Source organism: Tepidanaerobacter sp. EBM-49, from assembly GCF_001896645.1.
Lineage (GTDB): Bacteria > Bacillota > Thermosediminibacteria > Thermosediminibacterales > Tepidanaerobacteraceae > Tepidanaerobacter > Tepidanaerobacter syntrophicus.
On sequence record NZ_MPPE01000005.1, the window covers coordinates 1 to 56,222 of the forward strand.

At 37.5% G+C, this 56,222-nt stretch carries 71 protein-coding genes, 1 tRNA gene and 1 other annotated feature (1 of these 73 running past the window's edge); of the genes, 19 read left to right on the forward strand and 53 right to left on the reverse strand.

Features of this window, described 5'->3' with window-relative positions:
- From BUE08_RS00610 to BUE08_RS00620, 3 genes are all read right to left on the reverse strand, one after another.
- Positions 1–522: FGGY family carbohydrate kinase (locus BUE08_RS00610; RefSeq protein ID WP_286680103.1), on the reverse strand; the 522-nt coding region annotated here is incomplete at its 3' end.
- 43 nt (positions 523–565) lie between these two features.
- Positions 566–1,498: a phosphoglycerate dehydrogenase gene (locus tag BUE08_RS00615; protein WP_286680104.1), complete on the reverse strand. Its 933-nt coding sequence runs from the start codon at positions 1,496–1,498 to the stop codon at positions 566–568.
- Positions 1,499–1,561: 63 nt separating this feature from the next.
- A complete protein-coding gene (locus tag BUE08_RS00620) occupies positions 1,562–3,163 on the reverse strand; it encodes a mannitol dehydrogenase family protein (protein ID WP_286680105.1) in 1,602 nt (533 codons plus the stop codon).
- Positions 3,164–3,390: 227 nt separating this feature from the next.
- Here BUE08_RS00620 and BUE08_RS00625 point away from each other — a divergent pair, with 227 nt between their 5' ends.
- Positions 3,391–5,166 (forward strand): Rqc2 family fibronectin-binding protein, encoded by a 1,776-nt coding sequence (locus BUE08_RS00625; protein WP_286680106.1) that lies wholly within the window; start codon positions 3,391–3,393, stop codon positions 5,164–5,166.
- On the opposite strand, the gene pyrR is transcribed toward BUE08_RS00625, so the two are convergent.
- The 12 genes from pyrR to BUE08_RS00685 form a co-directional block, all read right to left on the reverse strand.
- Positions 5,158–5,691: a bifunctional pyr operon transcriptional regulator/uracil phosphoribosyltransferase PyrR gene (gene pyrR / locus BUE08_RS00630; protein ID WP_286680107.1), complete on the reverse strand. Its 534-nt coding sequence runs from the start codon at positions 5,689–5,691 to the stop codon at positions 5,158–5,160. The genes BUE08_RS00625 and pyrR overlap by 9 nt on opposite strands.
- The gene (locus tag BUE08_RS00635) at positions 5,692–6,633 is read right to left on the reverse strand and encodes an RluA family pseudouridine synthase (RefSeq protein ID WP_286680108.1); all 942 of its coding nucleotides are present in this window, start codon (positions 6,631–6,633) and stop codon (positions 5,692–5,694) included. It abuts the gene before it with no gap.
- On the reverse strand, positions 6,630–7,103 hold the full coding sequence (gene lspA, locus BUE08_RS00640; RefSeq protein ID WP_059033788.1) for a signal peptidase II: 474 nt from the start codon (positions 7,101–7,103) through the stop codon (positions 6,630–6,632). Before lspA ends, BUE08_RS00635 begins: the two co-directional genes overlap by 4 nt.
- 63 nt (positions 7,104–7,166) lie before the next feature.
- Positions 7,167–7,739 (reverse strand): DivIVA domain-containing protein, encoded by a 573-nt coding sequence (locus BUE08_RS00645; protein WP_059033787.1) that lies wholly within the window; start codon positions 7,737–7,739, stop codon positions 7,167–7,169.
- A 15-nt stretch (positions 7,740–7,754) separates the two neighbouring features.
- Positions 7,755–8,036 (reverse strand): YggT family protein, encoded by a 282-nt coding sequence (locus BUE08_RS00650; protein WP_059033785.1) that lies wholly within the window; start codon positions 8,034–8,036, stop codon positions 7,755–7,757.
- A 13-nt stretch (positions 8,037–8,049) separates the two neighbouring features.
- Positions 8,050–8,484, reverse strand: coding sequence for a cell division protein SepF (locus BUE08_RS00655; protein ID WP_059033782.1), 435 nt, complete (start codon positions 8,482–8,484; stop codon positions 8,050–8,052).
- Positions 8,485–8,522: 38 nt separating this feature from the next.
- Positions 8,523–9,221 (reverse strand): YggS family pyridoxal phosphate-dependent enzyme, encoded by a 699-nt coding sequence (locus tag BUE08_RS00660; RefSeq protein WP_286680109.1) that lies wholly within the window; start codon positions 9,219–9,221, stop codon positions 8,523–8,525.
- A 210-nt stretch (positions 9,222–9,431) separates the two neighbouring features.
- Positions 9,432–11,036, reverse strand: coding sequence for a peptide ABC transporter substrate-binding protein (locus BUE08_RS00665; RefSeq protein ID WP_059033779.1), 1,605 nt, complete (start codon positions 11,034–11,036; stop codon positions 9,432–9,434).
- Positions 11,037–11,073: 37 nt separating this feature from the next.
- On the reverse strand, positions 11,074–12,054 hold the full coding sequence (locus BUE08_RS00670) for an ABC transporter ATP-binding protein (protein WP_059033776.1): 981 nt from the start codon (positions 12,052–12,054) through the stop codon (positions 11,074–11,076).
- The gene (locus tag BUE08_RS00675; RefSeq protein ID WP_286680110.1) at positions 12,041–13,045 is read right to left on the reverse strand and encodes an ABC transporter ATP-binding protein; all 1,005 of its coding nucleotides are present in this window, start codon (positions 13,043–13,045) and stop codon (positions 12,041–12,043) included. The genes BUE08_RS00670 and BUE08_RS00675 overlap by 14 nt, the downstream gene beginning before the upstream one ends.
- A 12-nt stretch (positions 13,046–13,057) precedes the next feature.
- Entirely contained in the window at positions 13,058–13,990 is a 933-nt protein-coding gene (locus BUE08_RS00680; RefSeq protein ID WP_059034327.1) for an ABC transporter permease, read from the reverse strand.
- A gap of 8 nt (positions 13,991–13,998) precedes the next feature.
- Positions 13,999–14,925, reverse strand: coding sequence for an ABC transporter permease (locus BUE08_RS00685; protein ID WP_059033772.1), 927 nt, complete (start codon positions 14,923–14,925; stop codon positions 13,999–14,001).
- Positions 14,926–15,175: 250 nt separating this feature from the next.
- On the opposite strand from BUE08_RS00685, the gene BUE08_RS00690 reads away from it, so the two are divergent.
- The gene (locus BUE08_RS00690) at positions 15,176–16,498 is read left to right on the forward strand and encodes a Na+/H+ antiporter NhaC family protein (RefSeq protein WP_286680111.1); all 1,323 of its coding nucleotides are present in this window, start codon (positions 15,176–15,178) and stop codon (positions 16,496–16,498) included.
- A 431-nt stretch (positions 16,499–16,929) separates the two neighbouring features.
- Here BUE08_RS00690 and BUE08_RS00695 read toward each other — a convergent pair whose 3' ends face one another.
- The 17 genes from BUE08_RS00695 to BUE08_RS00775 form a co-directional block, all read right to left on the reverse strand.
- Complete coding sequence (locus tag BUE08_RS00695; protein WP_213997201.1) at positions 16,930–17,118, reverse strand: phage holin family protein; 189 nt, start codon at positions 17,116–17,118, stop codon at positions 16,930–16,932.
- Positions 17,115–17,786, reverse strand: a complete 672-nt coding sequence (locus tag BUE08_RS00700) for an N-acetylmuramoyl-L-alanine amidase (protein ID WP_213997200.1) — start codon at positions 17,784–17,786, stop codon at positions 17,115–17,117. The genes BUE08_RS00695 and BUE08_RS00700 overlap by 4 nt, the downstream gene beginning before the upstream one ends.
- Positions 17,787–17,788: 2 nt before the next feature.
- The gene (locus tag BUE08_RS00705; protein ID WP_213997198.1) at positions 17,789–18,001 is read right to left on the reverse strand and encodes a hypothetical protein; all 213 of its coding nucleotides are present in this window, start codon (positions 17,999–18,001) and stop codon (positions 17,789–17,791) included.
- A 5-nt stretch (positions 18,002–18,006) separates the two neighbouring features.
- Positions 18,007–18,249: a hypothetical protein gene (locus BUE08_RS00710; protein WP_213997196.1), complete on the reverse strand. Its 243-nt coding sequence runs from the start codon at positions 18,247–18,249 to the stop codon at positions 18,007–18,009.
- A gap of 12 nt (positions 18,250–18,261) precedes the next feature.
- Entirely contained in the window at positions 18,262–18,426 is a 165-nt protein-coding gene (locus tag BUE08_RS00715) for a hypothetical protein (RefSeq protein WP_213997195.1), read from the reverse strand.
- Positions 18,426–18,617 carry a hypothetical protein gene (locus tag BUE08_RS00720; RefSeq protein ID WP_213997193.1) on the reverse strand — a complete coding sequence of 64 codons (192 nt, stop codon included), beginning with the start codon at positions 18,615–18,617 and terminating at the stop codon, positions 18,426–18,428. Before BUE08_RS00720 ends, BUE08_RS00715 begins: the two co-directional genes overlap by 1 nt.
- A 17-nt stretch (positions 18,618–18,634) precedes the next feature.
- Positions 18,635–20,557 (reverse strand): phage major capsid protein, encoded by a 1,923-nt coding sequence (locus tag BUE08_RS00725; RefSeq protein ID WP_286680171.1) that lies wholly within the window; start codon positions 20,555–20,557, stop codon positions 18,635–18,637.
- A gap of 51 nt (positions 20,558–20,608) precedes the next feature.
- A complete protein-coding gene (locus BUE08_RS00730) occupies positions 20,609–20,866 on the reverse strand; it encodes a hypothetical protein (protein WP_213997190.1) in 258 nt (85 codons plus the stop codon).
- The gene (locus tag BUE08_RS00735; RefSeq protein WP_274964233.1) at positions 20,859–21,992 is read right to left on the reverse strand and encodes a head maturation protease, ClpP-related; all 1,134 of its coding nucleotides are present in this window, start codon (positions 21,990–21,992) and stop codon (positions 20,859–20,861) included. Before BUE08_RS00735 ends, BUE08_RS00730 begins: the two co-directional genes overlap by 8 nt.
- Positions 21,993–22,005: 13 nt before the next feature.
- Positions 22,006–23,244 (reverse strand): phage portal protein, encoded by a 1,239-nt coding sequence (locus tag BUE08_RS00740; RefSeq protein WP_286680112.1) that lies wholly within the window; start codon positions 23,242–23,244, stop codon positions 22,006–22,008.
- A 175-nt stretch (positions 23,245–23,419) separates the two neighbouring features.
- Positions 23,420–24,640, reverse strand: coding sequence for a terminase TerL endonuclease subunit (locus tag BUE08_RS00745; protein ID WP_213997188.1), 1,221 nt, complete (start codon positions 24,638–24,640; stop codon positions 23,420–23,422).
- On the reverse strand, positions 24,609–25,115 hold the full coding sequence (locus BUE08_RS00750) for a terminase large subunit domain-containing protein (RefSeq protein WP_213997187.1): 507 nt from the start codon (positions 25,113–25,115) through the stop codon (positions 24,609–24,611). Before BUE08_RS00750 ends, BUE08_RS00745 begins: the two co-directional genes overlap by 32 nt.
- Positions 25,105–25,425 carry a P27 family phage terminase small subunit gene (locus BUE08_RS00755; RefSeq protein WP_213997202.1) on the reverse strand — a complete coding sequence of 107 codons (321 nt, stop codon included), beginning with the start codon at positions 25,423–25,425 and terminating at the stop codon, positions 25,105–25,107. Before BUE08_RS00755 ends, BUE08_RS00750 begins: the two co-directional genes overlap by 11 nt.
- Positions 25,410–25,571 carry a hypothetical protein gene (locus BUE08_RS00760; protein WP_213997185.1) on the reverse strand — a complete coding sequence of 54 codons (162 nt, stop codon included), beginning with the start codon at positions 25,569–25,571 and terminating at the stop codon, positions 25,410–25,412. Before BUE08_RS00760 ends, BUE08_RS00755 begins: the two co-directional genes overlap by 16 nt.
- A gap of 98 nt (positions 25,572–25,669) precedes the next feature.
- A complete protein-coding gene (locus tag BUE08_RS00765) occupies positions 25,670–26,047 on the reverse strand; it encodes an HNH endonuclease (RefSeq protein ID WP_286680113.1) in 378 nt (125 codons plus the stop codon).
- Between the two features lie 90 nt (positions 26,048–26,137).
- A complete protein-coding gene (locus BUE08_RS00770; protein ID WP_286680114.1) occupies positions 26,138–26,464 on the reverse strand; it encodes a type II toxin-antitoxin system HicB family antitoxin in 327 nt (108 codons plus the stop codon).
- Positions 26,465–26,540: 76 nt separating this feature from the next.
- Positions 26,541–26,765 carry a type II toxin-antitoxin system HicA family toxin gene (locus tag BUE08_RS00775; protein WP_213997182.1) on the reverse strand — a complete coding sequence of 75 codons (225 nt, stop codon included), beginning with the start codon at positions 26,763–26,765 and terminating at the stop codon, positions 26,541–26,543.
- A gap of 206 nt (positions 26,766–26,971) precedes the next feature.
- Between BUE08_RS00775 and BUE08_RS00780 the strand changes: the two genes are divergently transcribed.
- Positions 26,972–27,589, forward strand: a complete 618-nt coding sequence (locus tag BUE08_RS00780; RefSeq protein ID WP_213997178.1) for a DUF4352 domain-containing protein — start codon at positions 26,972–26,974, stop codon at positions 27,587–27,589.
- Positions 27,590–27,746: 157 nt separating this feature from the next.
- Here BUE08_RS00780 and BUE08_RS00785 read toward each other — a convergent pair whose 3' ends face one another.
- Complete coding sequence (locus tag BUE08_RS00785; protein ID WP_286680115.1) at positions 27,747–28,235, reverse strand: DUF1492 domain-containing protein; 489 nt, start codon at positions 28,233–28,235, stop codon at positions 27,747–27,749.
- 137 nt (positions 28,236–28,372) lie between these two features.
- On the opposite strand from BUE08_RS00785, the gene BUE08_RS00790 reads away from it, so the two are divergent.
- Positions 28,373–28,597 carry a hypothetical protein gene (locus tag BUE08_RS00790; protein WP_213996167.1) on the forward strand — a complete coding sequence of 75 codons (225 nt, stop codon included), beginning with the start codon at positions 28,373–28,375 and terminating at the stop codon, positions 28,595–28,597.
- A 3-nt stretch (positions 28,598–28,600) separates the two neighbouring features.
- Here the strand turns inward: BUE08_RS00790 and BUE08_RS00795 are convergent, their stop codons facing one another.
- Positions 28,601–28,795: a hypothetical protein gene (locus BUE08_RS00795; protein ID WP_213996166.1), complete on the reverse strand. Its 195-nt coding sequence runs from the start codon at positions 28,793–28,795 to the stop codon at positions 28,601–28,603.
- A gap of 111 nt (positions 28,796–28,906) precedes the next feature.
- Between BUE08_RS00795 and BUE08_RS00800 the strand changes: the two genes are divergently transcribed.
- Positions 28,907–29,098, forward strand: coding sequence for a hypothetical protein (locus BUE08_RS00800; RefSeq protein WP_213996165.1), 192 nt, complete (start codon positions 28,907–28,909; stop codon positions 29,096–29,098).
- A gap of 32 nt (positions 29,099–29,130) precedes the next feature.
- Here BUE08_RS00800 and BUE08_RS00805 read toward each other — a convergent pair whose 3' ends face one another.
- The gene (locus BUE08_RS00805) at positions 29,131–29,301 is read right to left on the reverse strand and encodes a hypothetical protein (protein WP_213996164.1); all 171 of its coding nucleotides are present in this window, start codon (positions 29,299–29,301) and stop codon (positions 29,131–29,133) included.
- A gap of 15 nt (positions 29,302–29,316) precedes the next feature.
- Positions 29,317–29,511 (reverse strand): helix-turn-helix transcriptional regulator, encoded by a 195-nt coding sequence (locus BUE08_RS00810; RefSeq protein WP_286680116.1) that lies wholly within the window; start codon positions 29,509–29,511, stop codon positions 29,317–29,319.
- 193 nt (positions 29,512–29,704) lie between these two features.
- Between BUE08_RS00810 and BUE08_RS00815 the strand changes: the two genes are divergently transcribed.
- On the forward strand, positions 29,705–30,004 hold the full coding sequence (locus tag BUE08_RS00815; protein ID WP_213996162.1) for a helix-turn-helix domain-containing protein: 300 nt from the start codon (positions 29,705–29,707) through the stop codon (positions 30,002–30,004).
- Positions 30,005–30,199: 195 nt separating this feature from the next.
- On the forward strand, positions 30,200–30,757 hold the full coding sequence (locus BUE08_RS00820; protein WP_213996160.1) for a hypothetical protein: 558 nt from the start codon (positions 30,200–30,202) through the stop codon (positions 30,755–30,757).
- A gap of 153 nt (positions 30,758–30,910) precedes the next feature.
- Here BUE08_RS00820 and BUE08_RS00825 read toward each other — a convergent pair whose 3' ends face one another.
- The gene (locus BUE08_RS00825) at positions 30,911–31,612 is read right to left on the reverse strand and encodes a phage antirepressor (RefSeq protein WP_213996159.1); all 702 of its coding nucleotides are present in this window, start codon (positions 31,610–31,612) and stop codon (positions 30,911–30,913) included.
- 262 nt (positions 31,613–31,874) lie between these two features.
- On the opposite strand from BUE08_RS00825, the gene BUE08_RS00830 reads away from it, so the two are divergent.
- Positions 31,875–32,195, forward strand: a complete 321-nt coding sequence (locus tag BUE08_RS00830) for a hypothetical protein (protein WP_286680117.1) — start codon at positions 31,875–31,877, stop codon at positions 32,193–32,195.
- A gap of 23 nt (positions 32,196–32,218) precedes the next feature.
- Here BUE08_RS00830 and BUE08_RS00835 read toward each other — a convergent pair whose 3' ends face one another.
- Positions 32,219–32,368, reverse strand: coding sequence for a hypothetical protein (locus BUE08_RS00835; RefSeq protein WP_213996157.1), 150 nt, complete (start codon positions 32,366–32,368; stop codon positions 32,219–32,221).
- Positions 32,369–32,382: 14 nt separating this feature from the next.
- Complete coding sequence (locus tag BUE08_RS00840) at positions 32,383–32,622, reverse strand: helix-turn-helix transcriptional regulator (protein WP_213996156.1); 240 nt, start codon at positions 32,620–32,622, stop codon at positions 32,383–32,385.
- A 171-nt stretch (positions 32,623–32,793) separates the two neighbouring features.
- On the opposite strand from BUE08_RS00840, the gene BUE08_RS00845 reads away from it, so the two are divergent.
- Positions 32,794–33,195 (forward strand): helix-turn-helix domain-containing protein, encoded by a 402-nt coding sequence (locus BUE08_RS00845; protein ID WP_213996155.1) that lies wholly within the window; start codon positions 32,794–32,796, stop codon positions 33,193–33,195.
- A gap of 21 nt (positions 33,196–33,216) precedes the next feature.
- A complete protein-coding gene (locus BUE08_RS00850; RefSeq protein ID WP_213996154.1) occupies positions 33,217–34,113 on the forward strand; it encodes a DUF6414 family protein in 897 nt (298 codons plus the stop codon).
- Here BUE08_RS00850 and BUE08_RS00855 read toward each other — a convergent pair.
- A complete protein-coding gene (locus tag BUE08_RS00855; protein ID WP_213996153.1) occupies positions 34,091–34,294 on the reverse strand; it encodes a hypothetical protein in 204 nt (67 codons plus the stop codon). The two genes, BUE08_RS00850 and BUE08_RS00855, sit on opposite strands and share 23 nt — an antisense overlap.
- A gap of 85 nt (positions 34,295–34,379) precedes the next feature.
- Here BUE08_RS00855 and BUE08_RS00860 point away from each other — a divergent pair, with 85 nt between their 5' ends.
- From BUE08_RS00860 to BUE08_RS00870, 3 genes are all read left to right on the forward strand, one after another.
- Positions 34,380–34,670 carry a hypothetical protein gene (locus BUE08_RS00860; RefSeq protein WP_213996152.1) on the forward strand — a complete coding sequence of 97 codons (291 nt, stop codon included), beginning with the start codon at positions 34,380–34,382 and terminating at the stop codon, positions 34,668–34,670.
- Between the two features lie 27 nt (positions 34,671–34,697).
- The gene (locus BUE08_RS00865) at positions 34,698–35,021 is read left to right on the forward strand and encodes a hypothetical protein (RefSeq protein WP_213996151.1); all 324 of its coding nucleotides are present in this window, start codon (positions 34,698–34,700) and stop codon (positions 35,019–35,021) included.
- A 63-nt stretch (positions 35,022–35,084) separates the two neighbouring features.
- On the forward strand, positions 35,085–36,170 hold the full coding sequence (locus BUE08_RS00870; RefSeq protein WP_213996150.1) for a beta family protein: 1,086 nt from the start codon (positions 35,085–35,087) through the stop codon (positions 36,168–36,170).
- Here BUE08_RS00870 and BUE08_RS00875 read toward each other — a convergent pair.
- Positions 36,115–36,714, reverse strand: coding sequence for a sce7726 family protein (locus tag BUE08_RS00875; protein WP_213996149.1), 600 nt, complete (start codon positions 36,712–36,714; stop codon positions 36,115–36,117). The two genes, BUE08_RS00870 and BUE08_RS00875, sit on opposite strands and share 56 nt — an antisense overlap.
- 293 nt (positions 36,715–37,007) lie before the next feature.
- Here BUE08_RS00875 and BUE08_RS00880 point away from each other — a divergent pair, with 293 nt between their 5' ends.
- Together BUE08_RS00880 and BUE08_RS00885 are read left to right on the forward strand one after the other, a co-directional pair.
- Positions 37,008–37,826: a site-specific integrase gene (locus BUE08_RS00880; RefSeq protein ID WP_213996148.1), complete on the forward strand. Its 819-nt coding sequence runs from the start codon at positions 37,008–37,010 to the stop codon at positions 37,824–37,826.
- 61 nt (positions 37,827–37,887) lie between these two features.
- A complete protein-coding gene (locus BUE08_RS00885) occupies positions 37,888–38,190 on the forward strand; it encodes a site-specific integrase (RefSeq protein WP_502689418.1) in 303 nt (100 codons plus the stop codon).
- A 40-nt stretch (positions 38,191–38,230) separates the two neighbouring features.
- Here BUE08_RS00885 and BUE08_RS00890 read toward each other — a convergent pair.
- The 5 genes from BUE08_RS00890 to BUE08_RS00910 form a co-directional block, all read right to left on the reverse strand.
- Positions 38,231–38,307, reverse strand: a tRNA-Pro gene (locus BUE08_RS00890).
- 69 nt (positions 38,308–38,376) lie between these two features.
- The gene (gene thrB, locus BUE08_RS00895) at positions 38,377–39,267 is read right to left on the reverse strand and encodes a homoserine kinase (protein ID WP_213951137.1); all 891 of its coding nucleotides are present in this window, start codon (positions 39,265–39,267) and stop codon (positions 38,377–38,379) included.
- Between the two features lie 5 nt (positions 39,268–39,272).
- Positions 39,273–40,334 carry a threonine synthase gene (thrC, locus tag BUE08_RS00900; protein WP_286680118.1) on the reverse strand — a complete coding sequence of 354 codons (1,062 nt, stop codon included), beginning with the start codon at positions 40,332–40,334 and terminating at the stop codon, positions 39,273–39,275.
- Positions 40,335–41,606 (reverse strand): homoserine dehydrogenase, encoded by a 1,272-nt coding sequence (locus BUE08_RS00905; RefSeq protein WP_213951135.1) that lies wholly within the window; start codon positions 41,604–41,606, stop codon positions 40,335–40,337. It abuts the gene before it with no gap.
- A 29-nt stretch (positions 41,607–41,635) separates the two neighbouring features.
- Positions 41,636–42,079, reverse strand: a complete 444-nt coding sequence (locus BUE08_RS00910) for an ACT domain-containing protein (protein WP_059033755.1) — start codon at positions 42,077–42,079, stop codon at positions 41,636–41,638.
- Between the two features lie 227 nt (positions 42,080–42,306).
- On the opposite strand from BUE08_RS00910, the gene BUE08_RS10925 reads away from it, so the two are divergent.
- A complete protein-coding gene (locus tag BUE08_RS10925) occupies positions 42,307–42,837 on the forward strand; it encodes a DUF1405 domain-containing protein (RefSeq protein WP_353682067.1) in 531 nt (176 codons plus the stop codon).
- On the opposite strand, the gene nth is transcribed toward BUE08_RS10925, so the two are convergent.
- The 4 genes from nth to BUE08_RS00935 all read right to left on the reverse strand — a co-directional run bounded on the left by nth (position 42,766) and on the right by BUE08_RS00935 (position 47,121).
- Positions 42,766–43,443 (reverse strand): endonuclease III, encoded by a 678-nt coding sequence (gene nth / locus BUE08_RS00920; RefSeq protein ID WP_059034323.1) that lies wholly within the window; start codon positions 43,441–43,443, stop codon positions 42,766–42,768. The genes BUE08_RS10925 and nth overlap by 72 nt on opposite strands.
- 45 nt (positions 43,444–43,488) lie before the next feature.
- On the reverse strand, positions 43,489–44,910 hold the full coding sequence (locus tag BUE08_RS00925; protein ID WP_286680120.1) for a S41 family peptidase: 1,422 nt from the start codon (positions 44,908–44,910) through the stop codon (positions 43,489–43,491).
- Between the two features lie 66 nt (positions 44,911–44,976).
- A complete protein-coding gene (locus BUE08_RS00930) occupies positions 44,977–46,050 on the reverse strand; it encodes an NAD(P)H-dependent flavin oxidoreductase (protein WP_286680121.1) in 1,074 nt (357 codons plus the stop codon).
- A gap of 99 nt (positions 46,051–46,149) precedes the next feature.
- On the reverse strand, positions 46,150–47,121 hold the full coding sequence (locus BUE08_RS00935) for a polyprenyl synthetase family protein (protein ID WP_286680122.1): 972 nt from the start codon (positions 47,119–47,121) through the stop codon (positions 46,150–46,152).
- 276 nt (positions 47,122–47,397) lie between these two features.
- On the opposite strand from BUE08_RS00935, the gene BUE08_RS00940 reads away from it, so the two are divergent.
- The 3 genes from BUE08_RS00940 to BUE08_RS00950 are packed head-to-tail and all read left to right on the forward strand — an operon-like array spanning position 47,398 to position 51,227.
- Positions 47,398–48,096, forward strand: a complete 699-nt coding sequence (locus BUE08_RS00940) for an ABC transporter ATP-binding protein (RefSeq protein WP_059033746.1) — start codon at positions 47,398–47,400, stop codon at positions 48,094–48,096.
- A 33-nt stretch (positions 48,097–48,129) separates the two neighbouring features.
- The gene (locus BUE08_RS00945) at positions 48,130–49,863 is read left to right on the forward strand and encodes an efflux RND transporter periplasmic adaptor subunit (RefSeq protein ID WP_286680123.1); all 1,734 of its coding nucleotides are present in this window, start codon (positions 48,130–48,132) and stop codon (positions 49,861–49,863) included.
- 5 nt (positions 49,864–49,868) lie between these two features.
- Positions 49,869–51,227: an ABC transporter permease gene (locus tag BUE08_RS00950; RefSeq protein WP_286680124.1), complete on the forward strand. Its 1,359-nt coding sequence runs from the start codon at positions 49,869–49,871 to the stop codon at positions 51,225–51,227.
- A 159-nt stretch (positions 51,228–51,386) separates the two neighbouring features.
- Here the strand turns inward: BUE08_RS00950 and BUE08_RS00955 are convergent, their stop codons facing one another.
- The 3 genes from BUE08_RS00955 to BUE08_RS00965 all read right to left on the reverse strand — a co-directional run.
- Positions 51,387–52,823, reverse strand: a complete 1,437-nt coding sequence (locus BUE08_RS00955) for a bifunctional folylpolyglutamate synthase/dihydrofolate synthase (protein ID WP_286680125.1) — start codon at positions 52,821–52,823, stop codon at positions 51,387–51,389.
- Positions 52,824–52,861: 38 nt separating this feature from the next.
- On the reverse strand, positions 52,862–55,513 hold the full coding sequence (locus BUE08_RS00960; protein WP_286680126.1) for a valine--tRNA ligase: 2,652 nt from the start codon (positions 55,511–55,513) through the stop codon (positions 52,862–52,864).
- A gap of 73 nt (positions 55,514–55,586) precedes the next feature.
- Positions 55,587–55,794 (reverse strand) — a binding site (T-box leader).
- A 38-nt stretch (positions 55,795–55,832) separates the two neighbouring features.
- Positions 55,833–56,222, reverse strand: the final stretch of a protein-coding gene (locus BUE08_RS00965; protein WP_286680127.1) for an undecaprenyl-diphosphate phosphatase. Its footprint extends 417 nt past the window's final position; 390 of the gene's 807 nt are visible here — the last part of the coding sequence; the start codon falls outside the window, past its right edge; the stop codon is at positions 55,833–55,835.

Consider the following 56,222-nt stretch of genomic DNA (forward strand, 5'->3'; position numbering starts at 1 on the left):
ACCGGATGCTATTGTCTTTGATTCAACGAATTCACCTGTTAGCTGTTCAAAGATATATTCTAATTGCGATGTAATGTAGGCAGCCTTCGAAAATATGTCAGGTTGAGATTCTTTAAGATAAATGATTTTCCATAGAGGATATATGCTGTGGATGGTACACCCGGTTTTATTATAGAAGCTTTGCCAAAGCTGCTCATTTTTTCGATACTTTGCAACTGTCTCTATAGGACGAGTATCAGCCCATGTAAATATTGGTGTAAGCGGCTTTCTGTGCTGATCCAGCAGTAAAAGGCTGTGCCATATCCCGCTAAGGCTAATTGCATCAATTTGGTATTTACATGACTGCAACATTTGTTTTATTCCAAGTATTAATGCATCATATAATCCCTCTGCACTTTGTGTAATTGTATCGCTTAAGCTTTCGTCGTATGGAATGTTTTTTACATTCATGAGACCTTTATTGCTGGAATACACAGCAACTTTCAGCGCAGAAGTGCTAGTTTCTAAAGCCAATATAACCAAGTAGCATCGCTCCTTAAGATTATGGAGAATGATTTCGGCATATCTAAAATAACATTTCAATTAAATTCTTTGCCGAAGTTATAACCATACGCTCAGTCGCCTCTTTAGTATAGGCACCTATGTGAGGTGTGAGAATAAAGTTATCAAGGGCCACCAGCTTATTTTGCTTATCCGGTGGTTCTTGAGAAAATACATCTTGAGCCGCACCGGCTATAATCCCATTTTTCAGTGCATTATATAATGCATCTTCATCTACGAGTTCACCCCTTGCCGTGTTTACCAGATAAGCGGTTTGCTTCATCTTGCTCAAGGTTTTACTGTTAATGATTTTGTTCGTTTCTTCGTTTAATGGTAAGTGAAGCGTTATAAAATCAGCTTTTTCCAGTATCTCATCTATATTTGTCATTTTTACATTCATTGCTTTTGTAAGTTCTGCATCACTGAAATATGGGTCATATGCCATTATCTCCATATCCAATCCGGACGCCATCCTCGCAACTTCTCTGCCAATTGCACCAAATCCTATGATACCAACTATTTTTGCACCGACCTCAGTCCCAATTGTCCTGTCCCACCTACCGTCTTTTACATCAGCAACTGTTTTGGGTATACTCCTTGATAATGCGAAAAACAAACCTATAGTAAGTTCTGCTACCGATCGGGTATTAGTGCCTTCTGCTTTTCTCACTTTAATTCCTAATTCTTCTGCAACCTTTAGATTAATATTGTCAAGACCAACACCATACTTGGATATCGCCTTGAGATTTTTTGCATTTCTGAGCACTTCTTCATCCATCGGATCAAGACCTACGATTACGCCGTCGACATCCGAACATAATTCGATCATTTGTTGCTTTGTTAGTGTTTTACCGGTATTGTTTTCTACTATATCAAGGTCAAATTGGCTAAAAATTTCATCTGCTTTATCCCTTGCACGAAAGAACGATTTAGGAGTAATTAGTATCTTTTTCTTCATTTGAACCTCCAAATAGTGTTAAAGATTATTAAAAATTTATTAGTTTAATCTAACTGCTCGGGCTCAATCTAGATATTTCTCCAATGTCTTCCTTACCGCCCCCTTACCAGCCACTAGTTCTGTAAACATATTTTCTACCTTCGGGGCAAGTTTATATTTATAAAGATCTACTCCAAATATTTTTTCATCTGAAAGTATTGGTTTTAATGAATCCGTAAACGGTCCTTTATCTCCCAAAGATATGTCTTTTATATATCCCTGCAATACTTCAAGCATGGGGTCAGGGCTGGGGGTAAATGGGTTTCCTTCATCGTCTATTCCCATAAGGTATCTTAACCAGCCTGCAAAAAATAACGGTATATATGTTAGTGTTGATATGTCTCGCTTTCCAGTTGAAATATATGCCTTGAGAGTTTCGCCAAAGCGCACCGGGATTTTTTGTGATGTGTCACAAGCTATCCGTTGTGGTGTATCAGGAACAAAAGGATTTGGCAATCTTTCTTCTATAACTTCTTTTAAAAATTCTTCCGGTTTTATTATTCCCGGATCTACTACAACAGGCAGCCCTTCCTCATACCCTAGCTTTTCAATAAATTTTTTAAGGTGCTTATCTTTCATCTCGTCCGCAATAGAGGTATAGCCTAAAAGGCAGCCGTATATAGCAAGCGCCGTGTGTAATGGATTAAGGCATGTGCAAACTTTCATTTTTTCTACTTTATCCACGGTTTCTCTATCTGTAAAAATTACACCCGCTTCTTCTAAAGGAGGTCTTGAATTTGGAAATACATCTTCTACCACGAGATATTGGGTTTGCTCCGCATTTACAAAAGATGCGACATATGTATTCTTTTTTGTTTTTATAATTTCCACATCTTCTAGTCCATCAGCTTCCAATATAGCTTTTACTTGTTCAGACGGTCTTGGGGTGATTTTGTCTATCATTGTCCATGGAAAAGATACGAATTGTTGATTTTGTATATACTCCGAAAAACCTGCATCAACTTTTTTATTTTCTACCCAACTATCAGCAAAAGTTTTCACTGCATCATGTAATTTTGAGCCATTGTGCGAACAATTATCCAGACTTAATAAAGTTATAGGAAGCTTTCCGGCTAAGTATCTTTTGTAGCATAAAAAAGCTATTGTACCCATTAGAGTCTTTGGAGTTTGAAAACTTCCCTCAAGGTCTTCTGCTATTTCTTTTGGATAACTTCCGCTGGAATCCACAAGCGAATATCCTTTTTCTGTTATGGTAAAGCTGGCTATTTGTAGACTTGGATGTGTAAAAATATCAATCAATTTATTCAAGCTATCTCTTACATTCATTGCAGAGGCTATGCTTGCAATTATTTTCTTATCTATGCTGCCATCAGCTTTCAGAGTTATAAGTATACTTAAGTTATCATATGGCGTGTAAGCTTTTTCAATAATTTCTTCATCATAGGATTCACATACGATGATTCCTCGGTCTGAAAGACCTTTATCCAGTAAATCTTGCTGCAATGCTGCGGGGAAAGCTCTAAAAATGTTGCCAGCTCCAAAATGTAACCACATTGGATTTTTAAGAGTGTTTTCTTTCATCTTTTCAATATCAAAATTAGGCAGTTGATATCCCTTACTCTGCCAGAACTCTTTGTTTTTAAGGTTGGAAATGTTTAATTTCATTTTCATCACCTGTTTTACTTCAGGCCATAAATTAATACCTGAATATTTTCACTTACATACTACCATATTAGTATGTAAGATGTCAATCATTATTTTTTCATATTATGAATTTTTTATAAAAATACAAAAGATAAGAATTCCTAAAAATGTAAGTCATCCTTCATGTTAAATCTTTAAAAACAGGCGGTTTCATGTTATACTTAATTGCAATGTAAGGAGGGTTTTATATGCCGTTTGATGGTTTAACTTTATTTGGAATAACTGACGAATTAAAAAATCTCTTGGTTGGTGGAAGGATAAGTAAAATTTATCAACCTGATAAAAATGACGTAGTACTTAGCGTATATAATAATCGTGAAGAATACAAACTTTTAATATCAGCTCACTCTGTAGACTGCCGTATTCATCTGGCCCGGAAGCCTTTTGAAAACCCATCTTCTCCACCAATGTTTTGCATGCTGCTTAGAAAATATCTTTTGGGAGGAAAAATCGAGGAAATAGTTCAGGATGGTTTGGAGCGAATTTTAAATATCACTATAAAAAACACAGATGAATTTATGCAGCCTGCAGAATACGAAATAGTAGCGGAAATCATGGGAAAACACAGTAATATCATATTGTTGGACCTTCAAACAAAGATAATTATTGATTCCATAAAAAGAATCGGCTTAGATGTTAATAGATACAGGGAAATTCTTCCTGGAAAAACCTATACTAAACCGCCGGTAGAAGAAAAAGTAGATTTACTAATTTCTGACAGAAGCTCTATTATCAATGTTATAAAAGATGCAGCAAAATCCGGCAAAACCAAGACCCTTAGTAAGTGGCTTCTTGAAACCTTTGCCGGTTTTTCAGGGATTTCAGCTCAAGAAATTGCGGTAAGAGCCGGGATTGACCACAAAATACCGATATCAAATTTAAGTGAAGATGATATTGAAGCTCTTACCGATTCCATGATGAAAATACGAGAGGATTTGATTCTGCGCAACTTTGATCCGCGTGTATATTTTAGCAAAAGCAGCCGTGTGCCTTTAGATTTTTGGCTTTTTCCTATGGAAATATATAAAAACGAATTAATTACCGGCGTTTCGAATGTAAATACAGCGGTTGATACCTTTTTTTCTAAAAAAAGAGAGATCTCGGAAATTGAGAAGGCAAAACACAAAATCAAAACTGAAGTCGCAAAAATTTTAAAGAAACTCAATCAATCTCTTGAATATCTTGAGGAAAGAAGACAAAAAACTCTTGATTTTGAAAAATACAGGCTTTGGGGCGAAATTTTATCAGCAAACTTATACAATATAAAACCCGGACAATCAAAAGTTATATTGCCTAATTTTTATCAGCCCGGCGAAGAAATCGAGATTCCTCTTAATGAAAAATTATCGCCTTCGCAAAATGCGCAAAAATATTTTAATAGATATAAAAAACTGCAATCTACGAAAAATATTGTCGAAAGTAGGATTTCCAAGATATTGGCAGAAATTGATTATTTTGAAAGTGTGCTTGTAAACATCGATTATAGCCAATCTATGGAAGATCTTGAAGAGATACAACAAGAATTAGAATCACAAGGTTATCTTGCTGCGCCATCACATAAAAAAAGGAGGCAAAAAACAGCCTCTTCTTCTAAGCCACTGCAATTTAAATCTTCAGACGGTTTTATAATAAATGTTGGAAAAAATAATAAACAAAATGATGTCCTGACTTTTAAAAAAGCAAAACCTGACGATATATGGCTTCATGCCAAAAATACCCCTGGCTCTCACGTTGTCATCGAAAGCTCAGGGAATGAGGTGCCCGAAACTACCCTTGTGGAGGCAGCAATTCTTGCTGCACATTTTAGTAAAAGCAGAAATAGCAGTAATGTGCCGGTGGATTACACTTATGTAAAGCACGTAAAAAAGCCCTCAGGAGCAAAACCGGGCTTTGTGATTTATTACCATCAAAAAACAATTTATGTTACACCAGATGAAAATATCGTAGCAAAGCTTTCATTCTAAAATAACAACACTATTTTCTCCATCTATCTCCTCTAATCTAACTTCAACTATTTCATTGTTCGAGGTTGGCACGTTTTTGCCTACAAAATCCGGCCTTATGGGTAATTCTCTATGGCCTCTGTCAATCAGCACCGCAAGCTGAATTGATTTTGCTCTTCCTAAATCTGCCAGGGCATCAAGTGCAGCTCGTATTGTTCTCCCTGTATAAATTACATCATCGACTAAAATTATGTTCTTATCAGCTATATTAAAATTTATTTCCGTCTTGTGCACTACCGGTTGTAAAGTTAGGCTGGATAAATCGTCACGATAAAGCGTTATATCTAAAATACCTACAGGCACATCTACTCCCTCAATAGAAGAAATGTATTTTGCAAGTCTTCTGGCAAGAGGAACTCCCCTTCTTCGTATGCCCACAAGTGCCAGATCTTCAACACCTTTATTTTTCTCGATAATTTCGTGGCTGATTCTAATAAGTGTGCGATCTATAGCTTTTTCATCCATTATGCGTGCTTTTTCTTCCATTTAATTTCCATCCTTTCTCTGCTCTGCGTATTTATCTCTGAGTATATCCAAAATTTTAGCCATATCATCCGGCATAGGTGCTGAAAATTCAATAAATTTTTTAGTAGTAGGATGGTAAAAACCTAATTTATATGCGTGAAGCGCCTGCCCCTTTATTTCAAATGGCGCTTTTTTTCGCGAATATACTGGATCTGCCACTATCGGATGATTAATAAATTTCATATGAACCCTTATTTGATGCGTTCTGCCGGTTTCAATTCTTGCCTCTATAAACGTAAATTCGCCAAATCTCTCCAATACTTTAAAATGCGTAACAGCTTCTTTGGAATTTTTTGCAGTAACGGTCATTTCTTTCCGTCTTACAGGATGTCTGCCAATAGGAGCATCTATCGTGCCTTCGTTATCTTTGATATCTCCCCAGACTATAGCCTGATAGACCTTTTTAAATTGTCTGTTTTTCAGTTGTTCTACTAAATTAAGGTGCGCTGCATTATTTTTTGCAACTACAATAAGGCCTGATGTATCTTTATCTAACCTATGCACTATCCCAGGCCTTATTTGTCCGCCATTAGATGCTAAATCCTTAGTGTGGTAGAGTAAAGCATTTACTAAAGTTCCTGAATAATTACCGGCAGCCGGGTAAACCACCATTCCCCTAGGCTTATTTATAACAATTATATCTTCATCCTCGTAAACAATGTCTAGCGGGATATCTTCCGGAGTAGCTGAAGGTTTGGGCATTTCAAGAATATTAACCGTTATCTTGTCATTTTGTTTTAGTCTATAATTAGGCTTTGCGCAAAAACCATTAACTAAGACCTGGCCTTCAAGGATGCTGTTTTTTATAAAGTTTCGGGAATTTTCTATTTTCTCTGCTAAAAATACATCAAGCCGCTTTTTTTCGTCATTTTTTTCTACCACAAATTCAAGTTTGCTGCTCAATCTAACCTCCTGCCATTCTTAAATTCTAGTTTTTCCGAATCTAAGCGGAAAAGAAGAAAATATCCTAAAATTATTGTTCCAATAACAATAGCACAATCCGCCACGTTAAAAACAGGCCAAATCCTAAAATCTAAAAAGTCAATTACATATCCATACCTCATTCTGTCTATAAAATTGCCTGCCGCTCCCCCCAAAACCATAGCAAGGGCAATGCCCAATGCCTTTTGTTTAATGGGATATTTTATTAATATAAATGTTATTGCGGAAATAATAATTATAGAAGCTGAAATGAACAAAAAAATTCTTCCACTCAATATACTAAATGCTGCTCCTGTATTTTGCACATAAGTTATATGGAAGACATTTTTTATTATAGGAATCGAATCGAACGGATCCATTGTTTTTTGAACTTGATATTTTGTTATAAGATCTAAGCCCGCTATAAATATACTTAAAATAATATATGGCAATATTGCTACCTCCGGTATTGCAGTTTTTTAACAATTATACAACCATATCTTATAAATTTCAATCTATTCAGTTGCTGTATCCTCGCTAACCGCAATTTCATCTGATGTTTCCGTGATGCAGGTTTTTGAAGCCTCGCATACGTTTTCTTCCTGCGAAATATCCTGATTTTGCAAAATCAAGTTCGATATATCAAGTTCACTACAATCAAGATAATCTAATTGAGACTGAAGGAAGTTTTTAAACCGCGTCTTGTATAGATTAAACTGCCTTAAAAGTTCCTCTGTTTTGTTATTTATTTGGTTGAATTTTTTCTGGGCACCCTCAATAATTTTATCTGCTTCTGCGTTTGCCTGCTTTAAAATAATCTCTCTTTCTTTGCGTGCATTAGCTTTGACTTCCTCAGCAGTCTGTTCAGCTAATACAAGAGTATTTTTTAAAGTAGTTTCGATTTCTCTATAACTTTGTATGGTTTCTTCTAAAAGCTCAATTCGTTCTCTTAAGTCCTTGTTTTCTTTATAAATTTTTTCGTAATTTTCCGTTAACTTCTCTAAAAACTCGTCAACTTCTTCTTTGTTATAGCCTCTCATTGATTTACTAAATTCTTTCTTCTGGATCTCCAGCGGCGACAGGTCCATTCAAAAATCATCTCCTTACCACAAAATGGCAACCAGTAATCTTATAACAATATTTCTTAAAATATCCAAGAAAAACAGAGCAAGCACAGGCGAAAAGTCTAAATAATAGCCTGTATGGCGAGGTGGAATTAACTTTTCTAAAAGCGTTCTAAACGGGAGTAATATCGGCTCTGTAATTTGATATACAAAGTGTGCAATATTAGAACGAGACAAGTCAGGAAAAAAGGATAATACAATCCTAATGAGAATCATTAAATCTAAAAATTGGAATATCATGTTGACTAAATTAATCAGCAAAATTTATGCACTCCTATCTCGAAACCAGTGATGTACCATTTGCGTCATAGTCATCTGCATCAACACCGGAAACATCTATATTATCAGGGGCGAAAATAAATATACCGGCGCCGATTTTTTTAACTGTTCCATTTAGAGCATAAATACTCCCTGCCATAAAGTCAAGCACTCGCTTTGCATTTTCTTTGTCCATTCTTTCTAAATTTACGATTGCTGCACGTCTATTTTTCACTTCATCGGTTATCTCGCGAACTTCTTCAAAAAACTGAGGCTTAAATATAACCATTTTGTTTTTGCTTGTCTGATGAATGTTGATTACGCGACCTGCGGGTTTTTGTTCAGCCCTTACAACATAAGGTTCATATTCGTCTTTTTCAGGTTCTTCAAGTTCTTCATCGCCAATTCCTAAAAAATACATCATCTTGTCTAGAAAGTTTTTTCCACTCATTAAAATTTTCACCTCTTATTTATAAATATTTTTATAGATTACTTAGAGTAATCCCTTGCTCCAAAAATCGCAGTACCAATTCTTACCATATTCGATCCTTCTTCTATTGCTACTTCGAAATCATTACTCATGCCCATTGACAGGTATTTCATTTCCACATTTTTTATAGATTTTTGTTTTATCCTTTCAAATATGCTTCGCATCTCTCGGAAATAAGGTCTTACATCCTCCGGGTTTTCTTTGAAAGGAGCAATTGCCATAAGGCCTTTTACGTTTAAGTTTTCCAAAGAAGCAACACTTTCTATGAAACTTTCGGCATCGGCAGGGTTAATGCCATATTTTGTTTTTTCTAAGCCAATGTTTACCTGAACCAGGACATCAACATTTTTTTGCATCTGCCGCGCCCTTTTTTGTATTTCTTCAGCCAGTGCAAAGCTGTCTAGTGATTGAATCAATGAAAAAAGTTCTAAGGCTATTTTTACTTTATTTCTTTGTAAATGGCCTATTAAATGCCATTCCACATCACCCTTTATTTTATCAATTTTATCGCGGGCTTCTTGGACTTTATTTTCGCCTAATAACGTTATGCCGGAATCTACTGCTTCCTGAATTATTTCAGGAGAAATGGTCTTCGTAACAGCAACAAGGCTGATATCTTCAAAGTTTCTTCCGCTTTTTTCGGCAGCGGTTTTTATTCGTGATTCAATATTTTTGATATTTTCTTTTATAACTGACATGCAATCCCCTCTTTGTACAAATAGTTTAATTATAAGCTGCGTGTTGTGCATCTATATTTCTATATGTTCTCCAAAAATGCCCATAATCCTCCTTTTTAACTGGCAATACTTAAAAAAATTAATAGGAAAAGCCACCTGCTCGCACATCCTCGATGCATGGAACAGGCAGCTTTTCATTCTTATACAGAATTTTTGTTTTTATGTCGCAGTTTATTCTTTGTATGCATATTCAAATATCATATGTCCTGAAACATCTACTAAGAGGCCCTTTATATTAGGTTTGCATAAATATGCAGTCTCTCTAAAATAAAGAGGTATTATGGGCATTTCATCCATTAGCAATTTTTCAGCTTTTGCAAAGTTTTCCATGCGTATTTTTTGATCTGCAGTCTTGCGGTTTTCTTCAAGCAGCCTATCATACTCAGGATTGCTCCAGCGATTATTGGTCTCGGTATTTACACTTTCCATCTGATCAAGCATCGTCATTGGATCTAAATAATCTCCTGTCCAGCCATCCCAACCAATGTTGAAGTTTCCCTGATGCATCTCATCCCAGTATAATTTGGATTCATATGTTCTTATATCAACCTGAACACCAAGATTTTCTTTCCACATGCTCTGGAGCGCTTGAGCCAAATCCTTGTTGGCTTGATCCGCCATGCAGATGTATGTGACAGCAGGAAAGTCTTTGCCATCAGGATAACCTGCTTCAGCTAGCAGTTTTTTTGCCTCGCTAACGTCTTCTGTGAAAAGGTTTCCCACCACATCTCGGTAGTCTTTATCTTTTTCAACACCGTGAGGAATACCATAAGGCACAAACCCAAAAGCCGGTTTGCCTACTGTTTGCAATATCTTTGTAACAAGCTGCTCTCTGTTTATTGATATACTAAAAGCCTTTCTTACTCTAGCATCATCAAAAGGATCTTTTGAAGTGTTTATATCAAGATAATAAACTCCAATCCTTGGGACTCTATGAAATTCCGACGAATCCTTGTATTGTGACATCCCTTCAGGAGTAAGGTTTTGAGATATGTCTATTTCATTGTTCTGATATGCGGCAAGTTCGGTCTCAGGAGAATCTATAAAGGTTATCTCTAAAGTATCTAATTTTACTTTGTCAGCATCGACATAGTGAGGATTTTTCTTTAGAACATACTTTTCTTTGGGCTTGATTTCTGCCATATAAAAAGGACCATTGCTTATAAGAGTTTCTGGAGATTTTGTCCAACCTTCGTTTCCTTCCACAATATCCTTTCTTACAGGCAAGTAGCTGCTAGAACTTAAAAGATCTAGAAAATATGGGGTTGGATTTTCTAATGTAATTTCTAAAGTTCTGTCATCTAAAGCTTTGACTCCTACCTCATCTGCTGTGGCATTTCCATCGTTGTAAGCTTTGCCGTTTTTTATGTAATAAAGTTCATAGGCTGCTTTCGATGCCACATCGGGATTTAATATTCTTTTGAAAGTATACTCAAAATCTTGAGCGGTAAGAGGCTTTCCATCTGACCATTTAGCATTATCTCTGATTTTGAACGTATATTTTGTTCCGGTTTCATCAATAGTATAACTTTCAGCCATCGATGGCGCAAGCTTGCCATCAGGTCCCACTTTAAACAGACCACTAAAAAGGTTTAATAACACATTTGAGGAACGAGCATAAATGTTCAGCGTCGGGTCTAATGTTTCAGCTTCATCGCTCATAGCGTATATAATTTTATTTTTTGAATCCGCCGTGGAAGATTGTTGACCTCCGCAGCCTGCCAGCATAGAAACTATAAGTGTCAAAGCAACTAGAAACACTCCTGATTTTTTCAATATTAATTCCCTCCGATTCATTTATATTTTTGACATATCAATAAAGGTGGCATGCCACCATATGTCCGGCGCCTGCATCTTTTAGCACAGGCTTTTCCTCTGAACATATTTTGCTGGCATAGATACAGCGATTTCTAAACGCACATCCACTTGGCGGATTTAATGGGCTTGGTACATCCCCTTGAAGATGTATCCTTTCACTTTTTTTAGATTCGTCAGGATCAGGAATTGGCGCCGCGGACAGAAGCGCTTTTGTGTAAGGATGAAGCATGTTCAAAAAGATCTCGTCTACTCCTGCATATTCTACCAAAGAGCCAAGGTACATAACGCCCACTTTGTGAGATATGTGCCTTACCATTGAAAGATCATGGGATATAAATAAGTAAGTTAAACCAAACTTTTCTTGAAATTCTTCAAGCATATTAACAATCTGAGCTTGTATAGATACATCAAGAGCTGATATGGGCTCATCGCAAACTATAAACTCGGGTTCGACCGCTAAAGCGCGGGCTATTCCGATTCTTTGGCGCTGACCACCGGAAAATTCATGGGCATATCTGTTTATGTGGTCACTTTTTAATCCTACAAGTTCTACAAGCTCCGCAATTCTGTCAGAACGTGCCTTACCTTCATAGAGGTGATGAACGTCTATAGCTTCTCCCAAAATTTCGCCCACCGTCATGCGAGGGTCTAATGATGCATAGGGATCTTGAAATATGACCTGCATTTTCTTTTTATATGGAAACATTTCTTTTTCGCTAAATTTTGATATATCATTACCATCGTAAAAGATTTGGCCCGAGGTGGGCTCATAAAGTTTTAGTATAGTTCTTCCGGCAGTAGTTTTTCCACATCCCGATTCGCCTACAAGTCCAAAAGTTTCGCCCTTTTTTATGCTAAAACTTACATCATCTACAGCCTTCAAAATGCGCACATTTTTACCAAAAAAGCCTTTTCGTATCTCAAAATATTTTTTTAAGTGTTTTATTTCTAAAAGGTTTTTACTATCTATTTGCATACAATCCCTCCATTTTATATCCGGGTGATTTTGGATGCATAAGCCAGCAGGCAACACTGTGAGTGTCACTAAGTCCTATTTTTTTCGGAGGGTATTTCATGCAGACCTTCATTGCATATTCGCATCTTGGAGCGAAGGGACAGCCGGCAGGAGGTGAAAGCAGATCCGGCGGGCTGCCCGGAATAGGTATAAGTTTACTTTTTTGAGCAGTTACTTTTGGGATGGAGCGCAAAAGACCCCATGTATAAGGATGTTTAGGCTCGTAAAATATTTCTCTAGAAGTGCCTTCCTCTACCAATAAACCACCATACATAACAATGATACGATTGCAAATTTTAGCAACGACTCCTAAATTATGAGTTATTAATATAATTGACATATTTAATTTTTTCTTTAATTCATCCATAAGGTCTAAAATTTGTGCTTGAACTGTGACATCTAGTGCTGTAGTCGGCTCATCAGCTATCAAAAGTTTTGGATTGCAGCTTAGGGCAATTGCAATCATTACTCGCTGTCTCATTCCACCTGAAAATTCATGAGGATATTGCTTTAATCGGCTTTCCGGATCAGGTATTTCTACTAATTTGAGAAGTTCTATTACTCTTTTTTTTGCATCCTCGCCTGATAGTTTTTGATGTATGCGAATCGGCTCCATTATCTGATCTCCGATTGTAAATAAGGGGTTTAGTGAAGTCATTGGATCTTGGAAAATCATGCCGATTTCACTGCCTTGAATTTTTCGCATAAAATTGTCATCTTGTTTTAATAACTCGGTACCGTTAAAATTGATGCTATCGGCTTCAACTTTGGCGTTATCCGGTAAAAGCCTTGTTACCGAGAGCATTGTAACGCTTTTGCCCGAGCCGGACTCACCGACAATGCCTATAGACTCTCCTTCATCAACATGAAAAGATACGCCCCGCACTGCCTGAACGTTTCCGGCATCAATTTGAAAAGTTGTCTTAAGATTAACCACATCAAGCAATATCATAATTTTACCTACCTATTTTTTTAGTCTTGGATCTAAAGCGTCTCTAAGGCCGTCTCCAATAAAGTTTAATGCAAACATTGTGATGCTTATGGCAAGTACAGGAAAAATCATCTGATAAGGCTGAGTAAAAATAGCCGGAATAGCATCATTTGCTAAAGTGCCCCAACTTGCCATTGGAACCTGAATTCCTATGCCCAAAAAGCTTAAAAAAGCCTCAGAAAAAATAGCTTGAGGGATTAAAAATGTAACTGTTACTATAATTGGACCCATGCTATTAGGAACTAAATGTCTAAATATTATACCTAAATTTGAAACGCCTAGCGCTCTTGCTGCGAGAGTGTATTCTTCATGCTTTAAAGATAAAACCTGAGACCTTACGATTCTTGCAGTGCCTATCCAATAAGTAAGGCTGAGTGCTATAAGAATACTTTTAACTGTGTTGCCTAAAAACATCATAATTAAAATTATATAAAGCAATGATGGAAGTCCATACAGAACATCTACTATCCTCATCATCACCATATCTACTCTACCGCCAAAATATCCGGCTATACCGCCATATATAACTCCTATTACAAGATTTATTGCGGCAGCCATTACTCCTATACTGAGACTAATTCTTGCTCCATAAAGAACGCGCACAAAAATGTCTCTTCCAAATTTATCAGTACCAAACCAATGTTCCCTTGAAGGAGGCTGGTTTTGAATAGCTATATTTTGACCGTCATAAGTGTATGGCGAAACTATAGGTCCGAAAATAGCAAAAAGCGTAATAATAATTATAACTACAAGGCCAATCATAGCAAGTGGGTCTTTCTTAAATCTTGCCCAGGCATTTTGCCAGTATGACATACTGGGCCTAGATATTACATCGGACTGTTTTTCCGTATCCAAAGCTTTTTCAAAAAGCTCTGGTGGAATTTCATCATATAACGGTGTTTCCATTTTTTCACCTACTCATCCATTTTGACTCGCGGGTCAATAAGCGCATATAAGATATCAACGATAATATTGGCAATTACAACAAATAATCCAAAAAATAATGTCATTCCAAGAGTTACTGAATAATCCCTATCGCTTATTCCAGTTACATAATAGCGGCCCATGCCTGGAATTGAAAAAAGCTTTTCAACTACAAAACTGCCTGTTAAAAGAGATGCCACTAAAGGACCTAAGTATGTCACTACGGGTGTTATGGCATTTTTCATTGCATGTTTTGCTATAACCCAAAATTCGCTTACGCCTTTTGCCCTAGCTGTACGAATATAGTCTTGACGCATGATTTCCAGCATACTAGACCTCATCAGTCTTGCTATATAGGCAATTGGTCCCAGGGCAAGACCTCCTACAGGAAGTATATAGTGTCTCCAACTCGTAAGTCCATATGTGGGCAAAATCTTTAACTTTACAGCAAATAAGTACATTGAAAGCACAGCTATAACAAAACCGGGAACCGATATACCGATAGTTGCAAATGCCATAGAAGCCCAGTCCATCCATTTGCCCCTTTTTACCGCTGATATTATACCAAGAGGGACGCCTATTACCACAGATACCACAGCAGCTATAGCACCAACTTTTGCTGATACCGGAAAACCAATGCGGATAATTTCGTTGACTGTTCTGTCAGGTTGCTTAAATGAAAAACCCAAATCTCCATGTGCTAGATTTTTTAAGTAGTTAAAATACTGAATATAAACTGGATCGTTGAGGCCGTATCGTTCTTCAACTTTTTTTAATACACTTTCAGGGACATTTCGTTCTTCTGCCGGACTGAAAGGTCCCCCTGGAATAGCATGCATCAAGAAAAATGTTATTGTCACAAGTATGAACATAGTAAGCATACCCGCTAAAATACGTTTTAAGATATATACCGGCATTTAAAAACCTCCTCAGTTGCAGGACTACTTTAAAATATTCTACAATGTAATAAAAAATCCTGCATCTATTTTAAAGTTTTTAGATGAGCTATTTTAAAAAAGCGGGACTTTATCATTAAACCTGAATGCAGGTCATTATAATGAATTCATTTTTTTGGATAAGCAGGAATTTAGAGTTGCAAGCAGAATTATTTTATTGTAAAGCAAATTCATACCTTAATTTTTTTAAATTATATTTGGTGAGGTTTATATGGAAATAATAACGATATTGTTAGTTTCAGCTGTGCTTGCCATCTCAGTTATAGCAAGAATTTCAATTTTATACGCTTTGCTTGCTGGATATTTTATTTTTTGCGTATATGCGTTTATAAAAAAATATACAGTTTTTCAAATTGTTAAGATGTCATATATTGGCATTTACGCTGTAAAAAATATTCTTCTTACATTTCTTCTGATCGGTATGCTGACTGCTGTATGGAGAGCTGCAGGTACCATTCCTGCTATTGTGTGTTACGCTATAGAGTTTATTAAACCCTCAATGTTCGTTTTAACAGCATTTCTTTTAAACTGTCTTGTATCTTTTTTAACAGGAACGGCGCTAGGGACAGCTGCTACCATGGGCGTAATTTGTATGATGATATCCGTTGCAATAGGTATAAATCCCATCTTAGCCGGAGGTGCTATCTTATCCGGTGCCTATTTCGGTGATAGGTGTTCTCCTCTTTCAACTAGTGCATTATTGATTGCTGAATTAACTTTTACTGACATATTTAAAAATATAAGAAATATGACAATTACTGCAGTTGTGCCTTTTGTCATAACATGTATTATATATGCCTTAACAGGAATTGGTGCATCAAATAGCTATCAGCACACTCTTGATATACAAAGTCTTTTTTCATCAAGCTTTCGACTCGATTTTGCAGTCCTGCTTCCTGCATTTATAATTTTACTTTTATCGCTACTGAAGATAAATGTAAAATTGTCCATGATAGCAAGTATTGTTTCTGCTATAGCAGTTTGTTTGCATTATCAAGGATTAGATATAAACAGCATTTTAAAAACAATGATTTTGGGTTACAAGTCTATAAATCCGCAAATCGCTTCAATGATTAATGGCGGCGGAATTATATCTATGTTGAAGGTTACTGCAATAGTATGTATTTCTTCATCTTACGCCGGCATATTCAAGGAAACGGGTTTGCTTGATAATTTAAAAGACCATATAGCTTCTTTTGGCAAAAAAAGTTCTTCATACAGTCTGGTGCTTTTAATATCAATTATTGTGGGTATCATATCATGCAATCAAACGCTTACTATCATGCTTACACACCAACTATGTGATATGCTCGAATCTGACAAAAACAAATTGGCAATTTATCTGGAAAATACCGCTGTAGTAATTTCACCGTTAATTCCATGGTCAATTGCAAGTGCAGTGCCCCTTGCTACAATATCAGCTCCCACATCTTGTGTACTTGCCGCCTGTTATTTATACTTATTGCCCTTATGGGGACTAATTGTCGAAGCGCTACTTGAGAAAAAATCTCCAAAGCTAGATGAAATATCTTAGGACGCAAAAGACCACCTGTCTAATCATTTTAACACAATTAAAACAGGTGGTCTTTTTATAATACTTCTTGGCAATTGCTTATATTTTCCTTGTAACTATGATTATTCTAAGTAATGGTCTGAGTGGGGGGACTTGAACCCCCGGCCTCTAGAACCCCATTCTAGGACAATAGCGTTTTTCCCATAGAATGTAAATTTATTTAGCTCTCAAAAGCCTTATATATCAAGGTTTTGAGCTTTTCTTCTTTTTTATAATGCACATCTAACTTTATTAAAATAGGTATATTTTGTTAGCAATTCGCGTTAGCAGTATCTTCCTCAAACACAATAAGCTGTAATCTCTGTATCAATTCTAGGACTTCCTCTGTATTCTCGCTTCCCGGGAATTCCTTTCGCCACAAATACCAGACCTGTGCAAGAAGCTAAAGCAACTCATTCATTTTTTGCCCTTGCTATATCAACTGCCGCTTCACCGAAAATATACCCCAATGCAACTGTAACCAGTTTCCAGTATAAGTCGCTGTCTACATTCAGACCAAGCCCTTCAGACAAAATAATAAAAATAGCCGTTGCCACGGCTACCCAAAACTTTCGAGATGTAAGTTTTTGCTTCCAGTTCATTTTCTCACCTCGGACGTAAATGTTTTTTCATTCCAGACAACTTTCAGCCCTAAAATCTCACATAACTTGCGGAACTCTACATATGTCTTGCCCCCTATAATATATCCGGAAAGTTCCTCATTTCCGAATTTGGTTTTAGTAATAATAACATCCTTAAGAGTTACTTTATCCAAGTTATCATCACCTCTTAAATCATTAAATAGTCTTGTCCAAGGAAACTTAGGCCCAGGGCAATTAGGCCTGTTGACACTGTCAATGCGGTAATGGCCTATGATGTGGTCGCTATCGATTGGAATATCATATCTTTGAATTATTTGCTTTTGAAGCCACAAGGTTGCTTGATACTGCGCTTCGGTTATACCTGTTTCTGGGAAACCCTCATGTTCAATACCTATCGTGTAGTAGTTTGGATTTGTGCCGTCATAATATTTCCAATTAGGCTTGTTTACTGCTCCTGCGTGCCAAGCAGTATCAGATTCTTTGACTAGTTGTAAAATCTTCCCTGCTTTGGTGATGAGATAGTGAGCACTGGCTTGGGCTTTCGGATTCTGCATCCATGAAAGACACCCTGGATAATCCCCTGCTGTTATATGGTTTACGATAGCGATTATCTTCTTGCCCTTTCTTCCGGATGTATAATTAGGACTACCCACCCATTTAATTTCCATTATCATCCCCTTCTTCCTTCTCGTCCTTTTTTTGCATACAGTTCTTTCTTCTTTATCCCCGCCAGAGCCCAGAGCTCACCCGTTGTGAATGCAAACCACGCCCCTATCAGCGTTGAAGGTTCGCTTCCAACTCGTAAAAATATATATAGTACCGCGCATGCAAAAATACCATTCATGGCTATCACCAAAGCAACAATCCATTTTGAAAATCTCACATTTATCACTTCCTTGCTCGATCCAGGAGCTCATCAATTTTAGCTTCCTGCCTTAGAAGGGTAACTTGTATTGACTGTATAACAGAAAGTAGGCTGTTTAATGCTTTCGTGTTATTTTCAATTACTTCTTTTAAGTCGTCATTACCATCTTCCTTCTTTTTTATATTGAAGAATAGAACAACGATGTAAATAAGCCCTGCAACCGTGAATGTTGCAAGGCCGTATTGTGCTATTTCTGCCCCGGGCATCAGCGTTCCCCCCTATGGTCTTAAATCAGGCCTCATATTATACACCTCATCTAATATTGGTTGTCTTTCATCTGCAGGATACACCAGTACTAATTCTGCCGGTTTTCTAATGCCCATTTCATATTTTGTTATAATTGCTCTTGCAATCACCCGCACAACATATGGTGCATAAGCCATTACATGACACCTCCTGCAAGTTGATCAGCAAACGCTAGTTCTAGATCCTGTAGCCTCATCTGCATTTCCACATTGGCAGCCATTTGGTCGGCCAATGCAAGCTCCAGGTCCTGAATTCTTTTGTTTTTTTCTTCCTCTAATTGCCTAGCAGCTCGTAATGCTGCCAGGTCCGATTTAGCAATTACTTCCATGCATACCACCTCCACTTTTAGTCAAATGCAATACCCACGCCCAGCACCTCAATAGTGCCTAATGTGTCATGGGCCCATATGGTAATGCGAATATCTAGACCCCATTTGTCCGCCACCCTATTTTTATTTACTACGTCAGTATAGTTGCGCGACAAATATGCAGCGGTAATATCCTGCCAGACTGGAAACGGGTCAAAAGCGTTATTACTAGCTTCAACCTTAAGCACGGCTGGATTCGCACCATCTTTGGCAATATTGTGATACCCAAAAACCAATACTCGCTCCACCTCTACAGATGTTTCAATCGGGGTTTTAAGCCTAAACTGCAGCATATTCCCGGCGCGGATGATTCTGGGAAGTGTCCACTCTCCGTATTGTCCTGTGTCATCTCTAGCCGCCATACGCCAATAATAGCTTTGGTTCTGTTGCAAAGGCTGACGAAGTGAATGTCTCACCCGTTCAGTTTCTGCCGGTGCTCCTGTTGCAGGCATAGGTATCCAATTGGCGCCGTATATTTCCCAGCTGGCTATGGCATCTGCTGTTCCCGGGCCGTATTGCTGGCCGGGAATAAATTCGTCAGGCGCTGTTTCTCCTTTAACTAACATGAATGCATCACAGTAAAACGTCGCGCCTATTACAGATGAAGTCAGTACTGCCAAGCGCAATTTTGCGCAATCTTGGCCTGTGCGAGCAAATACGGATAATGTCTGCCATGATGTTCCGTCCAGTATTATTGGATTGCTTCCGGTAGATCTCAAGTAGTTGTCTTCGCTGTCGAGCTCTTCAATTACCAGGCGAATATATCCGGCACCTTTTACCTTTACTTGAGCAGCGTAACTCTTACCACCTAATACATCAACCGGGCTTAATTCCACGCCTTCATTGGCGATTGTCCCTGATGTGGTCACCTGCAAACTGGCAGCGCCTTCATAAAACTGGGCTGTAGATCTTTCGATTGTCGTTCCTCTGGCGGTAAATCCTGTTGTGCCGGCTTCCACACCGGCTTGATTTGCGGTCAGTAGATTTTTGGTGCTTGTTTCCAAGTCGTCCACTATATTAACAAAGTTTACGTCTTTGGCAATCTGCAACCTAAAGTGTTGAGGATCGCCTTCTGGATCAGTCCCGACGCCCGCCATGAATACGGGTTGAAGCGGCACCCTAGCAGTATGGACTGGCGCAATTGCCGACATTTCGCTCGGGCTTAAATTGTGGGCAATAGTAAAGATGCCGCTAACTGCGAAAGGGCCGTCCATCTTCCCGTCGTTAGCCTTGACATAAATGCGGTAGTTTGTTCCTTCTGGAACCGCGCTTGTGTCCCAGGCCAGTATTAAAGCTGTTACACCTGTCGCAATTGGCAGCAGCGTTTCCCCGTCATCTGCCGAATAATAAACGGAATAAGTCAGCTCATCTCCGTCTGAGTCCGTGGCTTCTGTCCATTTGATGGTCACGTTTCCGACGACCGTAGAACCTGCCACCGGCGAGATGATATTTCCCGGCGCACTTGGCGCAGCGTTCGCTTTTGTGAATGTATATGTCCCGGTACTGGTGTTTCCGATTATTAAGGTATTTCTTGTTACAACTGACTTTCTGGCTATCCACTGAGTTAGATAATCAACAATATTCTGATCACTATCGTCTAATAGGTCATTGGCTACCGGCATATACCCTGCGTAGTCTTTTATGGCATAAGTAATATTCTCAAACGTTGGATTTCCCATATCAGGCAAATCGACAGTTAAGTCGGTCACATTTACCAAAGGCGTCATAGTGGCTATCTTCTCAAATACTCTACTCCCACCGTTAGTTGACACTGGAATTACATTGATAAGAGTTTCTAACTGCGGCAAAGACCTTTTATATTCGTTTATTCTGGTCTGTATATCCTGAGGAATGAGCAGGCCACCATTAGCTGGCGTTCCCGAGTCTAAAGCATTCAATATTTTGTAGTCATCATTACTCGCCTTTAGCCTAAAAGCATTTAAAAATGCTTTCTAGTACTGTGTGTTGAACTCTTCACGTTCCCTTTTCTTTTCTTTAGCTGGTGCCCTTGTAAGCTCGATACCGTCCTCGTCGAATTCCTTACCTTCATCAATTATTTTTTGCGCTTCAATCTTAGCTTTTATTGCCTTTATTTCATCTGTTTTTGCTTTAATTTCATCTGCCGTAGCATCTTTCTTGTTTAGTAAATCACTGGCTTCTCTTTCTTTTAACCCTAATTCTGCTAAAAGCTGTCTTAATTCTTTACTCACTTAATATCATCCTCTCTTTTTCTGTAATTTCCAATTCTAAAGCTAATTTTGCTTTTAATGTTTCTGTTTGGCTCTTATTATTTTGTTCTTCCCAAAGCGGTGTTCTGCCAAACTGGTCATAGTGCGATGCAAGGTAACTTTTTATTTTCGGTATATCATCAGCTGGAACATCGGCTTGGTCAAGTCTTACTGCACACTGTGCTACTCCACGCCATACAACTTTATGTGTCTTTAGGTCATGGTGCGGAAATTTCAAGTCCCCGAATGTTGCAGGAGGCATTTCCGCTGCCCACGCGTAGCGGCCTGCTATATCTTTCTTTTCCTGGTCTGTGAGTTCGTCCCATGTTTTATCTGTGAAGTCCGATAGATTAGGTCTCTCCCATTCTTCATCCTCTGGTGCAATCTCTCTTGACACGTCATCGGGCGATACACCATCTCTAACTTTAAACCTGTCTAAGGATTTTAAATGTTTGAATGCATTTTTGGCGCTGTTTACTATGGCATATCTATTAAATGCAAAGTTCATCATGCTGTCGCTTTCTGCCTTATCTGTATATAATATTCCGTCTGCGAATCCTTCCTTAATGGCTACATTTGCGCTCATCCATGTTTCATCATCCATCATGGACGATATTTTTGCCTTGGACCTGCCTGTCTTAAGCGCATATGCGTTAATAATGCTGCTTTTGACGGCATCAAGCACATCGGCTGCTTTCCTTAGGTCTCTCATATCGCCTTTAGCCATGGTAAGCGGATTGTGTATCATCATTATTGCGACTGGTGACATTAGGACCTCGTCTCCTGCCATTGCAATGACGCTGGCGGCGCTCATAGCTTTACTATCAATTTTGACTGTTACTTTACCTTGATGTTTTTTTAAGGCGTTATAAATGCCTGCCGCTGCGAATACATCACCTCCGTAGCTGTCAATCCATACTGTTATGTCTTTGCCTACATATTTCTTTAGCTCATCCTTGAAAGCGTTCGGTGATATTGTGCTCATGCCTAAAAACTCATATAGCCAAACATCGTCATCGCTTACAATGTCGCCTTGGATTCTGAGTTCAACGCTTTCAGGTGTAGTTTCAGTCGCAGCATTTCTTATAAACTTCCAAAACCTCTTCAATATTGTTCACCTCCTACTGATACTGTTGTCCTGCTTTGGTGGCAGGTATCATATTACCATTTAATAATAACTGATCGCCTCCTTCCAGAGGTGGATCCTCTTCTAATGCCCTAGCCTCATTTGGAGTTTTTATGCCGTTTTGAATCGCAATCGCATAAGCTTCATATCTTGATTTCGGGTCACCTCGCAAAATTACGTCTGGATTAAACTTTATATAATAACCTTGCATGATTTCTTGCGGTAAGAATAACTTATATGTTAGCTCCTGTTCATACATTGTCAGAATAGCCATCAAGGTATCAACATAAAACTCTCGGTTGGCCTCACTCGTACTTGCATATGATGTCTTTTCTAAGTCATTTATTTGATACAATTTGACACCAAACGCAGCGGCAATTTGGCGCTCAGTTAGCATCGTATTTTCCAGAAATTGAGCATCAGTAAGTTTTACTGATATAGGCTGATATGTGTACCCTATAGGCAATAAGCTGATCCTGTTGGCATTTTGCAGGCCGTTTGCCATTCTCTCAAAGTTCTTTCTGAAGTTTTCCTCTGCCTGCGGGCTTAAATCGCCGATATAATTCACTATGCCAGCGGTCTGCATACCGTTTTTAAAGCTATTATTAAGGAATTGTTCTGCCGCTGAGGCATTCTCGATGTTAAGTTTCAGAACTTCTATTGGACTCATTCCTACTAACCCGTCGTTTGTTAATCCTTTAAAATGGAGCAAATTAGACGCATTAAGCTTATATTCATTGCCTAAATTATCAGTGTATACATACCAAACATTGTTTTTGCTGCTCCATAGTCCTACATCGTCCACATAAATTCTCATCTTCGTGCTATCTAAAGGATAAATCCCCTGAATTTTTCCTGCGTTTCTGCCATTTGGTACAAAATCAATCCAATCATAGCTATTGCCATAAATGTTGCGCTGGCTTTCTAGACATTTCCAAAAATCTGACGCGCTCATATATAGGTTAGGCCTCAATTTAAGGAGCGGATAAAGATAATGTTCTGTTGCTTTTCTTATTCCTCCGCTGTCCTGGTATATCTTGCATGGTAACTTTGACATAGTATCGCTTAAAATCTTGATGCAGGTATAGACTACTATCTCTTTTAAAGCATTTTTGCCTGCAACGTTTATAGTATCTGGCGCTATGCCCAGAAAGGTCATCAATTCATTAAAATCTGGCGACCAATTAGGCGTAATTTCCGCATTTTTAATCTTCTTTTGATTTCTAAAAAGCACTTAATCACCTTCTCTCTGGCGGATTCTTGGCAAAATATATACCTAAGCCAAGCAATGTGGCCCCAAGAGAATATAAACCGGCCATTTTAGAAATAAAAAAAGTGGTTGCAACAATAATTGCCAAACCACTCAAAATTAATATGTCTTCAATATAATCAATGAGAAATTTCCGCATTCAAACACCCCACAATTTTGAAAGGAACTCGTTAGTTGCGTATTTGCTAATGTCGATAGTATCATTTTGCAAATATGGCTGCGTATAGCAGAATATGCTGGCCATTACAAGGTCAATCCTCGTTTTATTCTTATTTTCCTTAGCAAGAAGTATATCGTCTGTAGTCTTGCCTTTTATGGTTGTCGCATTGCTCAGGCACCAGTCGAGCAGTTTGTTCTTTTCATATTTTATCTTGCCGGTATATACATCGTCTCTAAACTGCTTAATTGCCGGGCTTAAATTCCCATACGTCTGTTTCAAGAGTATCACTTCATAGTCTTTTGATAAACTCTCCATCATTTGTAAAGCGTTAAATGGGTCTGACACAATACATTTTATCTTGCATTTATACTTTTCTTCGATAGACCTGATATACTCTTCAACTTGAGTGTAGTTGACGATCATGCCATCTGTTATAGTGCATTCGCCACGTTTGGCGGCCTGCCTGTAATCAAATTTTTCACGCCTACCGTCTAAGCTGTCTTCCGGCAAAAAACCATGAGAAGATAAATAGTAAAATCCATTTTCTTTGCTCATAATCGAAACTGCTGTTAAATCTGTGGATATGGAAAGGTTTACGCCAACTACCACCTCTTTACCTTCAAAACTTATTTCGGCCGCTTCGCATTTCTTCCAATATTCAAAGTCAATGTATTTCTCTTCATGTGTTTGAGTAACGAACACATTCATATGCTTTGTTAGGTACTCTATTCTTTCGGAAGGCTTCTCCAACGCCGCTTTCCGATTGTCTCTTATCTCTTGATAATTTTCTTCTATTCTAAGAGGATTGGCCTGCATGATGCCAATATCATCCCACTCATGTCCCTCTTCTGCATAATACAGTAAGGCAAACATCCTGTCATCATCAACAACGCCATCATATACTTTGCGTATATAGTCAAGTTCTTCAAGCATTATGCTATCACGTTCGGGATATGCTGTCGTAAGTTTAAACCGGAGCGGGTTTTTAACGTTTAATTGGCCTGACTTCATGGCGTTAATATTATGGTAATCTCTAAAAGCGGCTATTTCATCAGCTATGAAAGCAGATGGACGGATAGCATTGTTCCTGCTTGCCTCTGCCGTCCTCGCCTGATAAAAACTATTAGTAAGTTTGCAAACTATCTTGCCGCTTAATGTTGTAGACAGTTTAAAATATATTGATAGCAGGGCTGGCCTCAATAAGCTGCGTCATGGCTTTTCTTACTTCGCCTGCAAGGTCCCTGTCCAAACATATTGAATAAAACTCACTGTATTTATCTTCAGTAAGCATCAGAATTATTATTACTAAAGCGCAAATGAATGTTTTAGCGTTCTTGCGAGCTATATATAATGTCACGTCACGATACCGAAACTTTTTATTGTCTTCTTTGAACCGCCATCCGAATATATTAGCAATAAAAAAAGCTTGGAAGTCCCAAAGGCCATATAAAACAGGCGAGCCTATCACGTTGAGTCCTGTAGCAAAATTTATAAGGCTCAGTATACCTTCAACCTTGATTAATTCGTCCTCGTCTAAATAGTATGGAAAGCTTATGTCTTCTTGTTTTTGCACATCTTCAAGAAACCACTCGCATTGCTTTTTGACTTCATTTGTCGTTATTTCTTTGCCGCTTACAACGTCTATCGCATATCTTTTTGCGTTTTCAATTAGCATTCTTGCCACCAACCAGTACTTTTAGGAGCGGGTCTTCCTGCTGCTGCTTTGTTTGCAAAGCAATATTACCCAGCTTAGCTCTTGACTGGGGAGATAAGCTTAGTTCATTGCAACATCTAAAGAAATCTTTTGTATATTTTTCTTTAGCGGCTAAAACATTTCTATCAAACATTTTTGAATTATCTTTGTTTATAGTGGTTTCAATGCTTTGAAGTCTTTCAATGGATATTGCCGCTTGAGCTAAAATATAAATGTCAAGGTTGCCGAGTATCTTGCTTTCTTCAAGTTCATTGACTATGTTCTTGAAAATTTTTTTTGCTTTGTATTCAGGTGTCGAGGCGGTAGAATTTTATCAGATGATCCTTTGAGTCTTTCTTCTACCTCTATTCTTGTTGCTTTCTCTTCCTTTGTAAGATTCTTGCTCATTGTTTTGACACTTTTTGAAGGTCTTGCCATACGCCTCCACCCCCTTTGCATGCCCGTTTCGGGAATTTTTTGCAAGCGAGACTGCGCTCGCCGGTCTCCTAGCATTTTGGAAACTTTTTTATGCCCCCCTACCCCTTTAGCTGTTTATGTCTTTCCTGATGGCAGCTCTCACATAAACATATAAGATTATTCAAGTCTAATCTCTTACCCCAATTATCTTTGATTGGTTCTATATGATGCACTGTGTCGTAAGGCTTTATCCTATGTTGCTTTAGGCAATCCTGACATAAAGCATGGTCTCTTGCTACTGCTGCCTGCCTTACTTTCTCCCATTCAAGACTATTATAGAAATCATGATATTTCTTGTCTCGCTTGTACCTTATTTCTGTATCATATCTTATTTGCCGCTCTTGCTTCTGCTTATCAGCTTCCTGCTGGCACTGCTCACAATAGGTTTGCGCCATTTCTATAATCGCCCCACATCTTGGGCATGTTTTTCTCAGCACCATAGTATCACCTATATAAAAAAGAGCCTTACGGCTCTAAGATTTATTTCTCTATTATTTCATTTATGTTTTTATTTACTCGCTAAGCCTTTATTTACTCAATTTATATAAAGCATATTGATTGAGCGATACACCCTCTTTTTTAGCCTCTACAACAAGCTTCTTATGCAAGCTCTTAGGAAGCCGGATCACAAACTTTCCGCTGAAAGATTCGTCTCCAATAGGCTCAGGAATCGGATCACCATGCTGTAGCTTTACCTCCAGCCATCCTTCCATAGCTTCTTTAATGCTTTCATATGCATCTTCAAAAGTATCCCCTGTGCTTTGGCAACCGTCCAATTCCAATATCCTCGCATAATAGTAAGTCCCGCTTTCGTCTGTAATTTGCTGTATTACATAGGTATATGGCAGGCTCATATAATAATTAACATCTTTTTTTATATCCTTTTCCATTTATTAAGGCAGGAGTAAGTAGTTATTGTATAGGGAGAATTTATCTCCCTATTCTGTTCAATATATCTTTTACATACACAGCCTTCAATGGGTTTTCCTCTTTTATTGTTATTACATCTCCTTCTTTGTTTCTGAAGTGCCTGTGCGAGCCTTTCTTCCTTTCGAGTATGTAACCGTAATGCTCCAGTACTTTAGCTGCTTCTTCAAAGCGTATCCCATTAGTCTGTGCATGCATTTTTTTGATGATTTTCTCTACTCCTGCCATCTTTTCACCTCCTGATTGTATAGTATCATATATAATACTATATGTCAAGAGGATTTTTGCTCTTGTAAAATATTGATAAGTATGTCATATCTTCACGATACTATTACTGAATTGATTGCATTCCTACGGATTATCTACATTGTAAATTGTGAGAATCATGTGATATAATTAAATTACAAATTAAAAATATGTTAGGAGGGTGTAATATGACAGATAAACCTAAAAAATCCATTTTTAAACGTTGGTGGTTCTGGGCCATAATAGTAATACTATTTATATTTATAGCAGCGGGCTCCGGTGGAAATAATGAGCAGCCGCAAAAAGTTGCTACTCTTAGTAGCACACAATCCAATAGTGTACAACAGACTGGAGAACAAACGAGCAACGATAAAACGGCAGATACTAAGCAAGAAGAAGAAACGCCGCAATATTTTAAAGTAGGCGAAATTGCTGAATTAAATGGTGTAAAAGCTATTATAACCAGCATTGAAAAACCCGCAGGTGATGAATTCAATAAACCTGATGAAGGTAAAGAATTCGTATTGGTCAATATGACGATAGAAAATGACTCAAAAAATGACATAAGTGTCAGCTCAATTTTAAGTTTTAATGCTTATGTGGATGACTCAGCTATAAACGAAGATTTGATGGCACAGAGTGCAAAAAAAGGTACTACGACAATGGACGGCACTATATCTCCTGGCAAGAAGTTAAGTGGCTGCCTGGGTTATCAATTGCCTAAAGGCTGGAAGGTTCTCGAAATAGAATTTAAGCCGAATGCCATATCTGATAGTAAAATCGTATGGAAGATAGATAACAAGTAATTATTTAAGTATTCAAGTAATAAGTTTATTTGTTAGTAGTATCTCGATTAAATAGGACTTCATCATCATTGTTTGACAAGACGTGCCAGAATAATAGAGCCCAGGTCCCTCCTTTCTGGGCTCTCGTGTATTTCATATTTAACTATTATATATTATATCACCCTATTTTACTGTTGTAAGTCTTAGACTTTTTCAAAAAATCTTCATATCTGACCAAGCCCATTGCTGCTGCCAAATTGATTCCCATGCTCAATATTTCTTTTTTCCAGGCATAAAAAGTGCTGCGGTCTATATTTAGTTCATTGCATATTTGCTCTTCTCCAAGCTCGTCAAAGTATTTTTTATTTATCAGCATTGAATATTTTGTGCCATAAGCTTTATCATATGCCTCGGCATATTTTAAAACGTCTTTAACAACCTTCAGCCATCTTTCTTTTTTTATTATATCCCTATTTGATGCTAGCTTAACTCCCTTGGCAGCGGTTGGATCTCCGGGTTTTCTCGTTTTGCCGTCTACAAATTCGCTCTGTATTGGCGAAGCATCAATAATATCATTTTTCATCTCCTGCAACTGCCTTAATTCATCAAAATAGTTGTATAGAAAATGTTCAAGCGTTCTAACTGCCCAATCAGGACCAAGCTTCATATACTTGTCGCTCCCTCTTAAACCTCGGCCAACTCATATCGAATTTTTAATCGAGCAGTATATCAAGCAGTGGGAATCAGAACATGGCGTAATTGATATATCCGCTTCAAATTCCAATAATTATGGGGATAAAAATCATGAGTGATAAAATAACTTTTAGTCGTACTGTTACCTGTTCTGCAATTAATGAAAGTGTTTATCAAGAACTCACATATGCCAAAATTCAAACATTGGGTAGTTTAATACCTGGTAAGAAACTGCTTTCAACCTTTTGTACCGGCTATCCTAAATGCGAGAAACAAGATTGTCAACTTGTTGTAGGTAAGAACGGTACTGTATACAGCGAGCCTTTAGATGATTAAGGCTTAAATTTTATTTTCATACAAATCAGTTAGAAGTATGTCTATAAAAGTATAAACTTCTCCAATCGTGAGATTTAAGCCTTTCATTGCGCCAATGACCGTATCTAAGGCTTTGATTACATCTTCGGCACTTCTGTTTTTATCCGAATCTACAAGGATAAATATATTTGTCGGCTCATAAACAAACATCTGCTGCATTTTGCTTCACCTCCTTCCACTATTAAATTCATTATCCCTGTTTTATCCTTACTTTCCGTATTCTTGTCTTCCGCTTGAGTGGTAAAATGTACTTGGAGAGGAGGTGAAATTATGAGTAAGGATAAAGGTTTAAAGCCTGGTCAAAAAGCTCCAAAATCCGGTCAATATGAGGTTATCGGTCCAAAAGGCGGTCATACTGGTAAAGAGATTACAGCTGTCAAGAATGAACCATTGCCACCTACCGATAAACCTAATCAGACTTACGACTTAGCAGATCCGACTAAGAACAAGTCTGGTAAGTAGTACCTCTAGCCTCCTGCTTTTAGCCCAGGAGGCTACCTTTCAGAAATTAAAAATCCAGGCTGTTTGAAAGTATCAGGCTCCAACTCGTATAAATCTGCAATTTCCAATCCTGCATTTTCTATAATATTTGTAGCTTCTTGTTTATCTGCGGCTACTAATAAGTGTCCATTGTCTTTACTGTCTACCATGAAAAAATACTTCATAATTTTTCCCCCCTTCTATGCGGACTCTTCCTCAATTAAGTCTTTAATATTGGTATTTAGGGCCTTGGCTATCTTTTTGAGCAAATTTAGAGATGGATTATAATGTCCGTTTTCTATTGCCGAAATATATTCCCTCGAAACATCCACTTTTTCTGCAAGTTCTTTCTGAGTTAATCTTGCCGCTTCTCTTGCATCTTTTATTTTTAGCACTTTATCACCCCCGCCTGATTTTATTGTAATATTTAACTTCACATTAATCAATCTTATCATAAAGTGATACTTCACAATTATACTAAGTTATCTTAATTTTTCTTCCTATTTCTTGCTCTATCTTGATATTTTGAAATTTGTTATTTATAATTAATGTAAAGTATATCTTTAGATATCATGTGGAGGATTGTTAATGGATATCGGTGCAAGGCTTAAGGAATTGAGAACATCTAGAAACATTACAATTACAGCTCTGGCAAATAAAGTTGGCTTAACTCGCGAACATTTAAGCAATATTGAGCGTAATGTCAACATGCCGTCCCTTCAAACCCTCCAAAAAATCTGTGATGCACTTGATATCACCTTGGCGGAATTCTTCTCCGATGAAGATTCGGCAATGCCTCCAGAAATTACCCGACTGTTGCAAGAAGTTAAAGACCTAACTCCTGAGCAGATAGAAAAACTTACAGATTTCATTAAAGCTATGAAGTAAACTATGTTGCTGCTTGCGGAGGAGGCAATGAGCATGTCTAAAACTGATAAAGAATTGGCACCGGTGAAATTTAAATTAATAATCCATACTCCTCGCAAAACTTTTCGTTGCAAGGATTTAGCCAAAAAGAGCTTTTAGATAATATATTTGTTGCTATAGTTTCCTTGATATAACTAAATAATTGGGTGAATAAAGATGTATGAAAGTTTTACTTTTTGGCTTAGTGTCTTTGGTTCAATAACAGGCTTTGCGGCACTAATTATGCATTTCTGGCGTTTTTTACAAGAACTACCGAGCCTTAATTTTTATTTCCCTTCGGGTGAACGTGGAAAAATGCTAATCGGATATATAACTGATTATGGACATATGGATGCCTATGGCCAGCCATTAGAAGACACTACAAAATTCACGTTTTACATTTGGGCAAGAGCTACCAATAATTCAGAAAAACCCATAACATTGCTGGAGATAATTTTGGAAATAGATGGGTTTGAACCTGTTTGTCTTGATAGCTCATCTTCTTGCAGTAGGATTGTACCTGTCACAAAAACATCAACAATATCAGTTGCTGATTTAATTAAGCCTGTAATAACTATCGATCCTTATAGTGCAATAGAAGGAAATCTATTTTTTGGCCCTTATACTAATATTCCAGCAGACAATACAAAAGCAAAACTAATTGTAAAAACCTCCCGGAAAACGTTTAAAACAAAGTTGCTTCTTCATCCGGTCCTACCACCTAATGTGAAATAAGATATAAAATCCAAAATGCGGTGTTGCAAATTGTTGAGATTAAAGCCAACGTAAACGATAAAAATGTTATCCAATCCTGCGTAAGGTACCTCCAAAAATCAGAAAAGATGTCTAAAACATGCTCAAATAAATTCACATCCTTCGCCCCTCCTCCTATGCGATTTGCTCATTATTTATTCTTCTTAGAGCCTTTACACTGTTTTCTTTTATCAGCTTCCTTATAAAATCCAGCCCTTTCTGATACACCAACGTCTTTATACTTATATGTGTTGTGCCATCCGGCGTTGTGTATTTCTGCTCTATGGTCCTGAAATAACCTCTGTCAATATATTCTTGGTAAGGCCTGTTGTCTTCCATAAGGACTCCTTTTTGCCTCAATACCTTAAATAGCTTGTTCCTGCCTAAATGAAGTTCTTCATATAGAACCTTGGCTACATCGCCCATGTCTATGGCGCTTTTGCTTCCGGCTACAGCATCGTAAAATTCAGCTTTTGGCGATAACTCTTGTATCTTTTTGTCTTTCTCTAGTATGATTTTATTGGCTTCTGGCACTGCGGCGGCTAAAAGTTTTCGAGGATCCAGTGAATATGCTCCGGTTTTTCTTATTTGCGGGATTACTTCATGGGTTATCCAGCGTTTAAAATCTTTTGTTTCCGGTTTGCGGCTACTCATAATTAGGTTATAAAGCCCTGACTCATTTACTACTGTTAACTGTGTTGTGAAAGGGTCGTCGGTTAAACCGACAAGGCTTTCTTTACCCTGAATAGTCTGCTTTTCATCATCATCCAACCTACTTATTACATCCCTGCTGTTTGCTATTTCCAATATATCGCACACATCTTTTGCACCCACCATGGCTCTCCGTCTTTGATTAGTATCCTGACCTTCCAGCCTTGATAATCAAAAACTCTTGCAAGTTCATTCAATTTATTTCCTCCTCGTATAATAAAGTCATAGTTTAAAAACTATATTTCTTTTCTATCTCACTATTCTTGTGAGATAATATTTGTACAGATAGAGGTCGTAGTTTTCCTCCTTTTAGATGATTTGTTTACAGGATTTGCTTCCTTGGCGTCGAAGCATTATATTGGGTGCCAATTATTTCTGAGGTGATATGATGTATAAAATAAAGGGCTTTGACGAATTCAGTAAAGAACTAAAAAAGTTATCGAAGAATGCTAAACGTCTTGACGGTGAGAACAACGTCTCCTTTGCCGAGCTTTTTACTAGAGAGTTTATGGTAAAATATACCGACTTTTCATCTTTTGAAGAGTTGCTAGAAGCTGGAAATTTCATAGTCAACTCTCAGGAAGATTTCAAAGCCATTCCTGATGATGTGTTTGATGAGCATATAAAATCTGTTACAAAATTCTCTTCATGGCGTGAAATGCTAGAAAAAGCTTCAGCAGAATGGGTTGAGAAAAAGTTATTCGAATAAACACCAATTAATTGGCACCCATTTTAATCAACTTTTACATCAAATTTAAAACTTTTAATTATACCAGCTTCCTTGTTGGCTTCTTCGATTAATCTCTGCATTTTTTCTATGTGTTCCTTAAACTCATTTAAGTTAGTTATTTCCAAATTTGTTTTTAAGTCTTTTATGTCCATCCTTCTCACTTTATTCAGGCGATTTGCTCATTTGTTCTATATGCTTGAACTTTTGTGTCAAAAAAAATTTCTTCTACCCCTACACCTAATATCTGACTTATCTTAATGGCTTTCTCTAAAGTCATTTCAACGTCTCCGTTTTTCAACTGGCAATATCCGCTCTTGTCTTTATATCCAAGTTTTAAAGCCATTTCCTTTTGTGTTATGTTTTTATCAGTTCTTATTTTTTTGAGCTTATTATGGACCTTTTTCAAGTTCATACCTCCTTTGCTGTTCAAGTATCTTCAACTTTCAATTATTATAGTTCAAAGTAATTGAACTATAATAGGGTTTTAATAAAAAAGTTAAAATTTCTTGAATAATATTTTTCTATCTTGAATTGGGTGATATAATTAGTTTAAGATTTATGAACTGAGGGATAGAATATGCCAACCATTGGTCAAAGAATAAAACAATTAAGGTTAGAAAATAATTTAACCCAAGAGGATTTTGGTAAATTATTTGGTATTGTTAAATCAACGGTTTCTATGTATGAAAATGACAAAAGTATACCTGATGATGAAATTAAGAAAAAAATAGCTGAATATTTTCAAGTTACTCTTGATTGGTTAATGGGTATATCCGACACCCCCACCCCTGCCGCCAAAATAGCCGACTCCCTTTCAGACGATCCCGAGCTTGCAGAGTTCTGGGACGAACTTAGAGAACGTGAGGATTTACAGCTTCTATTCAAACAAACTCGCGAAATGTCTCCGGAAGATGTCAAGAAAATCATCCGGATAATAAAGGCTATTGAGGATGAAGAAGCAAAAGATGACAGCCTCTAAATGTAAAGGGAGGATATATAAGTGAAACATTTCGTATATTTAGACACAGATTTGATTAATTCATACTTGGCGCAAATTGATGACGGCCTAGTGAATTCAAGAAAATTTGAGGAGCAAAGATGCAGGACTGAAGTCAAGACAGAAGAGGATATGCCTGCTACAGGCAAATCGAATATATCAATGGGGCTATCAAGCCTTCTTGGGTATCAATACAATTTTGAAAACGAATACATTAAAGAGATTAACACTATTTCGCAAACCGAAGCCGGTAAAGAAATCTTATCTAAGATTATCCACGATAACTCTTTTGATAACCTAATATCTTATCTTAATAAGAATGGGCTTATTAGTTCTGATAGCCATAAGTCACCCGTTGTTGGCGACTATTTAATATTAAACGGGAATTTCAAAATGATTGATCTATCATTTATTACAAGCTTAATCGATGGAAACTTCACCAAAATCTATTCCAGTATTACAAGCGGAGCATTTGATGATGCCATAAAGAATATGAACAGGCAGCAAAAACGTTCTAATGAATTTAAGGCAAAAGAAAAGCTAATGAAAGATAAGTTAGATTCTGAATTAAAAACGTTTGACGATGTTAGAAGTATGATTGATTTTATTTCGAAAATACTTCCTTCAGACACATATATCATTCACAATCAAATTTTAATTCCTTTAACCAAAAAATATCTAAGAGAAAATTATATTTCCCTTAGATATAAATACAGCTCCGAATCTACGATTGTAGGATATATTACGGGTGATTTAAAAAGTATCATGGATTTTAAACCTAACAATGAACTTGATGATTTATTTAAAGTCTTCGATGAGATGTTGCTGAAAACGCTTGAATTTCTATCCATAAAAGATGATTTTAAGGTAATGCATCCTATTGCTTGGTACTTTTCATAGAGCTTCTGATAGTCGCCATAAAGTCATCATGCTCTTTCAGCTTTTTGGAGAAGGTTTTATCAAAATTAGCTAAAATAGGACTGCGTTTGGATTCCTTATTTTTTCTACTGTGTTGGTGTTCGGCTATGTTATCTAATTCGTGCTCAACCACTTTGAATATTTTACGTCTTATATTATTCATAACATTTACCACCCACTTTTTATTATTATATCCTAAAACAAATAATTCAGCAAGCGGAAAAGGAGTTTTGTAAAGGAGGATACATATGGATGATGAAATGCTGGATCTTATGACAAAGATGTATGCCGAAATGCAAAAAGGCTTTAAACAAGTAAATGACCGAATCGAAAAAGTTGAAAACAAGCTTGGCAAAGTCGAAAACAAGCTGGACAAAGTAGAAAACAGGCTTGGCAAAGTCGAAGCCAAAATAGACGGTCAAATTTCAGACAAGCTCTCGGCCTTATTTGACGGATATAAGCAAAACAGCGAGAAGCTGGATCGCATTGAAGAAGAAGTAGCAAAGCACGAGGAAATTATTTTGCGTCGAATAAATTAGCATCCAAGCATAGAAAGGGGCAGCATAATGCTTGATTTCTTTGATGAGCCCCTATTTCGGGCATTAATTGACGGAAATATCCCATTTTATGAAGTAGTTCACTGTTTCGGAATAAGAGTCACGATAGGAAATCTGCCTGCATCTGTATCAGGTTTTACATATATCAGCAAAAAAGGGTGCTATCACCTCGTTATAAACAGAAATATGAGCTATAAAACACAGTATAGAACTTTTATGCATGAAATAAAGCATATCATGATAGATATGCCTAAAATGGGATACATAGTCGGCCTTGATATGCAAAGGTATGAGTTTGAGAGTAAAGCTGATGTGGTGGTGGAAGAGCATTAAACAAGTTTAAAGCATGTCTGTGAGGGATTGAAACAAAAATAAATTTTATAAGGAGGCTTGTTTATGCTAGAACAGCATAATTTTTACACTCCTATATTGCAATGGAAAAGAGGTGAGCAAAAAGCTTTAGAGTATTTAAACGAATCTATTAAAGAAAAAATATTACCTTTAATAGAAATTGTACCTGTCCCATGGGATTATGATAATGACACACCGGCTAAGATACTCGACAAGCATTTAGAAAACATAGGCGATTCATTGCAAAAATCATTAGCTCCAAACAACATATTATTTTTAGACCTTAACTTTTTAGACGAAAATAAAAATCTCCAAAATGGTCAAAATCCATTGACTTATATTATCAATGAAGCAAAGAAAAAAGCTTTAAAAGTCATACCAGTAACCGGATTAAATCGAGATAGTAATTATCAAAATGAAGTCAACAATGCATATTTAACAGATAAACTTGGAATATGTCTAAGAATCGTTGATGATGATTTATTAGATATTGATATAAATGTCAAAAATTTTTTATCAAATATTAATATTAAACCATCTGATATATATCTAATGTTAGATTTAAAATATGTTTCTCCAAATGAAGAAAAGAAAAACATAATATCTACTATAAATATAATTAATTCGCTACCCTATTTAGGTGAATGGAAAGAAATCATTCTAAGCGCAACTTCGTTTCCTGAAAATTTAAGCTTGGTACAATCTAATAGTGTGGAATATATCGCACGTTCTGAATGGAATATATGGAAATACATTTACGATCATAAAAATAAAATTAAACGTATGCCGTGGTATAGCGATTACGCTATTTCCAACCCAGGTCTCCTTGAAATAGATCCAAGAATAATGATGATGAGTGCAAATATAAGATACACGGCAGAAGATAATTTTGTAATAGTCAAAGGGACTAATGTGAAAAAAAATGGATGGGGACAAATACATGATTTATGTAAAGCATTAATAAATATGAAAGAATATGCAGGCCAAAATTTTAGTTGGGGTGACGAGTATATTTATCAATGCGCTTCGGGTTCTGCCAATACAGGTAATGCTGAAATATGGCGTAGAATTGGCACTAACCATCATATATCATTTGTAGTAAACCAGCTCTCCAATTTGATCTGCTTTTGAGTTTTTCTCTGACCAAATATTTTAATTCTCCTATAGGGAGGCTTTCAACAAGCCTTTCCCATATAATCTTCTTTGATTTGTTATGGTAGCCTTTATCTAAATCATATTGCATTAGTATATCTAATGCTTCTTCTTTCCAAAGTAATTGGACTATTGAATATGGATCAGTATTTTTATTTATACCATTTTCTCTTATTGAGATTAAATCAACTTTGTTGTCATTATTATTTTTTGCAATAACAACTCCCCACCATCCAGGGATTTCATTAATGATTTTATCAATATGGCATTTACCACATACTATCGTTATAGTATCAAATATTCTATTATAAAATTCAATTTGCCTTGGCAGACGCTCAAGAGTATCGCTTTCGCTTTTAATCTCATAACCATGTATAAGACCATTTATAACTGCTATATCTATTCTTGACTCACCTTGGCATAAACCTAATTCATCGATTATAATGGTATCATAATCGTTTTTAAAAGTTTCCTCTATATTTAAATGGAGAACTTCCCTTATATCTCTATCTTTTGTCTTCATAATCAACACCTTTAAATTAATAATTTAAATATGATTATGGCCAAATTATAAAATTTACAAAGACAAATAAAGCCCTATGAGGAATGAAAGTATCATGAATTCACTATTATTTAATACTCAACTAAGTATAAATAACAATATCTTTTTCCATTTGTAACATTTTTATTACTTTATGATACAGTTATATTATATATTACTTTATATCTTTTGAAAACCTATAGTTACAGCAAAATAAGAGGATTAAATCATTTTTATTTCAATGAAAAATAAACATATATTTGGGGCTGATGCCTTTGAAATGGTATGTAACCAAGAGAGGTAGCAAATTCACCGCCATAATAGAGCTTGGAAAAGACCCTCTGACCGGAAAAAGAAAACAAAAGTGGCTCTCCGGTTTTGAAAGCGAAGCCGATGCAAACATCGGAGCAGTGAAATACATAAAGAAGTATAAGGCAGGATTGCTAACAGATTCGCAAAATGCAAGCTTTGATGATTTTTTGTCGTACTGGCTGGAGCAGAAAGTAGAGCCAAGCACATCGCATGGAACATACAGCAGCTATAAAATCATGATTGACAAATATATCTTGCCTGCGCTTGGCCAGATAAAGCTTGCAAAACTGCAAACAAGCGACATTCAAAACCTTATAAACGCTATGAATAAAAAAGGACTATCTCATCGCTATATGGATTATTGCCGAGTTATAATCAATGCCGCCTTGAATTTTGCAGTAGAAAGAAGATTTATAGAGCATAACCCTTGCAAAAATATCATAGTGCCAAAAAAGGATACAGAAACAAAAATTAAAACATATACGGCAGAAGAGGTTGAAGAACTCTTGAGGGACACAAAAGATAAGCCGATACATCTTCCAATACTTCTTACCGTAACTTGTGGCCTGCGCAGAGGCGAAATTTTAGCCTTAAAATGGCCTGATACAAACTTTGCAACTAAAAGTAAAAGCCGCGTAAAAACACCCGATGGCGAAGTATTTGAGAAGGACCCAAAGACAAGATCCAGTATCAGGACCATAGCAATGCCCGATATTCTGATAGAAGAACTTAAGGCTGAAAAAGAAAGACAAGAAAAAAAACAAAAAAGATTTTGGCAATGAATATATTAACCAAAGCTATGTTATTTGCTGGGATAACGGCGAGCCTTTTCAGCCAGATTATATATCGCAAACTTTCAAAAGCATTATACGCAAATTGAAGCTCCCTGATATAACATTCCACGACCTTCGGCATACACATGCTACGCTTTTATTAGAGCAAGGCGTTCATCCAAAAATAGTTCAGGAAAGGCTTGGCCACTCTACAATATCCATGACACTTGATACATATTCACATGTTCTCCCTAATATTCATCAGGAAGCCGCGAATAAAATGGACGATATCTTCGATAAGAATATTGAATCTGTTAGCAAAAATGTTAGCAAAAACACTAAAACTGCTAACAAAGTAAAAGACGCAGAATAATGTAAACCGCTCTGCGTCTTGTTTTCGTATTTGTTTAAACTGGTCTGAGTGGGGGGACTTGAACCCCCGGCCTCTAGAACCCCATTCTAGCGCGCTACCAAACTGCGCCACACCCAGATATCCTCACGCATTTACTATTATAAAACAAAGGAGAGACAATTTCAAGCCCTTTAGCGAATTTGATTTTTACAAAAATCTTGCGCCTGTAGAATCCGGAGACAGCACTTTGTAGGAAGACTTAATACCATTTTTAGAAAATATTTCTACCATGTGTTCGCCTAAGGCATCAGATCTTTCTCTTAAACTCAGGCATACAACTGAAGGGCCTGAGCCGCTTAAAAAGCCTGCATATGCGCCTTTTGATCTTACTGTGGCAAGTATTTCATCCATACCTGGAATCAGGCGGCTTCTATATGGCTGGTGGAGCCTGTCCTGACAAAAAATATCCATATCAGTAAAGTCACCCCTTGCCATAGCAGCCACTAACATCGCAACACGACCGATGTTAAACACGGCATCTTGAAATTTAATTTCTTTAGGTAATATTTTTCTTGCATCTTCGGTCTTTAGCTCAAACTCCGGTATGCAAACCACAAATTGGAGCCAAAAAGGCATCGGAAAAGTTTTATAAATTATTCTACCTTCATGTATCATTGATAAGCAAAAACCACCAAAAGTTGCTGGAACCACATTGTCAGGATGTCCTTCCATCTGTGTTGCAATTCGTATTAGCTCGATATTATCAAAAGCATCTCCCACAAGGCGGTTAGCAGCTTTCAAACCACCTACTATACATGCTGCGCTGCTCCCAAGCCCTCTAGCTATAGGAATGTTATTTTCAAGAACTATCTTTAGATGTTTATCTACACCTGCCAATTCAAGCACTTTAAGACCCGCTTGATAAACCAAGTTAGTTTCATCAGTAGGAATCTCTTCCTTTCCTTCTCCCCTTACCTCTACAATCGGCTCATCTGAAAATCCCATTTCTATATAGTTATACAATCCTAGAGATGCTCCTAGGCAATCAAAGCCGGGGCCAAAGTTTGCCGTTGTAGCAGGTACTTGTATTTTTATCACATTTCTCACTCCCCATAAATTTCATTTTCGAGTATATCGAGCCGGGGCTCAATCACAGTTGGGCTGGTTCCGTTTTTGATTGCAGTATCCGGATCCTTCAATCCATGCCCTGTAAGCACGGCAACTACTGTATCACCATCTTTTAGTTCATTCTCTTTAATCATTTTTATTATGCCCGCAAAGGAGGCTGCTGAAGCCGGCTCTACAAATACACCCTCTTTACTTGCTAAAAGTTTATATGCTTCAAGTATTTCTTCATCAGTTACTTTCCGTATCTTGCCGCCGGATTCATTAGCAGCTTCTACTGCATATTTCCAGCTTGCAGGATTTCCTATTCTTATAGCAGTAGCAATTGTTTCTGGCTTTTCGATTATTCTGTTCTCGACAATTGGCGCTGCGCCTGCTGCCTGAAAACCCATCATCTTCGGCAGTTTTTCAGTCTTTTTTAGATGATAATACTCCTTAAATCCTTTCCAGTAAGCTGTTATGTTTCCTGCATTTCCAACAGGTATAGCAAGGTAATCCGGGGCACTGCCAAGTTCGTCACATATTTCAAAGGCGGCGGTTTTTTGGCCTTCAATACGATAAGGATTAATAGAATTTACAACTGTTATAGGTTTTTTGGAAGAAATTTCTCTGACCATATTCAATGCATCATCAAAGTTGCCGTTTATAGCAATAACTTTTGCTCCATATGCAATAGCCTGAGCCAGTTTTCCCATAGCTATTGCACCGTTAGGAATAAGCACTACGCATTTTAGGCGCGCTTTTGCAGCATATGCCGCAGCCGAAGCAGATGTATTGCCTGTAGATGCGCAAATTACAGCAGTAGCTCCATCTTCAACCGCTTTTGAAACTGCAACTGTCATTCCCCTATCTTTAAAAGAACCTGTAGGATTTAGGCCTTCATATTTTAAATAAATATTTGCTCTTGTGTCTAAGTGCTCCTCTAGATTTTTTGCTCGGAGAAGTGGCGTATTTCCTTCGTTGAGCGTAATTATATTTTTTTTATCAGTAATCGGTAAGTATGAAAAATAATTATTGATAACGCCTATTTTCTGTATCACCTAAAGCTCCCCCTCTACCCTGATGGCTGTTGCTATTTCTACTATTTGCTCATATTTGTTGATTTCAGCTAAAGCCTTTTGGAAATTCTTAAACGGCACGCTATATGTAACTACAACAATTTCTGCAGTTCCATTTATGGTATTTTTTTGAAATACTTTCGACAAGCTGATTTGATTTTCTCCAAATGCCCCTGCTATTTTCGAGAGCACACCAGGCTTATCTACCGCTTTAAGCCTTAAGTAAAATCCGCTAACCGTTTCACCGGGCGTTAAAACTTTTAGGCTGTCATAACAGGTGCAGTATATTTTATTTCCATTTTTATTGCGCACAGCTTCCATAATATCGCTTACAACAGCGCTTGCAGTTGGCATTTTTCCTGCTCCTAATCCGTAAAACATCACCGGACCTACAGCATCTCCCTCTACCATGATCGCATTAAATGTCCCTGAAACACTAGCTAAGGGATGATCTTTTTTCAAGAGCACGGGAGTTACTGCAACTTCAATACTGCCCTCGTTCTTCTTGCCAATTGCAACAAGTTTTATAACAGCTCCTAATTCATCTGCATATATTACATCCGAATGAGTCACGGTATCGATTCCTTCAGTATAAACCTGTTCCGGAATCACCCTGGTGTTAAATGCTATAGATGAAAGTATTGCAAGCTTTCTTGCGGCATCAAAGCCTTTTATATCATTTGTAGGATCGCTTTCAGCGTATCCGGCTGCTTGCGCCTCTTTTAAAGCTTCGTCAAAGTCTTTGTTTTGTTCTGTCATTTGAGTAAGAATATAATTTGTGGTGCCGTTCAATATGCCCATAACCTTAAAAATATCATTTGCCGCAAGGCACTGTTTTAAAGGCATTATTATAGGTATACCTCCGCCCACACTAGCTTCAAACAGCAAATTTACATTTTTTTCGGCTGCAATTTTCAGTAATTCATTTCCATGTTTTGAAATAACTTCTTTATTTGCGGTAACCACATGTTTTCCCTTGTTTAATGCCTTTCTTATATAAGTAAGGGCAGGCTCTTCGCCACCCATAACTTCAACTATTACTGAAATATCTTCATCATCTAATATATCGTCAAAGCTATAGGTAATTTTATCCTTGAGTGCTATTGGTCTTTCTTTATTAGACTGTCTTACAAGAATTTTTTTTATATCTATGCGTTCCTTTATTCTTTTTTCAATTATGTCATTATTTTTTTCTATAAGTTCTACCGTCCCGGTGCCTACTGTACCAAGACCTAAAATTCCGATTTGAGCCACTCCTCTGTCTCCCTTCTATTTTCCTTAATCTATCCTTGAGCAATTATGTCGACTTTTTGGACGCCTTGTTTGTTCTGAATCATTTCCAGTAATTCTTCGATATTTTGGTTCATGTTGCCGGTTTCAAAGGAAATAGTGACGCTTGCCATGTTCTGAATGGGTATATTTTGATTTATTGTAAGTATGTTGCCATGTGCCTTAGCTATTTCATCTAATATTGACGAGAGTATTCCGGGTATATGCTCTAAAAGTAAAGAAATTGTCACTATCTTGCCCATGCTGGCTTCATAAAAAGGAAAAATATAGTCTTTATACTTGTAAAAAGCACTTCTGCTCATGCCCACCATTTCAGTTGCTTGATTGACAGTCTTAGCTTTGCCGCTTCTTAAAAGTTCTTTTGCTTTTACAGTTTTTTTTAAGATTTCCGGCATTATTTCTTCTTTAATGATATAATAGCCGCCTTTTTGGACCAAGTTTCTGCCTCCCGATGTTCACAATGTAAAAACATGTATTCATATATGAGAGACATTATAGCACAACTTTTTACAAAAAACAAGGCTGTAAGTTTTTGGTTTTAATTCATTCTTGCAGGTGCAAATTTCTCTTATTTTGTGTAATATAATAGTTATAATTATATTTAAGATACGGAGGGATATGGTTGCCTAATTTGCAAGATAAAAAATCTAAGTTTCTTTTAGTATTGTTTTTTATAAACTTTTTTGGTTCTATTTATGGTTTTTATTGGTACAAAGCACAGTTATTATCGACTTTTCCAGAATATCTTAGAATTTTTGTACCTGACAGTCCTACGGCTTCTTCGCTCTTTTCTCTTTCTCTATTGCTTATTATTATAAAGAAGCCCAGCCCCTTTGTATCCCTTCTTGCATCTTGCTGGGTCATAAAATATGGGCTCTGGGCTGCAGTAATAAACACTCATTTTTTGTTGACAGGTGAAGGTTATTCATTTACTAATTTTCACCTTACATTATCCCATCTGGGTATGGCTATTGAAGGATTTTTGCTTATAAGCAAGTGCAGCTTTAGTAAGATACACTTTTTTCTTGTTGTAATTCTCATGATATCAAGTGATATTATAGATTACACTTTGGGAATCTATCCCTGGCTCTTTGCAGAAAACCAGCAAACAGTAGCTCTTGTATCAGCTGTTTTGCTCACAGCATTTATCAGCTTCTATTGTTTCATAAGACTTCGGACACAGACTAGAAAGTGAACAATTATCGCATAAAGGTTTCCTTGCACGACAAACATTGCGGCCATGATAAATCAACCAGTGATGCGCTTTTATCCACAAATCTTCAGGTATTTTTCTTTTTAAATCTTCTTCAACCTTTACTATGTCTTTTTCATCCGAAAACCCTAGGCGGTGAGCAAGCCTATATACGTGAGTATCAACTGCAAATGCAGGTTTACCAAAAGCGTTGGCTAAAATCACATTAGCAGTTTTTCTTCCTACGCCGGGAAGTTTTATTAACTCGTCGAAAGTGTCAGGGACTCGTTTATTGTACTTTTCCAAAAGTATTTTTGAGGTTTCTATTATATTTTTGCTCTTGTTTTTAAACAAGCCGCATTCTCTTATATCATTTTCTAATTCAGCCCTGTCTGCCTTCGCAAAATCTTCCGGTCCCTTATATTTTTTAAACAGTTTTTCTGTTACTTTATTTACTCGCTCATCAGTACACTGAGCAGATAAAATCGTTGCTATAAGCAATTGAAAGGGATTGTTGTGATTTAGCGCCGTAGTTGCATTTGGATACAGCTTGCTTAATTCTGATATTATTTCATTTATACGTTCTTGCTCTTTTTCATGTAACTTCATGCTTTTTTCCATTAAAAGTTTCCTTTTCATCTGTAGTAATTATATTTAAGCTGCTCTGCTCTTTTTAATCATTTCTTTTAGGACATCAATTGCTTTTCTTAACTGAATATCTTCTTGCGAAACAATTTTTTTATATATAGCATCGTTCAGAGCTGAATAAAATTTTGAGTCAACAACGCCTGTAGCAGAAATACCAGCTTGTTTCTGAAGTGCCTTTACTGCTTGCTGTGTCCTAGGGCCAAATACGCCGTCAGGAGTAGTGCCTAGCAAGTTCAAAAACTGCAGTCTTTGTTGAACTGCCAACACATCAAGGCCGATATTTCCATATTTCAAGGTTTTTTGAGTATTTAACGGCACAAAGTCTTTTAACGGGTTTGTCTTGTCTGTTTCAACAACTATATCTGGAGTTATTCCTGTTTTATTTATGTTTGTTCCATTTGGAGTAGTGTAATGAGCTATAGTAAGTTTTATCCCACCTAGTGTTCCAAGGCTCAGTGTTCTTTGAACCATTCCTTTGCCAAATGTTCTTTCTCCAACCAAAATCCCGGCTTCCCTATCCTTGATAGCTCCGGCCAATATTTCTGATGCACTGGCTGAACCGCCATTGACAAGCACCGCTAACTGGTAAGGAGATACTTGCGAGTTAGAATTGTATGATTGGATAGTACCGTCTTTTGAAACAATATTAACTATGGGGCCCTTATGCACAAACCGTGATGCCACTTCCACAGCTTGATCCAGATATCCTCCAGGATTATTGCGAAGATCTAACACTATACCTAATACCCCACCTTTTTTGAAACTATCAAGGGCCTTATCCAGGTTTTCAACGGTGTTCTCGTTAAATTCGCTGATTTTTATATACCCTATACCCTGACCTAAAATTTTGGCAGTAATTGGATTTGTTTTGATTATATCTCGCTCTACTTCAAACCTTAGTACTTGTCTGTCTTCGCCTCTTATGACTCCAATGTTTACCACGGTGCCCTTATCGCCTTTTATACGATCTAAGATACTTGAAAGAGGTAAATCAGTTACATTACTACCATCGATTTCAATTAACTTATCTCCCGGCTTTATACCCGCTTTTTCAGCCGGGCTTCCTTCTATTACCGAAACAACAGTTATATATTTGTCCTTTAAAGTGATTATAACTCCTATTCCTCCAAAATTCCCGCTTACTTCTTCATTAAACTCTTCAAATTCCTCTGGAGTAAAATATTCAGAATATGGGTCGTCTAGCGATTCAATCATCCCTTTTATAGCTCCTCTTAAAAGGTCTAAGTCGCTTACATCTTCCACGTAGTTTGTCTTTAAAAAATTTTCCATCTGCATTAAAAAATATATCTCATCCGGGACTTTTTCTTCGGCTGCCTTTGCGCTACTGCATAGTAAGAGGTTTACGGAGAGAAATGTTATCAAAACAATGGTAAGTGTATCTTTCAACAGCCGGCAGTGCTTTTTCATATTCTTAATACCTTCTTCCGGATAAATTTTAGTTGTCTATATTTTAACATAAAAAAGTAAAAAATGTTAAAAATATAATTCGGCTTCAGATACAAGCTCTTCCATAAGTTTTTTTACCGGAACTATTTCGCTGATTCTATAGACATTTGCCCCCGCAAAGGCAAATCCCTTATCAAAGTTTCCCCTCTGGGCGTTAATTAGGGCGTCTGCTATACAATATGGGGCTTTAGACGGATTGCATGGCTTCAAGCAATTAATCATACATTTTATTGGTTTTTTCTTGCCCGCTTCTACATCAATTAAAAATTGATTTCGTATCGCTCTGCCTATTAATCCAACAGGACTGTGTATTAATTGAATATCCTCGTATTTAGCATCTAGGTATGCTTGTTTAAATCTATCTGAAGCATCACATTCAAATGTTGCAACGAAACGTGTCCCCATTTGAACGCCGGAAGCTCCCATTTTTATTAGATCTGCAATGTCCTTACCGGTATAGACTCCGCCTGCGGCAATTACCGGTATTTTTCGCCTATAAATTAATTCGTATGGTTCGATTACCTCTAATACATCCTTTAAAATGTTTTCAAGTTGAAACTCGGGTTTATTGATTTCATCTTCCGAAAATCCAAGATGACCTCCTGCTTTAGGACCCTCCACTACAATTGCATCAGGTGCTACGTCATAATGTTTATGCCAGCTCTTGCAAATTACAGAAGCTGCCCGTCCAGAAGAGACAATAGGAACAATTTTTGTATCAGACCCTTTTGTAAATTGTGGCAAACGCAGCGGCAATCCTGCTCCTGAAAATATAATATCGACTTTTTGTTTTACTGCTTCCACCACGATTTCCTCAAAAGTGTTCAAAACTACCATGATATTTACGCCTATTATTCCACCCTTGGATATTTCTTTTGCCTTTTGTATATATGACCTTAATGCTCTCAAATTTGCTTCTTTTTTATTTCTAAAATGGTCCGGCTCATTAAACCCGGGTTCAACCGCAGAAATAACACCGATTCCTCCGTTTAATGCTACATTTCCGGCAAGAGAAGAAAGTGATATGCCAACTCCCATTCCCCCTTGCACAATGGGAACTTTAGCAACAAGATTGCCTATTTTAAGCTCTGGTAATTTCATATGGAACCTCCTAAAATATATAATATCAAGTATTAGTAGTTACTATTAATTTCTCATAACATAAGTATATAATTTATTTTTAAAAAAAGAAAGAAGATATTAGATTGTTTTATTCACATTCTCAATTATAATTTTTGCTGAAACATTTAGGATTTCTCTTGCCGGAACGTCCGGAAGTGCCATAAGCGCTTCCTGTGCCTTCTTAACATACCTATTTATCATATTTTTAGTGTATGCGAATCCTCCTGCTATCTCTATTATTCGTACTATTTCAGAAAATTCTCCCTCTCCTATGTTTCTAGTTTCAAGAATGCTCCTTAAATATTGGTTTTCCCCATTTTTCTTCAAAGCATATATCACAGGCAGTGTTATAACGCCGGATTTTAGGTCTGAGCCCTTCGGCTTACCTAATTTTTCAGAGTCAGCGATAAAATCAGAAAGATCATCTGCCATTTGAAAAGCCATACCTGCGTTTATGCCATAAGTATACAACTGTTTTGCTGTTTTGCAAGGAGCCTGCGAGCTGAAAGCTCCTAGTTTTGCCGATAAAGCAAACAAAACTGCAGTCTTTTTTTCTATTCGGTAAAGATAGTCCTTCAGCGTCAAATCTACATTGAAAAAATCTTCTTTTTGCTTTATTTCACCTTCGCAGACTTGACTCATAGCTTTCGAAGTCTCTTTCATCACATAAGCAGGTTCATTTGCCAGGATTTCAAAAACCTTACAAAAAACATAGTCGCCGGCGTATACAGCCGCATCTTTACCAATAGCAGACTGGATACTGGGAATACCTCTTCTTGTAGGAGAATCATCAACTATATCATCATGAATCATAGATGCAGTATGCAGTAGTTCTACAGCAAGAGCTAATGGTCTAGCTTTTTCGAAGTCATAATTGCCGAATCTTGCAGCTGTTAGAACAAGACCCGGCCTTAATCTTTTTCCACCCGCATTTATCATGTTTTCTAAAGGTTTTCTTATGAGCATTCTTTTTGTGTTTATGGTTTTGAATAGATCTTCTTCTAAAACCATAAGCTCTTCTTCGATATCATTTAACAGCTCTTTAAACAATCATTTCACCACACAATATTATGTCACTTTATGCTGTCTTTAGTATAGATATTTTATCAATAAATGTCTATATAGTAAATTTAATAGGTATTTTTCGCTTAAACATATTTTGTATGTTGTAAAGAATTTACTTTATGATAAACTGAATATGATAAAAAGAATTGTTTGGCTAAATTTTATTCTTGTCAAAGTATGAAACTTTTACATAACTTTGATCGTCTATATACTGATAGTTAAATATTTTGCACTCGCAAAGTAAGAAAGGAAGGTACCGCTTTGCCACTTATTGAACTAAAAAATATTTGTCGCCGTTATAAAAACGGCCAGGTCTTTATAAACGCCCTTGAAGACATTAATTTGAGCATTGAAGAAGGTGAATTTGTCTCTATCATGGGACCTTCAGGCTCTGGTAAATCTACATTGCTTAATATCTTAGGGTGCTTAGACCGACCCACTTCAGGAACATACGAAATTGCCGGCAGGCATGTCGAAAAAATGAGTGACAACATGCTGGCAGATATACGCAACCAGTTGCTAGGTTTTGTATTTCAAAGCTTTCATCTGCTGCCTGATTTAAATTCAATTGAAAACGTAGAGCTGCCCCTTATTTATAGGGGATTGAGCGGAAGCGCAAGGCGCAAGCGGGCAACCGCAGCCCTGGAAGCAGTCGGTCTTAAAGAACGTATTTATCATAGGCCTTCTCAGCTTTCAGGAGGTGAACAGCAGCGTGTAGCAATCGCTAGAGCCATCGCCGGTGATCCTAAATTGCTTTTAGCTGATGAACCTACCGGCGCGCTTGATTCCAAAAATAGTGAAAGCATAATGGCAATTTTTCAAGATTTAAATACAAAAAGGGGAATTACTGTTATTCAAGTTACGCATGAAAAAAGTGTGGCTGAATACGGTCATACAATATTTCACTTAAAAGACGGCAAGATTGAACATATAGAAAATGTTGCAAATGTAACTATATAAAAATTTAATAATATATTTGGGGGTTATATTAATATGGCGCAGCGCATTTTAACGATTGCATTGATTGTAGTTATTGTAATGGGAGGTGGATTTTACGCCTATAAAGAGCTTTTACCTCCGCCGAAAGAAGAGTCCCAGGGACCGATTTATTCTACTAAACCTGTAACAAAAGGTGATATAAGCGTAGGTGTAAATGTAACAGGCCCTTTGAATCCTTCAAGGAGTGGAAGTATACAGGCTCCGGGCATGCGCAATTATTATGACGTATCTTCAAGTAATATTCAATATACTCTAGTTGAAATTTTAGCCGAAGAAGGCACTGAGGTTAAAATGGGTCAAGTCATTGCAAGGCTTGCAGCTCCCGAACTTCAAAGTAAAATTAAAAATGCTCAGGACGAACTGGAAAGCGCAAAAAAGTTTTTATCTGATTTGACCGGTCTTCCTCCGGAAAATTTATCCGAAATAAATCCTTCCCAGGGTGTAATCTTGAGAGCACCAATCGATGGAAGGGTATCCGGCCTTTCGGTAGCTGAAAGTCAAGAAGTAAAGCAAGGTAATATCGTGGCAAGAATAGTGGATGATTCTCACTTTAAAATAGACGCAAAACTTTACGCCGACGAATTTAGTAGAGTAAAGCTCGGTCAAAAGCTTGCTTTGAGATTTTCTGCTTTTGACGGTATATATTACGGAAATGTAACAGATATAAATCCTAACCCAATTCCCGATGGCGACGAAGAAAATCCTGCTAAGGGTTTTGTATATATTATAACTGTAGAAGGTAAAAATCCGGGTTTGGTAAAACCAGGACTTGTAGTCTACGTAGGAATTCCTTTAGACGAAAATAATGCTACCAGAGTATCATGGTTTGCAAATCCTACTACTGTTGCAGGTTTTGTTAAAGAAGAAAGGGTTTTATCAACGGTTGAAGCAATAGCAACTCAAGTCTATGTCAAAGAAATGCAGACTGTTAAAAAAGGCGATCCTATTGTATCTCTTGCAGGCTCTGATGTTCAAAAATCTATCCAGGAGCAGTTAGATAAGGTGCGTGAAAAAGAATTTGAACTTTCTCAGCTTTACTCTCAAATGGGTCAAACCGAGGTCAGAGCTCCGATGGATGGTATTATAGCAAGCTGGGAAACCCAGATAGGAGCTCAGGTTAATTCCGGAGATTGGATGGGATATGTATTTAATACAAGTGACATGGACTTATGGGCAGAAGTTGACGATATTGATGTATTAATGATAAAACAAGGCTCCCCGGTTAAAGTCACAGTCGATGCCCTCCCTAATGAAACTTTTGAAGGTGAAGTTATACACGTTGATACAATGGGTCAAGATTCTAAAGGGATTACTAAATTTGCTGTAGACATTGCAGTAAAAGGCGGTCCAAATTTAAGGCCCGGTATGCAAGCCAGAGGCTATATAGACTCCGGAAGTGCAAAAAATGTCCTTCTTGTTCCGCTAGAAGCAGTATTTGAAGAAGATGGCATTCAGAAGGTGGAAGTTTTGAATCCGGATGGAACAACAAAAGCAATACCGGTAAAGCTTGGTTTAATGAATGATAAAGTAGCTGAAGTAAAAAGCGGTTTAGAGGAAGGCCAACTTGTGATAACCGGAAGCAGTGCAGATTTGTTGCCAAGTCAGCATATAGGTAATAAAGATTCTATCATTCCTTCTAATGATGAAGAAAAAAATGGTGACAATAGCGGCACAAAGGATAAAAACGGTACAGATAGTAAAAAAGTGCCGGCAACCAGCGGGGAGTGAATAATATGCAAAAAACATCTCGATTGCTCTCTGCTTTGACCCGCTTTTGGTTTGCTGCAAAAATGGCAGCCCATGGTATCTTAGTGCATCCGATGCGCTCGGCTCTTACCGTTCTTGGCGTTGCAATTGGTGTGGCTTCTGTGGTAAGCCTCATGGGGATAGGAGAAGGTGCAAGGCAGGCTGTTGTGGCACAATTTGAAAGTTTAGGCTCAAATGTCATCGACATAAAGGCAAACGACCCATCTGTTGAATTTGATCCTGATGATGTAAAGGATTTGGTAGAAAGAGTGGATGGCATGGACATGGCAACACCCGTTGTTCCTACAAAAGCTGTAATGCGTTGGAGGCGCGCAAGAGGAACAGTGGATATATTAGGTGTAAATAGTGATTTTCCGAAGATAAGAGATAATGATTTAGTTTCGGGGCACTTTTTTACAGAGCTTCATGTAGCCCAGAGGTCTCCAGTAGTGGTGCTAGGCTATAACATGGGTGCGGGCTTGATGGGTGGTCGTAATCCGGTGGGGCAAGTAATAACTTTAAACGGGACAACTTTTCGTATCATTGGAGTACTCGCCCCAAAAGGCATCGGAAAGGCCGATGGCATTGATGACAAATTAGTAATACCTTATACTACTGCACTAAAAATTGCGGATAAAAAAACCGTTGCAGAAATCTGGGGCAAGGCTGAAAGCCCTGCAAAAGCAGATCTTGCCGTAGTCCAGCTAGGGCGAATATTTAAAAGAAAACTGGGGCTGGATCAAAGTGCGCCAACAACCTTGTCTCCGAGCGAAAACGAAAGCGGCACAGAAGAAGGTTTGAACGGCGAAGCCGGTAGTATGTCTTCACCAACTGGAGAAGCCATTCCGGAGGGCAATAGCGGGGAAGAATCAACACAAATTCCATTGATAGCCGGTAGTGAAGATTTAATCACAATCACAAATCTTAACCAGTTAGTCCAAGAAGCAGATCAGGCTAATCGTGTTATGACTTTATTGCTCGGCGGTATAGCGGCAGTATCACTGCTGGTTGGCGGACTTGGAATAATGAACATTATGCTTGTGGCGGTCACAGAACGTACTCAAGAAATAGGCGTGCGTCGCGCTTTAGGTGCAAAGCAAATAGACTTGTTGATTCAGTTCTTGTTAGAGGCACTTTACGTAAGTGGAATTGGCGCTATAGCAGGCACTGCAGGCGGTATTTGGGGGCTAAATGTTTTTAGCCGTTACGGTTTTGAAACTGCAATCAGCTTTGAGGCAATAAAAATTGCGGTAACTGTGGCACTGACTTCCGGACTCTTGTTTGGAATCTATCCTGCAATTTCAGCATCATCTGTTCCTCCTATTGAAGCTTTAAGGCGGCAATAAAATTCTTCACTTTGATTAGAATAGCAGCACCGTTTATGTTAAAAATATAATGGAATATAAAATAAAAAAAGAGCAGCTAAATTTGGATTCCTTTCTCTGTTCAGCAGACAGGAAATTAGACAGTCCAATCAGTAGCTGCTCTTAACTTTTAAGCGATAGTTATATTATTTTTGAAGTCATTGTATCTGAAGCCAATCTGTCTTTTATTAAAGTTCTTGCATAGCCTATCATATAAAGTGAACCTGCAAAAACAATCATATCTTCTTTAGAATTTATAAGTGATAAGGCAAGGTTTAGAGCATCTTCGATCTTTTCTCTGGAATATATAGGAATTTCCGCAGGTACTTTACCCGGTAATATATATTGGCGGTCATTATCATTTATTTCTATTGTCTTTTCATCAAGCATTTCGCAAATAGTGCAAGCCAGTTCTGAAGCGTTGAGAGCTCTAGGGCTAAGCGGTGCTGTAGTTATTACCACATCCGCAATCGGAACTATTTCCTTTAGCATTTCTTTATAGTCTTTATCTTTTAAAATACCTAAGACTAGAATCTTTTTCTTATCTTTATAATATCTTATTAAAGCATCTTTTAAAGTTTTTATTCCTGCTATATTATGGGCCCCGTCAATTAAAATCAGCGGTTTTTGTGAGATTCTTTCCAGCCTTCCCGGCCACCTTGCATTCTTAAGTCCTGCATATATAGCTTCGCGCTTTATATCAATTCCATGCATATTCAGAACATCAACTGCAGTAACGGCAGTTGCAGCATTGCTTAACTGGTGTCTCCCTATTAAATGAATTTCAAGATTTTTAAACTCTTCCGCAGGGGTCTTTAAATCAAAAATCAGGCCATCATCATTATCGCTTACTAATTTGTAAGTTGCAGTATCATGTAAGTCGAAATCTTTGCTGATACTTTCTTCACCAATTACCTTAAGCAACCTGCAATTTAAGTTTTTACATGTCTCTTCTATTACCTGCAGTGCTTCAGGTTCTTGAGGGCTTGTAACTACAGGAACTCCGGGCTTTATAATACCGCATTTTTCTTTTGCAATAGCAGAAAGTGTATTACCTAGATACTCTTGATGATCAAAACTGATAGGAGTTATGACGCTGACCAAAGGAGTTACAACATTTGTAGCATCCAGCCTGCCGCCCATCCCCACTTCCAGTACAAGAAAATCTACGGCCTGTTCATAAAAATATAAAAAACCTATTGCAGTAACGACCTCGAATTCAGTAGGAGAACCTATGTTATTTTCTCTCATATAAAAAACTGCTTTTTGCACCTTGTCTGTGAGTCTTGCAAGATCGTCATCAGATATGTTTTTCCCATTAACTTGTATTCTCTCGTTAAAAACTTCCAAATATGGAGAAGTGTAGAGTCCAACTTTGTAGCCATCGGACCTTAGGATAGAATCTATCATAGCGCATGTAGATCCTTTTCCATTAGTGCCGGCAACATGAATTATTTTCATATCTTTATGTGGATTCCCTAAAATCTCTAAGAGCTTTGTGATATTTTCAAGACCTAATTTTGTTCCAAAAGCATTTAAACCGTGGATAAAATCTAATGCCTGATTGTAATTCAGCATATATTCTCCCCTTCTATTTTGGCAAAATTCAGCAGTACCTATTCCGCCAGCATGTCTTTCATCATTTCAAGTCTTGCTGCCACCTTCTCTAGCATTTCCTGATAATCTTTTTGTTTTTGCTTTTCTTTTTCAACTATATCCTTTGGAGCTTTTTCAATAAAGCCCGAATTACTTAACTTTTTGCTTGTCCTCTCGATTTCTTTCTCTAAATTTAATTTTTCTTTTTCGAGCCTTGCAATTTCTGTATCTAAATCTACAAGCCCTTCCATTGGAATAAAAATTTCTGCACCTTTTATCACACAAGACACAGCTTTGTGAGGGACTTGAAGATCTTCCTTACCAAATTCCATTTCTGATACCTTTGCCAGACTGTAAATAATATCTAAATTACTGCTTAGTATTTGCTCTGTCATGGGATTTGTTATTCTGACTAGTGCAGATGCTTGTTTTGCAGGAGGAACATTCATTTCTGCGCGTATATTTCTAATACCTCTTACGGCATCCATTACTAATTCCATTTCGTTAGCATCTTCAAAATCCCAATCCGCTTTATGTTCGGGCCAGGAGGATACCATTATGCTTACTCCTTCATGAGGTATATGCTGCCAAATTTCTTCAGTTATAAAAGGCATAAAGGGATGCAATAATTTTAAGGCTCGTTCAATTACCTCAACTAAAACCCGCTGTGTTGTTCTTCTATTCTCTTCATTTTTACCGTATAAATCAATTTTTGCCATTTCAATATACCAATCGCAAAATTCACTCCAGAAAAAGTCATAAATTTTTTGAGCCGCAAGGCCTATCTCGAATTTTTCAAGTGAATCTGTAACATCGCGCGTTATATCATTTATTCTCTTTAGTATCCAGCGGTCTTTTAAGGCTAATTTATCTAAATTAAGCTCTCCCGGTGTAAAATCTTCCAGATTCATTATAACAAATCGCGATGCATTCCAAATCTTATTCGCAAAATTGCGGCTTGACTCTACTTTTTCCCATGAAAATCTCATATCATTGCCGGGGGCATTTCCTGTGCACAGTGTAAATCGCAGGGTATCTGCTCCGTATTTATCAATTACTTCTAAGGGATCGATGCCATTGCCTAATGACTTGCTCATTTTTCTGCCTTGCGCATCGCGGATTAAACCTGTTATGACAACATATTCAAAAGGAGGTTCCTTCATAAACTCCATAGCCATAAAGATCATTCTTGCTACCCAGAAAAATATGATATCATATGCGGTAACTAAAACAGAGGTGGGATAAAAGTAATCTAAATCAGGCGTATCTTCTGGCCACCCCAGAGTAGAAAACGGCCATAGAGCTGAACTAAACCATGTATCTAACACGTCCGGGTCTTGCTCCACACTGCTGCTACCGCACTTGGGGCATGTCTTAATATCTTCTCTTGATACTATCGTCTCGCCGCAGTCGCGGCAGTACCATGCAGGAATCCTGTGTCCCCACCATAGCTGCCTGGATATGCACCAGTCCCTTATATTCTCTAACCAATTCATGTATATTTTTGCAAATCTTTCAGGGATAAACTTTACTTCACCTTCAGTTACCACATCAATTGCCGGTTTTGCCAACGGTTCCATTTTTACAAACCACTGTTTAGAAACTACCGGCTCCACAATAGTATGGCAACGATAGCAGTGTCCTACACTGTGGCTTATATCTTCTGCTTTTTCAAAAAGTCCTTCCTTCTCCAATTCGTCAATAAGTGCTTTTCTGCAAGCAAATCTGTCCATTCCTTGAAATTTGCCTGCTTTTTCGTTCATGCATCCGTTTTCGTCAATAACGATGATTATCGGTAAACTATGGCGCACACCCATATCAAAGTCGTTCGGATCATGACCGGGTGTTACTTTTACTGCTCCTGTACCAAACTCCATATCAGCATAAGAATCGGCAATTATAGGTATTTCTCTTTTTACAATTGGTAGTATTAAAGTTTTTCCAACTACATCTTTGTAGCGCGTATCATTGGGATTTACGGCTACTGCTGTATCTCCTAAGATTGTTTCGGGTCTTGTTGTAGCCACAGTTATATAACCTGAACCATCCTTAAACGGATATTTAACATAATACAGCTTATCTATTCGGTCTTCGTGCTCTACTTCTATGTCAGAAAGCGTGGTTTTACAAGTGGGACACCAGTTTACAATATAGTCGCCCCGATATATTAACCCCTTTTCATAAAGCCGGACAAATACCTCTCTGACCGCCTTACTAAGCCCCTCATCCATAGTAAATCTGAGCCTTGACCAGTCGCAGGATGAACCTAGTTTTTTTAGCTGAGTTATAATTCTGTCTCCATACTTTTCTTTCCATGCCCAAACTCTTTCTAAGAATTTTTCTCTTCCTAAATCATATTTAGACAAGCCTTCCTCTGCCAATTGTTCTTTAACTTTTGCTTCAGTAGCTATGCCGGCGTGGTCTGTTCCCGGAAGCCAAAGCGCAGAATAACCTTGCATTCTTTTAGTTCTAATCAATATATCCTGCAATGTATTATTTAATGCATGCCCCATATGGAGCTGTCCAGTTACATTTGGCGGAGGAATAACAATTGTAAAAGGTTCTTTGTTCGGATCTATTTCGGCATGAAAAAAATTTTCTCTTTCCCAAAATTTATACCATTTATCTTCTACTTCATTTGGATCATAGACAGAAGGTAATTCTTTTTGCATCTTACACACTCCTATTATTTGCTATAAATTATTTTTTATGACGCTCGGCAGCATCAAAAAAGTCCTTCATCCTTCAAAGGACGAAAGACCTGCTTTCGCGGTACCACCTTATTTCCAATACCGGCAACTTTAAACTTTTAACGCAGTAAACCGTCCATGACTACTTCTTTGTTCGTCAGGGATGCTCCAGGGCGACATTCAAAGCTAATTTCGAAAGGCTTTCAGCCTAGACCTTTCTCTCTTTTAACCTAGCTTTTACTCCTCCCTTTCAAAGCAGTTGCTTATTTTATTCTACTTATGCAGCAAGGCTTTGTCAATACTAGATAACACCTGTTGTAATCAATAAAATCATAACAATTCCCAAGATAATTCGATAATACGCAAAAGGTTTTAAGGAATGTTGTTTTAGATATGTAAGAAAAGCATCTACGGCAAAAAGTGCAACTATAAATGACACTACAAAACCTACGCCCAGTGCCTGAAATTGCTGTAAAGTAGTAGTTGAAAAGCCCTTGGCAAGCGAAAAAGCGGTAGCGGCTATCATGGTCGGAATAGCAAGAAAGAAGGAAAACTCTGCTGCGGCTTTCACCGACAGACCTGCTGCCATGCCGCCCATAATAGTTGATGCAGATCTTGACATGCCGGGAATTAATGATAAGCATTGACCTGTGCCAATTATAAAAGCCTGTTTTAAATCTACTTTATCCAT

Coding starts and splice junctions, on each gene's coding strand:
- BUE08_RS00615 (WP_286680104.1), bottom strand. CDS start 1,498: ATGAAGAAAAAGATACTAATTACTCCTAAATCGTTCTTTCGTGCAAGG.
- BUE08_RS00620 (WP_286680105.1), bottom strand. CDS start 3,163: ATGAAATTAAACATTTCCAACCTTAAAAACAAAGAGTTCTGGCAGAGT.
- BUE08_RS00625 (WP_286680106.1), top strand. CDS start 3,391: ATGCCGTTTGATGGTTTAACTTTATTTGGAATAACTGACGAATTAAAA.
- pyrR (WP_286680107.1), bottom strand. CDS start 5,691: ATGGAAGAAAAAGCACGCATAATGGATGAAAAAGCTATAGATCGCACA.
- BUE08_RS00645 (WP_059033787.1), bottom strand. CDS start 7,739: ATGGACCTGTCGCCGCTGGAGATCCAGAAGAAAGAATTTAGTAAATCA.
- BUE08_RS00655 (WP_059033782.1), bottom strand. CDS start 8,484: ATGAGTGGAAAAAACTTTCTAGACAAGATGATGTATTTTTTAGGAATT.
- BUE08_RS00660 (WP_286680109.1), bottom strand. CDS start 9,221: ATGTCAGTTATAAAAGAAAATATCAAAAATATTGAATCACGAATAAAA.
- BUE08_RS00670 (WP_059033776.1), bottom strand. CDS start 12,054: ATGCAAATAGATAGTAAAAACCTTTTAGAAATAAAACACTTAAAAAAA.
- BUE08_RS00675 (WP_286680110.1), bottom strand. CDS start 13,045: ATGATATTGCTTGATGTGGTTAATCTTAAGACAACTTTTCAAATTGAT.
- BUE08_RS00680 (WP_059034327.1), bottom strand. CDS start 13,990: ATGGAAACACCGTTATATGATGAAATTCCACCAGAGCTTTTTGAAAAA.
- BUE08_RS00685 (WP_059033772.1), bottom strand. CDS start 14,925: ATGCCGGTATATATCTTAAAACGTATTTTAGCGGGTATGCTTACTATG.
- BUE08_RS00690 (WP_286680111.1), top strand. CDS start 15,176: ATGGAAATAATAACGATATTGTTAGTTTCAGCTGTGCTTGCCATCTCA.
- BUE08_RS00695 (WP_213997201.1), bottom strand. CDS start 17,118: ATGAACTGGAAGCAAAAACTTACATCTCGAAAGTTTTGGGTAGCCGTG.
- BUE08_RS00700 (WP_213997200.1), bottom strand. CDS start 17,786: ATGGAAATTAAATGGGTGGGTAGTCCTAATTATACATCCGGAAGAAAG.
- BUE08_RS00710 (WP_213997196.1), bottom strand. CDS start 18,249: ATGCCCGGGGCAGAAATAGCACAATACGGCCTTGCAACATTCACGGTT.
- BUE08_RS00715 (WP_213997195.1), bottom strand. CDS start 18,426: ATGGCTTATGCACCATATGTTGTGCGGGTGATTGCAAGAGCAATTATA.
- BUE08_RS00720 (WP_213997193.1), bottom strand. CDS start 18,617: ATGGAAGTAATTGCTAAATCGGACCTGGCAGCATTACGAGCTGCTAGG.
- BUE08_RS00750 (WP_213997187.1), bottom strand. CDS start 25,115: ATGCTAATTGAAAACGCAAAAAGATATGCGATAGACGTTGTAAGCGGC.
- BUE08_RS00760 (WP_213997185.1), bottom strand. CDS start 25,571: ATGGCAAGACCTTCAAAAAGTGTCAAAACAATGAGCAAGAATCTTACA.
- BUE08_RS00770 (WP_286680114.1), bottom strand. CDS start 26,464: ATGAGCCTGCCATATACCTATGTAATACAGCAAATTACAGACGAAAGC.
- BUE08_RS00775 (WP_213997182.1), bottom strand. CDS start 26,765: ATGGCAGGAGTAGAGAAAATCATCAAAAAAATGCATGCACAGACTAAT.
- BUE08_RS00780 (WP_213997178.1), top strand. CDS start 26,972: ATGACAGATAAACCTAAAAAATCCATTTTTAAACGTTGGTGGTTCTGG.
- BUE08_RS00785 (WP_286680115.1), bottom strand. CDS start 28,235: ATGAAGCTTGGTCCTGATTGGGCAGTTAGAACGCTTGAACATTTTCTA.
- BUE08_RS00790 (WP_213996167.1), top strand. CDS start 28,373: ATGAGTGATAAAATAACTTTTAGTCGTACTGTTACCTGTTCTGCAATT.
- BUE08_RS00795 (WP_213996166.1), bottom strand. CDS start 28,795: ATGCAGCAGATGTTTGTTTATGAGCCGACAAATATATTTATCCTTGTA.
- BUE08_RS00800 (WP_213996165.1), top strand. CDS start 28,907: ATGAGTAAGGATAAAGGTTTAAAGCCTGGTCAAAAAGCTCCAAAATCC.
- BUE08_RS00805 (WP_213996164.1), bottom strand. CDS start 29,301: ATGAAGTATTTTTTCATGGTAGACAGTAAAGACAATGGACACTTATTA.
- BUE08_RS00815 (WP_213996162.1), top strand. CDS start 29,705: ATGGATATCGGTGCAAGGCTTAAGGAATTGAGAACATCTAGAAACATT.
- BUE08_RS00820 (WP_213996160.1), top strand. CDS start 30,200: ATGTATGAAAGTTTTACTTTTTGGCTTAGTGTCTTTGGTTCAATAACA.
- BUE08_RS00825 (WP_213996159.1), bottom strand. CDS start 31,612: ATGGTGGGTGCAAAAGATGTGTGCGATATATTGGAAATAGCAAACAGC.
- BUE08_RS00830 (WP_286680117.1), top strand. CDS start 31,875: ATGTATAAAATAAAGGGCTTTGACGAATTCAGTAAAGAACTAAAAAAG.
- BUE08_RS00835 (WP_213996157.1), bottom strand. CDS start 32,368: ATGGACATAAAAGACTTAAAAACAAATTTGGAAATAACTAACTTAAAT.
- BUE08_RS00845 (WP_213996155.1), top strand. CDS start 32,794: ATGCCAACCATTGGTCAAAGAATAAAACAATTAAGGTTAGAAAATAAT.
- BUE08_RS00855 (WP_213996153.1), bottom strand. CDS start 34,294: ATGAATAATATAAGACGTAAAATATTCAAAGTGGTTGAGCACGAATTA.
- BUE08_RS00860 (WP_213996152.1), top strand. CDS start 34,380: ATGGATGATGAAATGCTGGATCTTATGACAAAGATGTATGCCGAAATG.
- BUE08_RS00865 (WP_213996151.1), top strand. CDS start 34,698: ATGCTTGATTTCTTTGATGAGCCCCTATTTCGGGCATTAATTGACGGA.
- BUE08_RS00870 (WP_213996150.1), top strand. CDS start 35,085: ATGCTAGAACAGCATAATTTTTACACTCCTATATTGCAATGGAAAAGA.
- BUE08_RS00875 (WP_213996149.1), bottom strand. CDS start 36,714: ATGAAGACAAAAGATAGAGATATAAGGGAAGTTCTCCATTTAAATATA.
- nth (WP_059034323.1), bottom strand. CDS start 43,443: ATGAAGTTACATGAAAAAGAGCAAGAACGTATAAATGAAATAATATCA.
- BUE08_RS00925 (WP_286680120.1), bottom strand. CDS start 44,910: ATGAAAAAGCACTGCCGGCTGTTGAAAGATACACTTACCATTGTTTTG.
- BUE08_RS00930 (WP_286680121.1), bottom strand. CDS start 46,050: ATGAAATTACCAGAGCTTAAAATAGGCAATCTTGTTGCTAAAGTTCCC.
- BUE08_RS00945 (WP_286680123.1), top strand. CDS start 48,130: ATGGCGCAGCGCATTTTAACGATTGCATTGATTGTAGTTATTGTAATG.
- BUE08_RS00950 (WP_286680124.1), top strand. CDS start 49,869: ATGCAAAAAACATCTCGATTGCTCTCTGCTTTGACCCGCTTTTGGTTT.
- BUE08_RS00955 (WP_286680125.1), bottom strand. CDS start 52,823: ATGCTGAATTACAATCAGGCATTAGATTTTATCCACGGTTTAAATGCT.
- BUE08_RS00960 (WP_286680126.1), bottom strand. CDS start 55,513: ATGCAAAAAGAATTACCTTCTGTCTATGATCCAAATGAAGTAGAAGAT.